Consider the following 57671-nt stretch of genomic DNA (forward strand, 5'->3'; position numbering starts at 1 on the left):
CGTTAAGGGTAAAAGTAGCGCGATTGTATTAGTGGAAGCCACAGAGAGGTTCATCACCTGTGCCAAGCCAGCGGGCAAGGTTTTGGAGGCTGGGTTATCGGGATAACGCGTCTGCCAGTCTTGCACCGCATGCTTCAGGTTATCTTGATCACCACGGTTTTGATAATAAACCCCTAATAGATCTAACCAACCCTGCAGAATATTTTCATTCGCATTAATGGTGATGTTACCCACTTGATCCTGAGGGATGGTCACCAAGGTCTGCCACGTGGCATCGAGGTTTTTTTGCTGAGCGCTGCCAGCGAGATGAGGTTGTAAAGCGATATAGGCCCGTAGGACGTCGATAGGGTCTTCACCCTGCGCGCTATCAATCATTAGCTGATAATAACGCTGACGCTGCGTATCGTTTAACCCTGGTACTGATAAGGCACTCAGTTGCTTAGCCGCTTCACGGAATTGTTTCTGTTTTATCGCATATTGCGCGATTAAAAAATGGCGCTCAACCTGTTGGTCGGCGGTGAGCTGGCTCGGCAGTTGTTGCAGTTGCTGTCCCGCTTGTGCCACCTTACCCTCGTCGAGTAACGCGCGTATTGCGAGTAATTGCCAGTGACTCCTGCTATCATCTTGGCTTTGCTGCATCTGTTGAAGATAATAAGCAGAACCTTGATTCGCAGTGGGTTGGAGAGTAGCCGATGGCGTCTGATTTTCTTGATTGACACCACAGGCGGCCAAAATAAATCCGGCCAACACAACAGGAACAAAACGCCCTGCGTTACGACAATTCACAAATGAAGAAAGCATAGAGTACCCATTATGTTTTTCTCAGAACGCCCTATAGTAAAGCGGCAATTCGGATGAAACAATGAAACAACACGATCAGTCAGAGATTTCTGTAGGAACATTATATATCGTTCCTACCCCTATTGGTAACTTAGCCGACATTACCCAACGCGCGCTGACCGTCTTAGAAAAGGTCGATCTGGTCGCAGCAGAAGATACACGCCATACCGGCCTACTCCTACAACATTTCGCCATCAATGCGCGCTTATTCTCATTGCATGATCACAATGAACAGCAAAAAGCAGATGTTTTAATAAGTAAATTACAACAAGGGGAAAGTATAGCCTTGGTTTCCGATGCAGGAACCCCTTTAATCAATGATCCCGGCTATCACCTCGTCACCCGTTGCCGTCAAGCGGGGCTAAAAGTTGTCCCTCTTCCAGGTGCCTGTGCTGCCATTACCGCCTTAAGTGCTTCTGGACTGCCCTCTGATCGTTTTTGTTACGAAGGATTTCTTCCTGCCAAAAGTAAAGGTCGCCGCGATGCCCTCAGGGCAGTGTTAGAAGAACCTCGTACCTTAATATTTTATGAATCCACCCACCGTCTCTTGGATTGCCTGACAGATATGGTCAGCGAACTTGGCGAGCATCGCCATGTGGTACTGGCTCGGGAAATTACTAAGACGTGGGAGTCGATTCACGGCGCGCCAGTCGGTGAGCTATTGGCGTGGGTGCAGGCCGATGAAAATCGTCGTAAAGGCGAAATGGTGTTAATCGTCGCGGGCTATCAAGGGCAGGAGGAAGAACTCCCTGCAGAAGCCCTACGCACCCTCGCGTTATTACAGACCGAATTGCCCCTCAAAAAAGCCGCAGCCTTGGCGGCTGAAATCCATGGCGTGAAGAAAAATGCGTTATATAAGCATGGATTAGCTCAGCAGCAGGCCAATTAAACGATAGAAAAACGTGACAATGGCGGTAATTTCCCCTATCATCCGCCGCCGAAGCTGACCAGACAGTCGCCGCTTCGTCGTCGTCCCGAAAGGGAGACGGGCGGAGGGGAGGAAAGTCCGGGCTCCATAGGGCAGGGTGCCAGGTAACGCCTGGGGGGCGCAAGCCTACGACCAGTGCAACAGAGAGCAAACCGCCGATGGCCCGTAAGGGATCAGGTAAGGGTGAAAGGGTGCGGTAAGAGCGCACCGCGCGGCTGGCAACAGTCCGTGGCACGGTAAACTCCACCCGGAGCAAGGCCAAATAGGGGTTCACATGGTACGGCCCGTACTGAACCCGGGTAGGCTGCTTGAGCCAGTGAGCGATTGCTGGCCTAGAGGAATGACTGTCCACGACAGAACCCGGCTTACCGGTCAGCTTCACCTTCTTTGAAAAAGAGGTTACTGCATGCAGTAACCTCTTTTTTTTATTCTTCCATCAGCCGATTTTTACCGGCAAGTAAGCCCATTACCATCATCACAACGGCTAATATCAAACAGAAAAGTAACGGTAAATGCCAGCTTCCACTCTGTTGATGCAATGTCCCCATCGCGGCGGGTCCGACTGCCGCGAGTAAATAGCCCACCGCTTGTGCCATCCCCGAAAGCGCCACCGCTTGGTGAGCCGAGCGGCTACGAAGGCCAATCAGCGATAGGCCGAGAATCATCGCGGCACCCGAGCCTATTCCAGCAAAGCTTACCCACACTATTGCCCAGCTTGGCATCCCCCATAATCCCACAAGACTCACTCCCCACAGGCTTGCCATCGCCATGGCTAACCAACGTTGATCGCGATAACGCGCAATCACGGCACCAATAACTAAGCCAGGAAGTGCCGTCGCGAGTTGTAGCAGTCCATGTAAGCTACCCGCCTCGGTGGCCGAAAAGCCACTGTCCACCAGAAGTGCGGGTAACCAACTGACTAGTACGTAATAAATTAGCGAGTTCAACCCTAGATAGAGCGTAATTTGCCAAGCTAACGAAGAGCGCCAGATCCGTGCATTACTGCTCATCGCCGGGCGCGATAATCCGGTAACCGCCCTCCCCTTAAGCTGTTGTGCCCAGGCTATCAGGGCAATCAAGGGAAAAATCAGTAAGCTTAAGGAGGCCTGCGCCCAACCAAGATGCGTGGCAAGCGGTACCACTAGCACAGAGGCTAACGCGGCGCTGATGCCCATCGTTAACGAATAAGCCCCGGTCATTTTGGGCAGGATACTGACGAAATCGCGCTTTAATAAACTTGGTAGAATCACATTGCCTACAGCTATACCCGCACCGATGATCACCGTACCAAGATACAGGAAGGTGGCCGTCCCCCGCGCACGCAGCACGACCCCGAGACAGATGGCGACTAAGGCCACGGCAACGCTGCGTTCTAATCCGAGGTAACGGGTCAAATAAGGCACCAGCGGCGAGAGTAAAGCAAAAGCCAGTAACGGTAAGGTGGTGAGCAGCCCTACCTGCATAGTGTCCAAATCTAATGTTTGCCCGAGCGTCGCTAACAACGGAGCGAGCCCTGTAAAAGGCGCTCTAAGCGTTGTCGCAACCAATAAAATGCCAATAATTAACGATTTTTTTGAGTGATGAGTCATTGCAGGTGACGCCATAGGAGAATCTCTTTTGTTGATAAGCCCGTAGCATAACCCCTCTTCAGCAAGGTTAAATCAAGCTACAATGACAATTTATCGCTAAAAATGGACAATATGCATATTCCCACTATTCCACAGGGCTTCGATCCGGATCGTCATCTTGATAAGGTGGGGGTTTTTCGGGTTAAAGCCAGTGAGTCTTTCCATGAACTTCCCTTTCATCAACATCGTAAAGGCCAATTAATTCTACCCTTGCAAGGTACGATTACCTGCCAAGTGGAAGATGGCATCTGGATGGCGCCGACTGGGCAAGCTATCTGGATTCCGAGCCATGTTATCCATAGCAATAAAGTCTCTCAGCACGCGGAGTTTTGTTTCGTCTTTATTGAACCGCACAGTGCCGAGATGCCCAAGGAATGCTGCACGTTACGTATTTCCGCTCTTGTCAGAGAACTTATTTTTCGCTTAGCGTCTCTTCCTCTAAGCCAGTATCACACCTCGAAGACGCAGCGTTTGATTGCGGTTCTGCTCGACCTGCTGGTTGAACAGCCAATAGGTAAGTTACAGCTACCGATGTCGAATCATCCTAAAATCCGTTTGTTGGTTGAGGCAATCCAGCAGCCCGACCAAGCGAAGCATCCTGCAGCCTATTGGGCAAAAAAATTGGCAGTGAGTGAGAGAAGCTTAGCAAGGCTAATGATCAATGAAACAGGGTTGAGTTTTCGTCCATGGCGACAGCAATTACAGCTCATTATCGCAATCAATCGACTGGTGGAGGGGGAGCGCGTGGAGATTATCGCTCATGAACTGGGCTATGAATCGGTGACAGCATTTATCACCATGTTTAAGAAAGCGCTAGGCATAACCCCTGGCCAATATCGACAAGGGTTCAATGCCTAGCATGACCGAGGGATTAACGGTACTTACGATGATTTTCGTTACGTAATACCGAAATCTGTTGGGCGGTCTGCTTAGCGTCGGCGAGCTTACCAAGCTTTACCTGTTGCTCAGCTTGATCAACTTTAGCGATCAACTGGTCAAATGCATTGCGCCAGCCCTGCATGGCCGGACTCTGCGCTGCACTCCCTGCTAACGAGGGAGGCGTCGCAGTTTTTGCGTCTTTTGCTGCAGCACGCATTTGCGTTAACGCCTGCTGCATTTCACTAGGCTGGTTACTGCTTAACACCGTGCTCAGCCCTGAAGAGAGGCTCAGCATATCCCCTTCTAAGTCCGCGGTCCGCGGTCCGCGGCCCGCGCGGCAAAGGTTAACGAGGAACAAAACAGCGCGGTGCTCAGTACGACCAAACTAATTTGTCGCATAAAATCTTCCCTTTATTGGCCAGCGATACTCATCTGTTCTAACAGAATCGATCCACATTGAATATTGCCTCGCTCGTCAATATCGTCGCCGACTGTTACCATCGTACGCCACATATCCTGTAAGTTGCTGGCGATGGTGATTTCACTGACGGGATATTGAATTTCACCCTTCTCTACCCAAAAACCTGCCGCGCCGCGTGAATAGTCACCGGTCATTGCGCTAACGCCCTGCCCCATCAATTCGGTGACCACAAGTCCGGTGTCCATCCTTTTGAGTAGCTGCTCAAAGCTTTGTCCCTGACCGGCCAAACGCCAGTTGTGGATCCCCCCCGCATGCCCCGTACTCTGTAATCCTAGTTTGCGAGCAGAGTAGCTAGTCATTAGCCAAGTTTGTAAAACCCCTTGGTCGATAATGGTACGCTGTTGAGTACGTACGCCCTCGCTGTCGAAAGGCGAGGATGCCGTTCCCTTAATCAGATGTGGTTGTTCGGTAATCGATAACCACTCTGGGAAGATTTGTTTACCCAAGCTATCGAGTAAAAAGGTCGATTTACGATAGACACTGCTACCGCTGATAGCCCCAACAAGGTGGCCAATCAGTCCACTCGCCACTTCCGGTGCAAAAAGTACTGGTGCTTTGCGGGTCGAGAGTTTCTGGGGAGACAGACGCGACAGAGTGCGGCGTGCACACTCTTGACCTACCCACTCTGCACTTTTCAGATCAGCAAAGTCACGCCCTGAGGTATAAGCGTAGTCGCGTTCCATCTGACCATTCTGCTCGGCAATCACTGAACTAAACATCGAGTGGCGGGTTGAACAGTAGCTTTTCAAGAATCCGTGACTGTTTCCAAAGACGCGTATCCCCGCATGGCTACTGAAACTTCCCCCTTCGCTATTAACGATACGGGAATCCGCTTCCAGTGCCGCTTGCTCAGCTGCCGCCGCATACTCAATTGCGCGATCCGGGGTGATGGCTAAGGGGTGGTAAAGGTCTAGGTCGGGGGCATCCCATGCCAGTAAAGAGGCATCAGCCACATCGGAGAAAGGATCTTCTGAAGTATAGCGAGCAATATCGATTGCCGCCTGCACCGCACGCTCGATCGCCGCTGGGCTTAAATCAGTGGATGAGGCGCTGCCTTTACGCTGCCCCAGATAAACGGTGATGCCTAAGGCCCCATCGCTATTAAATTCAACGTTTTCAACTTCGCCATAGCGAGTGCTTACGCTCAGTCCAGTCGTTTTATTGACGGCGACTTCTGCGCCATCTGTGCGGCTTTTTGCGAAGGTTAAGGCATGTTCAACTGCGTGTTCAAGAACCTGTTGTTGTTCTAAAACTTGAAGAGATTCACTCATTGCTCTGCCATCTGCTGTTATCTGAAGGTAGAATGAGTTTAACAGAGTCAGAGAACAATTTCGCAGTCTGGCTGTAACCTGATAGCATAAGCCACTTTTTTTAGGAGCCCTACCATGATTAACCCGCCCGATGAGTGGCTCGACCACCAGCCCGACCCGCAAGATGAAGAAGACGAAGAGATTATCTGGGTCAGTAAAAGCGAAATCAAACGTGATGCAGAAGAGCTAAAGCGCCTCGGTATGGAGATGATGGAGTTAAGCAAAAACGAACTCGATCGAATCCCACTTGATGAAGAGCTTCGTCAAGCGATTGAATTAGCCCAGCGGATCAAAAAAGAAGGACGCCGTCGCCAAATTCAATTAATTGGTAAAATGCTGCGTTCACGTGATGAACAGCCTATCCGCCTCGCGCTCGATAAGCTGAAAAACAGACATAACCAACAGGTTGCCCTTTTTCATAAATTAGAAGTGCTGCGTGATCGTCTGATTGAGCAGGGTGATAGCGCGATGGATGAAGTGATAGAGCTGTACCCTACGGCCGATCGCCAGCAGCTGCGCAGCTTGATCCGTAATGCACAAAAAGAGAAAGCAACGAATAAGCCACCGAAATCAGCGCGTCAGATTTTCCAATACTTACGCGAACTTGCCGAAGCCTAATCGTAAATTGCCGCCCAGCGTCAACACTGAGCGGCATCGTTTTATTTCACGAGCTGTAACGTCGATAGACTGTCTAACAGTTTCTGATGGATCCCTTCAAAACCGCCGTTACTCATCACTAAAATAACATCACCTGGCTTCACAGATTTGGTGATCATTGCGACTAAATGCGTGATATCGGCACTCCATTGCACCGGCTGGACACAGGCTTCTGCAACATCTGAGACCTGCCAAGGGATATGGCTCGGTTGGAATAAAAACACTTCGTCGGCCCGGGCCAATGACGGGGCGAGTTCATTCTTACTGACTCCCAATTTCATCGTATTTGAGCGCGGCTCAAGTACCGCTAAAATACGACGGGTGCCGCCGATCTTACTGCGCAGAGCAGACAGCGTTGCCAAGATAGCCGTAGGGTGATGTGCGAAGTCATCATAAACCTCAATTCCGTTCACCGTTCCACGTAGTTCGAGACGGCGTCTCGCATTGACGAATTCGTTTAACGCTTTGGCTGCATCCTGTGGAGTGATGCCGATATGACGAGCAGCGGCTATCGCCATCAAGCCATTATGCATATTGTGTTCACCGACCAACCCCCACTCGACCTCTGCTACCACTTCATTGTTCAGCTTCACCGTCCAACGGGAGGCGTCCGGGCAGCTTTTCTGTGCAAGCCACTGGCCCTGTGGACCCGTTGTCTCTTGCTCACTCCAGCAGCCCATCCCGATAACGTGACGTAGGTTATGATCCTGCTCTGGCCAGATCACTTTACCTTTGCCCGGCACAATACGCAGCAAATGATGGAACTGCTTTTTCACTGCATTTAAGTCATCAAAGATATCTGCATGGTCAAATTCGAGGTTATTCAGCACCAGCGTACGGGGACAGTAATGTACGAATTTCGACCGCTTATCGAAGAAAGCACTGTCATATTCATCTGCCTCGATAACAAAAAATGGGCTATCGCCTAAACGTGCTGAAACATCAAAGTTACCCGGTACGCCACCGATGACAAAACCCGGTGCCATGCCACATGACTCGAGGATCCACGCGACCATCCCCGAAGTCGTCGTCTTACCGTGGGTCCCGGCAACGGCAATTACCCAGCGATCACGCAGAATAAAATCATGTAACCACTGCGGGCCTGAGACGTAAGGGATATTATTTTCCAATACCGCTTCGACACAAGGATTCCCCCGCGACATCGCATTACCGATAATCACTAAATCTGGAGCGGGGTTGAGCTGCTGTGGGTCGTAGCCTTGGGTTAGGCTAATGCCTTGTTGCTCCAATAGGGTGCTCATCGGTGGATACACGTTCGCATCAGACCCTGTAACGTCGTGTCCCAAAGCGCGCGCGAGAATGGCTAAGCCACCCATAAAGGTGCCACAGATACCGAGAATATGAATTCGCATAAAGAGATCTACCACTAAGTTTTTTGTACAGTTTACCTATATCGCATTTAGGAGCAACTGAGAGGATTGATTTGATCGGGTCCGCAGTGTAGCTTGACTATACTGTTAATGAAAAGTAAACCAATTTACGATCAGGATACGCAATGAAGACCTTAGGCGAATTTATTGTTGAAAAACAAGCAGACTTTCCCCATGCCACCGGTGAACTCACCGCCCTTCTTTCAGCAATCAAACTTGGCGCGAAAATCATTCATCGCGATATCAATAAAGCGGGCTTATTAGACATTCTCGGCGCCAATGGTGTCGAAAATGTGCAAGGCGAGCAACAGATGAAGCTCGACTTATACGCGAACGAAAAATTAAAATCGGCGTTAAAAGCCCGTGGGATCGTTGCCGGGATAGCGTCTGAGGAAGAAGACGAGTTCGTTATTTTTGAAGGTTTCGAAGACGGTCGTTATGTGGTCTTAATGGATCCGCTAGACGGATCTTCAAACATTGATGTTAACGTCTCTGTAGGAACTATTTTCTCTATTTATCACCGTGTCACACCGGTTGGCACACCGATTACCGAAGAAGATTTTATGCAACCTGGCCGCCAACAAGTGGCCGCCGGTTACGTCGTCTACGGTTCGTCGACCATGTTGGTGTATACCACCGGTAACGGCGTCAACGCTTTCACCTATGATCCATCATTAGGGGTATTCTGCTTAAACCAAGAGCGCCTTACTTACCCACCGACTGGAAAAATGTACTCTATCAACGAAGGTTATTACGTGCATTTCCCTGTTGGCGTCAAAAAGTATCTGAAATTCTGCCAAGCAGAAGACGAGGCGACCCACCGCCCTTATACCTCACGCTACATTGGCTCATTAGTGGCTGACTTCCACCGTAACCTTCTTAAAGGCGGTATTTACCTCTATCCACAAACGGCAAGTCATCCAAAAGGAAAACTACGTTTGTTATACGAGTGTAATCCAATGGCTTTCTTAGCCGAGCAAGCGGGGGGTAAAGCCAGCGATGGGGTTAACCGTATTCTCGATTTGAAACCGCAAACCATTCATGAACGTTGCCCATTTTATGTCGGTAACCAATACATGGTGGAAGATGTCGAACGTTTTATCAGTGAAAATCAATAAGCGATTAAAAAATCGGACACATACTGGTGCGTAATTCGCTATAATGCGCACCACAAATTTTACTGATAAATAGGAATCAACCCATGAGCTTGAACCTCGTCGAAGCTGGTAAAGACTTACCTGAAGACATCAACGTTGTTATTGAAATCCCAGCAAACGCTGCGCCGATCAAATATGAAGTTGATAAAGAATCAGGGGCTCTGTTTGTTGACCGTTTCATGGCAACTGCAATGTTCTACCCATGCAACTACGGTTACATCAACCACACGCTTTCTTTAGATGGTGACCCGGTTGACGTTTTAGTTCCTACTCCATACCCATTACAGCCGGGTTCAGTCATCCGTTGCCGTCCAGTCGGCGTACTGAAAATGACCGACGAGTCAGGCGAAGACGCTAAAGTCATTGCTGTGCCACACAGCAAACTGTCTAAAGAGTACGATCACATCAAAGATGTGAATGATCTGCCTGAGTTACTGCGCGGCCAAATCGCACACTTCTTCGAGCAATATAAAGCGCTGGAAAAAGGTAAGTGGGTGAAAGTTGAAGGTTGGGGCGACGCTGCTGCTGCGAAAGCAGAGATCGTTTCTTCTTTCGAGCGCGCTAAACAGAAGTAATTATTTTTATAGAATAATGATTACCCCACTATTGTTTTCAATGGTGGGGTATTTTTTTACTTAGGATGAACTGACGGATTTTATCCATCGATTTGATAGCATTGTCGGAGCTTAGAACCTCGAAAGTGGTAAAGCTTAATTCAACCTTAGTATGGAAAGAATGAGTGCTAATAATAGGCAAATCAAATAAAAGACTGACGCCGTCATCCATATTACCGAGACATACCTCATCCAAGGTTCAATTTTCAAATTATTCTCTTCGAAAAAATCATAAGCAGGATCGTTACGGCTTAGTAAGAAAATTTTCTTCTTTTTATGCAATTTTATAAAAAATCTGCTTACTGGAAAAACACCTAAAAAACCCATCATATGATTGAATGAATTGGGAGCAGGGAATATGTGCTTTTTATTAAAAAGCGAAACTAAATTCTTATAATTTTCCTTATTAGCTAAGTAGAGAAAAAACGACAGAAAAATAAGCCCACTCGCACATAACCCTAAAAATAAACCTGTCCAAGCTAAGAGGTGTTCAAGCACAAATTTACTCCAAAAAAACATTGAACAGTTTCTCACCGGCCACGCTACCCGCATAGCCACCTGCGATAGATCCTATTGCTGCGCATGCTACGCCCCCCACTCCTACCGTTGCTACACCTACTGCTGCACAAACCCCAACCATTGCACTACTTCCCCAAACGCCGCCCGCTAGGCCCCCTCCAGTACTTAAAGCAAACTTACTGTATTCTTTAAAAGCCACTGTTCTGCATATATCCTCTCGTCCAATAGTGCAGGCACGAAACACTTCACTGGTCGTCCCAGTAAAAGATAAGCCAATACCGATGTAGCCCCCGGTCTTAAGAAAGCGTGCAGCTCTAGCGGCATTATCTACATAGTAAGAATACCAGGGATTACCCCTATACCAACCGTTGACCACTCATGCACAATAGATTTACTTGAAAGATTTAACGCCCGCTTGAGGTCTCATATTGTTTAAATTTGATCGTATACCGCGAAAGAGATTTTAATAACGGTTTGTTAACCAGCCCATTTAACTGATTCAACAACTGATTACGTTCAACAAAAAACTGCTGACTAATCAACGTTCCCCGAGTGAGAAACTGATTCTGATAGGTGGCCTCAATTTTTTTTAGAGTCTGCTCAATAGCGTTGAAATATTTTTCACCGAGATCCCTGGCCGTACTTAAAAGATTGCCACCGCCGTTAGTTAGCGCGGCAATAACTCCATAGTGTTTATGCATAAAACTGGCATCATCATTACTGACACCGATAAGCGCTGCATTGGTTTTATTCTTTGCCAGTCTGAGGGTATTCAATATCTGCATCGTCAGTTGATACGGCGTATCCGGGTCGGCTACTATCAAAATTTGGCCCGGCTTCAGATACTGCGTATCGGCATTGAGTTTCATAAAAAGTAGGCTAGCAGGGGATCGAACATCGTTAAAGAGCTCCCGCGCCTGATAATCTAATGTTCCTGCTCTCTCTACCACATAATATCCGGGAGCTATACTACGTATCATATCTAGGTTCCTTCCATAGTGGATACCAGCTCAATGGGGCACTGTATAGCCTGTACCTAAATTTTTGTAATGCTATCACCCTATTGATTGATCTTACCCCGACCTCGAGCACTCGGTGTACCGGTTCAAATGTCAATAATAGGGAATAACCCCTCTAGCTATTCTTCATTACTCCAGACCAACAACCTACCCGCGAGCTGAAAAGGACCGGCCATCTGGCGGGAAAAATCATTAAAGAGACGATATTTATCTTGATGGCTGACTCGCTGAAAGATCCATGATAGCGATCAGACTGGGTTTACTGTGAGGGTATTAGGTATAGATAAGTAGAAAACTAAGGGGATCATTCGCTAGCCGTCATGGTTCATTTAATGGGAAACTTATATATGGCCTAAAGATAAGGGGTGCGCTATTGCATAGCGGTCCAAAAAGCCAGTACGCAGATCTATTGTATCAACAACTTCTCTTGTATTAAGGGTTTTGAAAAGCGTCAGCCATCGGAGGCTTTACTGAGATGACGGCTCAATATGACGTTTCGTTCGATGTCTGAAAACAGAATAGGTACCAATGGATAGCTACGCAGGTGGGAATCAAGCTTAGTAGCAAATTAAAGGTTATAGTGTAAGCGTCAAACCTCTCTATCATCACTGGTTCTAATACCAGACAGGTCAGAGAACAGTAACTATTTTAATTGTTGAACGCAGTACAGCTTAGTAAACCCTGCCGTACTGCTTTCAAGACGGCTTTTCTATTAAGAGTTCTCACTCCTCTCGAGCCAATCACCACTCGGTATTTGCGGGCGGCCTGCCACAGAACGCTGATAAATATACATCCAAGCGCTGCCATAAGGCGTTGAGACCAACTGACGTTTGTACTCGCCCCCTTTGGTTCTCAAGGCATCCAGTTCACCTAAGGTCGTGGCATCGATACGATACACTTCACCCTCAATCGTCCCTTCACCGGGGATTACCCCCGGATAGTGGCCAAGATTATAGAGCTCGTAGCCTTCGACCTGATAGTCACCCAGCCACTGAGCATTCGTCATCCAATGACTATTTCCCTGCTTACGTCTTAAACTGCCATAGACAATGATTCGCATAGCTAAAACTCAAACTTATAGAGCACATCCAATGCCTGGTCGACGCCAGACACTGCTTCCAGGTAGAGTTTAGGCATCAAACGATATCGTAGCGTAAGAGTTGCTAACGAATCGAAGAGTCCCACTCCGTATTTTACTTGTAGGCCTGGTAGTACATAGCCACTGACTTGGACTTGTTGGCTATCGCCAACGCCCGCGGTATCTAACGCTAAATCGCTGACACCGAAAGTCTCGCCGATTTTACCCATAACTTGACCACTTTGTGCAACCCCTAAACCGACTAAAGCAGAAGTTAATGCATTACTGTCATCACTGCTTCCAAGACCTTGGCCTCTTAATAAATAAGAGAGTGCGGCTTGTTGTGACATGGTCGGGTCGGAGAAGACCTCAACTTTAGGCTCATCGGCTAAGCCAGTGACACGGATACCTGCGGTAACGTTGTCTTCGGTTGCATCGGGATTACGGATAGCCTCAAGATTGACATAAGGTTGATCCGGTGGGCCAGAGAACTGCAGTTGCCCTTTTCGTACAATCAAGTCTTGTCCATAAGCATGGAAGCGGCCTGAAGGGATATTGATCTGTCCGTTGAGGCCCAAGCCATTTTTCCCTTGCCCGACGTTAAGATCGCCATTTAATCGCGCATTAAGGCCGAACGCCGACAATCTTACATCATCGCCTACATGAATAATCAGGTTACTGTTGATCGCCATGCTCGCCGTCGTCGGTTTGATCGGCTGTAAATGTTCGTCGAGCATCACCTCATCGGAGGATACCCCCACCGCACTCTCCGGCACATCTTGCACAACGATTCTCGCCCAAGGAATATCGACTCGTCCATCGAGGTTAAAGGCCGCTGGCGTGGCGTCAAAGGTGAGATCTGGCGAAACATCCATCCGGACCATCGGCGGCACCGTTACGCGGATTTTTTCACCCTTCGCAGCAATATGCGCTCGCCAGTTATCCAGCTGACGCCAATCGGCATTACCCGATAGGTTCAAGTTACCATGAGCCGTTTGGATTAATCCTTCCAGCGTCGATGACATGCCATTAAAGACCATCGAAAGGTTCGCATCGGTCAATTCAACCGGCATCGCGCTGGTTTGCGCTTTGGCATTTTTCAGCGCAAGTTGACCAAACACTTGCGGGTTTTGTAACGAGCCACCTAAGCGTAACTGGCTATTCAGAACCCCTTGAACACTTTCGCCTTTAGATAGCGCCGGATTAAGAATGGCCAAGGAGAGATTATTAATTCCTACCGTTCCGCCTAACGTCCGACGGTTCTCGGGATCGGCAACCTGTACATTACCGGTTAACTGTCCATTATTAGCCAGCTTGATCAGCCATTGTAGCTGCGCCTTCCCTTTCACCAAGGCCGCTTTAAGATCTAACCGGTCAAAGGCGATAGGGAGCATCTTGCCTTGGACATCCTGACGGACTTCGACGCCTTGGCCGGTCAAGCTTAGGTTAGCGTCTGGTAGGCCACCATTCGCTGTCCAATTTACCCGCGTATCACCACTGAACCGTCCTGATAACTGCGTTTGTGCGGGTAGGAACTCTTTTAACATCGCCAGATCAAGTTTACGGATCTGCAGATGCGCATGCCCCGCTGGGCCTGCCACGATAGGTTCCGGAACGCATAGCTCCGCATTGGGATTTAACCAACAGTGGCTGCCAACCGTAATGGTCTGTTTCAGATTTTGATAATCGAGGCTCATCGCCCGGCTTAACGTTACGTTGCCTACTGGCGTCGAGAATTGACTCCGAGTTAAGCTACCTTGCCAGCGTTGCTGCTGACGGTCGAAATGCCCTTTTAACGCTAACTCGCCTGCCACTGGCTTACCTGTGACTTTCAGGGTCAATTGATGGGCCTGCTCATTACCGCCCGCATTCAGCAGAATTTGCTGAATATCGACGCCTTCTTGATGCAACTGTTGTAGATTCAGGTTTAGGTTACCCGATATCTGCTCTGCCGAGCTGACATTGCCTTTCAAGGCTAATGACTGCAGACGTATCTGTTGCCAGCGCAAGGCTCGCCCTTGCAGATCGACCTTCAACTCCGGCTGTTTAAGGGTACCCCGAGCATTAATCGCCCCTTTGAGGGTTCCGCCAAGGCCTGGCAAGGCATTGTCGAGCGCCGGTGCATCAACGTCCGCGTCAAGCATCAGCTTATCATTCAGCTCGCCATGCACATTCAGGTGATTACGCCCCAAGGCAACTAACAGTTGCGGCACTTTCCACTGCATGTAGCTATTGCCCTGCAAGCTGCCTTCAATATTTACCGGGTTCTGCTTAACGTTACCTTTAATATCGACTTTAGGCACACTGACCTGCCACGTCCCACCAAATACACTGCCCTTTGTCGTTATTTGGCCGTTAATCTTGGCAGGCCAATCGGGATATTGCCGTGCGGTATTGATGTTATTAAGCGTTAACTCACTGCGCCAGCTAATCGCCTTATTCCAATCCACTAATGCATTAAGGTCGATATTACCTTGCAGCGCCGCCACACGAAGTCGGTCTAAACTGAACTGGCCGAGATCCCCCTTACCATTCAACGCGATCTGTGCCGGAGGAATCCCCTGTCCCGTTAAGGCTGCCGCGAGCTGAATACGGTAATCTGAAGCCTTACCTGAGGTATCGAGATTAACATTATCAACTTGAACCTGAGCGGGGCCGGTGAGCGGCCAACGTAAGCGCGGACTGTTCACTTTTAAAGAGAAAGGTAATCCCACTGTCGCCGGTTGCGCCATGGCATTCAATTGCGCTTTCACCGGACCGGAAAGGTTAATCGCTAAGTCAACTTGCTGTTTCATGTTGCCTTTCAGCGCCAACTTCACTTTCTGCCCTTTAATCGGGTCAACATTTAGCGTGCTGTTAAGGTTCATATTAACCGGCCAATTATCCGCTAAATCAGCCTCGCCGCTGGCATGTAGCTGCCCTTGTATCGCCTGAACCTGTAATTGTTGCAAAGCAATATGGTTATGTTGGGCGCGCGCTTTTAGGTTAAGTTGGTTAATAGTTAACTCGGTGTCCCCCGTTACCCGTAAGGTATTACCGGTAATGCCTTGAATATCGACATCAACCGGTAAGGTCACCGCAGGCAGATCTAATAAGGGCTTAGCAAATAGCGCGCGGAGGGTATCGCCCAGTGGCGGCTGTTGTGCCGCGAGACGAGCCTGTTCATCTTCCGCTTTCTTCTGCTCTGCCGCCTGCTCTGGCGTTTGAGTGATCGCGGTTTTGGTCGCTTGCGCGGCCTTATCCACCGCCACTTTCGCAGCGGTCGGCAAGGCCAATAAGAAATTATTGATTTGGGTAGGGGCTAAGGTAATTTGACGATTCTGCCAAGCGATACCGGTAGTGAACTCGCCTAGGGCAATACTTGTATTATCAACTTTGACATTAATATTATGTAAACCAAGATGCTTAAGCGTCAGCGGATACGGCGTTGAAATATCGGTTAACGGTTCGCTTTTTGTCTCTTCAACCGGTGCTGCAGGCGCCATCTTACTGGTATCGACGACGACACTGACATCGCTTAATGAAAGATCATCAACACATACTGAGGAGTGCCATAAGCACGAGGTATTCACTGCCAGATGAAGCTGGCCACCGCGTACCTCAACCCCTTGCATCTGATAAGTAATATCCCGCAAATGTAGATTACGCCAGCCGCCCTCGACTTGGCTTATATGTAAGCCAGGCACCCAGCGATTTGCCCCTTTAAATAACAGATGCAAACCAGAGGTCGTGCCAATCAATAAGGCGACTGTCGTCATCAGCACTAAGACGATGACGAGCAGGCCGATTAATCCTTTTTTCCACCAACTCATAATTCAGGTCCTAAGCCAATATAAAACTGAACACCGTGGGTATCTTTGTCGCCAATCGGCGAGGCAATATCAAATTTGATCGGTCCAACCGGTGAGGCCCAACGCACCCCGACCCCGGCACCGGTCTTGATATCGCTATCTTTGAAATTATTGACTGCTTCACCGCTATCGATGAATGCCGCACCCCACCATTTTCCTGTGACGTTGTATTGGTATTCAAACGATCCCGTCGCCATTTTACTGGCACCGGTTAGGTTATTATCGCTATCACGCGGTGAGACATCTTTATATTTGTAACCACGAATGCTGCGATCCCCCCCGGCAAAGAAGCGAAGATCCGGTGGCACCTTGTCAAAGTCGTCCGTTTCAATCCACCCTAACGTTCCTCTCACCACGAAACGGTGTTTCTCCGCATAGGTCCGGATCCAGACATTAGAGGCCTGTAGAATAACGAAGTCAGCACCAGATCCCCACGTTGTGTCGGAAAAATCGACTGAGTAGCGCTGTGAATCCCCCCATGTCGGCATCAATCCGCCGCGCGAACGCGTTCGGTTAATGCTCGCACCAGGATAAAGCAGCATGGTGGTATTGGTGTAATTCCCTTGGGTATAGTGATCCAGACGCCAAGTTAAGTTGAGCGCTTTTTGCCAGCCACTGCTATTTTCCCAATAGCGCGATCCAACGATGGTGGTGGAATCCGCTTTGGTATCATTTAAGTCGGTACGCTTAAGCCCACCTTTAATGGTGTAATATTGCTCGATGGGATTTTTTAATAGCGGGATTTTATAGGTGAAATCAAGCTGCTGCTCAGGTTGTGACAGATAGGTATTGGCCGTGATGCTATGACCATATTCATTCACCCAAGGTCGGTTCCATGTTGCCTTAAGTTGCGGACCGACATCGGTCGAGTACCCCGCACCGACTTCTAAACTATTTTTAATGGCAGGGGTAACCGCTGCATTGATCGGTAATACCTTGGTTTTTTGTGCGCCCTTAAATTCCGGCGCAGCCACGACCGAACCGAACCAGCCCATTGCAGAGAGGCGGCGGTTTAATTCAGCTAAGGTTTTTGAATCGTAATAGTCGCCTTCGTGGAAAGGCACAAGTTTTTCTAAATACTCTTCTCTGATTTGCGATCCTGTAAAGGTCACTTTACCAAAGCGATAGCGCTGCCCTGTATCGTAGTCGATATCCCAGAAGGCTTGATGTAAGGGCAGCGATACCCCTAGTTGGCTTTTACGATAAGCACCATCGAAATACCCTTTACGCAGCGCAATACTGGAAAAGCCGTTCTTGAATTTATCATAGTCGCCATGGTTGAGAACGGTCCCCACTTTAGGACGCCCCTGCTCGACCCATTGTTGGTATTCCGTGTCGTGCTGTCCCTCACCTTCAACTAATAATGTGCTACCACCGATTTTAACCGGTACACCAGGATCAACATGAACCGTCAGCACTTTTCCAAACGGCAGCGCCTGCTCAGGGGAAACGCGATAGGTGATCACTGGCTCATAATAGCCCAGCGCCCGTAAGCTTTGTTTAATCACCGCATCCAGACGCGCTTGAAAACGGCTATCTGCGCTGATCTCTTCGCTAGTTATCGTTGCCAACCTAACTCTGACATTATTTTGTAGTTCGCCAGAAAGCCCTTCAAGGTTCAGTCTAACCGTCGCGGCCTGAAGTGAAGGGGCGGCTAACAAAAGTGCTGCCATACTATAATGGGTTAAACGTGTCACGAACTCTCCTGTTAAACATCCATTTGCAGCAGCAAATCGCGTAATGACATTAAAATATACACACTGTAGTAAGCTTAGTCTTGCTTAAGCCTTATAAAGGCTAAATCAAATAATAATTTTTCTTATCAATCACGCTATTGTCCAAAAACCTTGCATAAATTACAACCAGTGATCTAAAAGGCCTCTGTAATGCTGAATTTCTGCACAGATCCCTCTAGCGACTTATTCCTTGCTACTGCTATACTCTGCTTAGGCAGTAATCACTGTCACTTCTGTTGCTGAGCACTATTCATAGTGAATATGCCCTGACAGACATTTTTGGCACGGATAACGTGTTCTTCCTCACTGACTGCCTGAATAATGCTTTATTGAGAAGTTGCCCAGGCCAAAAATGACAAGCTTATAAACTTCGGACTCCTTATGTTAGATAGCTTACTTGTCATCCTAGTATTAATTGTTATTAGTTTTTTCTTTGCTATGTCAGAGATCTCTTTGGCTGCCGCGCGGAAAATCAAACTCAGACTCCTCGCCAACGATGGTGATATTCGTGCAGAGCATGTGCTCAAGCTTCAAGAATCACCTGGAATGTTTTTTACCGTTGTGCAGATTGGTGTCAATGCCGTTGCCATCCTAGGCGGTATTGTCGGAGACTCCGCCTTTATGCCGGTTTTCTCTGATTTCTTTCATCGGTTCTTATCTCCAGAATTATCAGAAAAGCTGAGCTTTATCTGTTCTTTCACCGTGGTAACCAGCCTGTTTATCTTGTTCGCTGACCTCACACCTAAACGTATTGGTATGATTGCGCCAGAAGCCATCGCGCTGCGGATTATTGGGCCAATGCGAATTTGTTTATTGATTTTCCGTCCGTTAGTGTGGTTCTTCAACGGTATGGCGAACAACGTTTTCCGTCTATTTAAAATTCCGATGGATCGTAAAGACGATATCACGCCGGATGATATTTATGCGGTGGTGGAAGCGGGCGCCTTGGCAGGCGTATTACGTAAACAAGAGCATGAATTGATTGAAAACGTTTTCGAGCTGGAATCTCGTACTGTCCCCTCTTCTATGACCTCTCGTGAAAACATTGTTTGGTTTGATCTCAATGAAGAAGAAGCGGTATTAAAATCGAAAATTGCCGACCATCCTCACTCCAAGTTCTTGGTGTGTAATGGCGATATCGACCATATCGTTGGCTATGTCGATTCAAAAGAGTTACTGCTGCGCGTGCTAGGCAATCAGAGCATGACCTTGAGTAGCGGTGTACAAATCCGTTCAGCGTTGATCGTCCCCGATACCTTAACGCTGTCTGAAGCCTTAGAAAGTTTTAAAACCGCGGGTGAAGATTTCGCGGTGATCATGAACGAATACGCTTTAGTGGTCGGAATTATCACGCTTAACGATGTGATGACCACACTGATGGGCGATTTAGTCGGTCAAGGTTTTGAAGAGCAAATCGTGGCACGTGATGCCAATTCGTGGTTAGTTGAAGGCGGAACGCCGATCGATGACGTCGTACGTGTACTGCATATCGAAGAGTTTCCACACTCAGGTAATTATGAAACCATTGGTGGTTTTATGATGTATATGCTGCGTAAGATCCCGAAACGAACTGACTTCGTGATCTTCTCTGGCTATAAGTTCGAGGTGGTTGATATCGATAACTACCGTATTGACCAACTGTTGGTCACGCGCGTCAGCGACGAACGCCCTACGCCATTAACCCCTGCGGGCCAAGTGATCGACGAGATTACAGGTAAGCAGCAATAATCACTCGGGCCACGGAAGCAGCGCTTCGGTGGCCCGATAATTAGAATTTGACTTGTAACGCATTCACCTGACGATTAATTTCAGACATTATACTTAAACGCTGAATATCGCCGTTAATAGGTTTCAATACCTTTCCTTGGTCAAAATGAAACTCGCCAACATCCTCAATATAAATCTCGCCTTTAAATAACGTTTTAACGTAACGGGCAATTTGAATCGGATTATATCGTTTGTAAATTTTCACTGGGTCTTTCTCTCTTTCGCTCCTGCGTTCTGAGATAGAGTGTAGTTTGTTATCCAGAAAACACAAAAATTACATATTAATAATATTTGATTAACCTATCAAAGGGAGTGATTTTGACTAATAATTCCGTCTTTGATAATGAAATCTAAGCCTTTTATTTCTTATGATTAAGAAACTACTCAGGATTATCGGCAGGTTTGATGACAAATTTATGGCGAAAGCAAATTATTTTGCTCCCGGCTATAAGGGAGCAAAAGAAAAGGAGAGGAATTAAAACAACGATACGCGAAAACCGGGATTCAAGAAGGACTCACGGGGCGTATAATCCAGCGTGCGACCATGCCAATCTGTGACTTGTGCACCAGCAGCTAAGGCTACGGCGTGGCCAGCCCCTGTATCCCAAATATTGGTTGGCCCAAAGCGTGGATAAAGCTGCGCCTTCCCTTCTGCGACGAGACAGAATTTTAGGGAGGAACCAATCGCCACGGTTTGATGTTCACCGAGCTGATGCAGGTAATCGCTTAACTCAGGATCGTTGTTGGCGTGCGAGCGACTGACGACAACTAAAGGAGGTTGTGCATGGGTCACACTGATAGGATGCCGTTCCCCTGCTTTCTCTTCTTTCCATGCCTTACCCTCCGCTGCACAGTACAATTCATCCAATACCGGCGCGTACACGACACCAAGTATCGGTTTACCGTTCTCAATCAAGGCAATATTCACGGTGAATTCACCATTACGCTTAATAAATTCCTTAGTGCCATCGAGCGGATCAACCAGCCAATAGCGGGTCCATGTCTGCCGCACCGACCATTCCACCACGGACTCTTCAGACAAAATAGGAATATCAGGGGTCAAGGCCTGTAAGCCATCGATAATGACACTATTGGCAGCGATATCCGCGGCGGTGACGGGTGAATCGTCGGTCTTGATCTGCACATCAAGCCCCTCTTCGCGATGATAGATTTTTAGGATCTCTTCACCGGCTTGGCGTGCGATCTGATTAATCTGGTCTAACATTCTCAGCCTCCCGTCAACGACAGTTAGTAATATCAGAAATTATGATGAGTGAGATTACCATACTCCGTCATAAGGGCTGGGTAAACCTCATTACCTAGGCGAAAAAAAACCGGCCTTTGGCCGGTTGATTAGGTCAATAGAATTACAGGATATCCAGCAATTCAACTTCGAAGACTAAGGTGCTGAATGGCGGGATTGAAGCCCCTGCGCCACGTTCGCCATAGGCAAGATGTTGAGGGATAACCAGCTCCCATTTTGATCCGACCGGCATTAAGGTTAATGCTTCGATCCATCCTGCGATCACGCCGCTCACTGGGAATTCTGCTGGCTCACCACGCGCAACTGAGCTATCGAATACCGTACCGTCGGTCAATTTACCGGTATAGTGCACGCGCACACGATCTTGGCGAGAAGGAATAGCGCCTTCACCTTGAGTGAGGACGCGGAACTGTAATCCCGACTCAGTGCTGTTTACGCCTTCACGTTGGCGGTTCTCTTCAAGGTACTTTGCCCCTTCAGCAGCCATCTCTTTAGTGCGCTCGTCACGTACAGCTTCAGCACGCTCGTGCATTTCACGTAATGCACGGTGTAAAACATCCATAGGTACAGCCGGCGAATTTCCTTCCAGCGCATCACGCAGACCAGCTAATAAAGCTTCAGGCTCAAGACCTTGTAATCCTGATTCTAACAATTGCTGTCCGACTTGCAGGCCAATGCCATAGCTTGCTTGCGTTTCGACACTGTCAAAAGAAAGAGTCGTCATTTCTGTTCCTTTTCTCTAAATAAATTGAACCGCAAGGATAGCAGCGTCAGGGCTATTCGTAAAATTGATCCGCCGAGTAATGACTTTTTCTTAAGAAAGATTAACAATGATAGCTGTAATAGCGGCTGACCCTCAGCCCAATGCTAAAGGAGGCAGCGATGAAGGAGAGGATTTCGATCTTGTTTGAAGCAATCGGGCAATTTTATCGAGACAAGGTTCGCCCACGCCTTGAACCCCTGCTCGCCCCCTTCTCGCCTTGGCATCGACGAGCCCTAGCAGTTGCCGCTTTACTGGTCATTATTGGCGGACTATTACCTGGGCCACCCCCTGCCCCAGATGTCACCCTACGCCACATTGACCCGCCGAGTATACTGGCTGACCAAAACGAGAGTCAGGGAGCATGGCACACCTACCATATTGCCGCAGGGGAGACGTTAGCGCAGCTATTTCGTGATCAGGGACTTGAGACAGAGGACGTGTATGCGATGGCCAACGTGCAAGGTGATGATAAGCCGTTAGGCACCTTGAGTGCCGGACAAGCCGTGAAGATACGGATGAAAGCCAATAAGACGGTAACAGGGTTAACGCTGGAGAATACGCAGGGGCAAGTATTGTTTGTCCGCCAAGAAGATGGGCGCTTCCTACGGGTACAATAGTTAAAAGCAAAAATGCCGGCTTTCGCCGGCATTTTTCTCACAGCTGAAATTACTCAGCAGCGATTTTGATAACCAGTTTAGCGAAAACTTCGCCGTGAACTTGGAAATCAACTTCGTGGTCACCAGTGGTGCGAAGAACACCATTTGGTAAACGCACTTCACTTTTAGCAACAGCAACACCTGCAGCGGTCACAGCATCCGCGATATCGCGAGTACCGATTGAACCGAACAGTTTACCGCCTTCACCCGCTTTAGTTGCGAGGGTGACAGTGCCCAGTGCATTGATTTTCTCAGCACGAGCATTAGCAGCAGCCAGAGTTTCCGCTAATTTAGCTTCTAACTCAGCACGGCGAGTTTCGAAAAACTCGATGTTGTTTTTAGTTGCTGGGACAGCTTTACCTTGTGGTACCAGGAAGTTACGAGCGTAGCCCGCTTTCACATTGACCTGATCACCTAGGTTGCCCAGGTTTGCTACTTTATCAAGCAGAATAACTTGCATTACCTTATCCTCTTAAAGTCGTTAATGGACAGCTACCGATTACTGATGACGATCAGTGTACGGTAACAGGGACAGGTAACGCGCGCGCTTGATAGCACGGGCCAGCTGACGCTGGTATTTTGCACGGGTACCGGTAATACGGCTTGGTACAATCTTACCGCTTTCAGTGATGTAGTTTTTCAGCGTTGCGATATCTTTATAATCGATCTCTTGAACGCCTTCCGCGGTGAAACGGCAGAACTTGCGACGACGGAAATAACGTGCCATTTGGCTAGTCTCCAGAATCTATCAATTCAATCTGCTCGGCATGCAGTACAAGTTTACTTTGGCCTGTTTTCGCCTTATGGCTATGAACAAAACCTTCAAGTAACAGCTGCTTGCCGACCGTTATATGTTGAGTAATAAGCTGATGTTCATGCCCACTGATAATCACTGGGATACGACACACAGCCAGCCGGTTTATTCCGGCTTCCCGCTGCATAGATTCATGTTCTAACACGAATTGGCAATGCGGGATTCCTGAGGGGCTAGTTTTTCTTACTACGGCTGTGCACACGTGCCCAGACAGTTGTAGACGGTTAGCCACCATCAAGAATTACTCTTCAGAATCCTCAGCATCTGAGTCATCAGCGGCTTCGTTAGCAAAGTCATCACGACGATCACGACGTTCTTCTTTTGCTTTAACCATTGGTGATGCTTCAGTTACCGCATGCTTAACGCGCATGACCATGCTGCGGATAACGGCGTCGTTGAAGCGGAAGTTTGTTTCCAGCTCGTCAATCACTTCTTGCGGAGCTTCCACGTTCAGAAGAACGTAGTGTGCTTTGTGCAATTTGTTGATTGGGTAAGCCAGCTGACGGCGGCCCCAGTCTTCCAGACGGTGGATCTTGCCTTCTGCACCAGTGATAGCACCAGTGTAACGCTCGATCATGCCAGGAACCTGTTCGCTCTGGTCAGGATGAACCATAAATACGATTTCGTAATGACGCATCGGTTGCTCCTTACGGATTATTCAGCCTCCTGTCAGGGTCAGCCGCGGCCCATGGAAGCAAGGAACGTTTTAAAATGCGGCTGAAAAATTTGACGCGTAATAATACTGATACTGGCGACTAAACACAAGACAATACGCCGCTTATTTAGTAAACATCTCGATTATTCGCCATCACGCTTCATCAGGGTCTATACTGGGGACGATTATCATAGGAGGAGTTATGTTAAAGCCAATCGGTATTATCGCGGCGCTACTCGTCGCACCGGCTGCTTTCGCCGCGGACACAACCTTTAGTGATTTCGTCAAAACGCCAGAAGGGGGAAAAGCGCTTACCGCACTAACCCGCCACCAGAACCTGCCTAGCTGGATTAAAACCGGGGGCGTGGAATCTCCAGCGCAAACCGTGACAGTGAAAGGGAATGATTATCAGGTCTACGCCATCTGTAAACCGCACAACTGCGGTAACCAGCAGTTTGCCGTACTGTATTCAGCCAAGCTAAAACAGATGAGTGGGCTTTATCTGCAAACGAATGAAAAATCGCATCGTGAAACCTTACAATGGCTCAACGTTAGTGATGAATTATCGATCGATGGCAAAACGATTCTCTACGCTGCCACAACCGGGAGCTTGGCGAACCACCCAAAAGCCTTTAACTATAGCGAATAGGGCTTAACCTTTAGCCTATAGAGGGCGGTTTTCGCCGTCCTCTTACCTTCCTTCCCCTGCCCGTTTTACTGCTTTTCTCACTACAAAAAATTTTATTATTCCTCCCTACTTTACTCTGTTGAAAAAAAGCCTATTTTAGCAAGTTAGAAACCATTTCTAGGCTGCATTCACCGGTAGTTGGGCATAGAAATTGCTTAAACAGTATTACCCAATTTTGTCCCAGGTGGTGTTGAATGACTCAAGAAGTAACATATAAGCGTAATTTAGGATTATGGCAGGTAGTTATCGTTGGCATTGCCTATATGACACCGATGACAGTATTTGATACCTTCGGAATTGTTTCCGGTATGACCTCAGGCCGCGTTCCCTTGGCCTACCTCTTAGCCCTCTTTGCCGTGTTATTGACGGCCTTCAGTTATGGCAAAATGGTCAAAGTCTTCCCCAAAGCAGGCTCTGCCTACACTTATGCCCGTAAGACTTGCGGTAATCGGGCCGGTTTTTTAGTGGGCTGGGCATCGCTGCTGGATTATATGTTGTTGCCGATGATCAATGCCCTCCTAGCTGGCATTTATCTGAAATCGCTATTTCCTCAGGTGCCTTCGTGGTTGTGGATCGTCTTGTTCACTGGCTTAGTCACTTGGGTAAATAGTCGTAATATTCGCTTGCTAGCAAACCTTAACTTCCTGTTTGTCGGCGCCCCTGTGCTGTTAATGGCGGTATTCGTTTGGTTGGTGATTCAGGGAGTCGGGCATCAACATGGCCATGAGGCAGTTTGGACGTTAAAACCGCTGTGGAATGGCGAGCCGACGTTTCTGCCGTTGGTAGCCGGTGCCGCCGTACTGTGCTTCTCATTTCTCGGTTTTGATGCCGTCACAACCTTATCTGATGAATCGCATCAACCTGACCGTACTATTCCGCGAGCAGTCCTCCTAACCGCATTGATCGGGGGTGTTATTTTCTTCGTCGCAGCTTGGTTTACCCAGCTCTACTTCCCGACGAATATCCAATTTAAAAATCCTACTGAAGCCATGCCTGAAATTGTGCTCTATGTTGGAGGGAAATTTTTCCAGTCGGTCTTTCTTGTAGCGATTTTAATTAATACCTTTGCTTCCGGCTTAGCCTCCCACGCCAGTGCTGCACGTTTACTGCATATCATGGGGCGTGATGGTATTTTTCCTATCGATAAGTTTCGCTATATCCACCCGCGTTTAGGTAGCCCCCTTTACTGCGTGCTGTTTGTCGGGGCGCTAGCAATGACCGCTGTGTTCTTTAATCTTGATACCGCAGTCTCTTTAATTAGTTTCGGTGCGCTGGTTGCCTTTACCTCTGTGAATGTGTCAGTCATCGCCTACTATGCTATTCAACAAAAACATATCAAGACTCCATCTCACTGGCTTGCGCACCTTTTGATCCCCATTGCCGGTATAGTCTGTGTCGGCGTGATGTGGCTGAACTTAGACCAAGATGCGATGCGATTGGGACTAGTTTGGACGGCGATCGGCGTGTGTTGGATTATCTGGTATTGGTGGACGAAGAGAGAGTTGGTCTTTAGCCAATAAGAAAAGCCCCGCTTACCTTAGGTAAGCGGGTGATACATCAGTGAATAAGTGAAGGAGAGGCTTGGGTGGCCGCGCCTTTCCCAGAAGAGGGAGATAATTGTTCTAATACTTTTTCCACCTGTTCTAACACCTGATCACACTGAGCCAGAGTTAACGTCAAAGGCGGCTCAATCCGGACAGTCCGAGCATTATTTAATGTTCCCGCCACCAGTACTCCCCGGCGGAACATCTCACTGGCAAAGGCATAACCGGTCTCATTATCGTAAAACTCTAGTGCTTGTAAGAATCCCATTCCTCTTACTGCAGTAATGACCTGAGGATAACGCTTAGCGCACGCCTTAAGCCCCTTCAGCAAATAGTCACCTTTGTGCTGCGCCTGTGCAGCCAGATCATCACGAAGCAAGACATTAATCGTTGCCAACGCAGCAGCACAGGCCATTGGATTACCGCCAAAGGTTGTAGTGTGTAAGAAAGGATTATCGAAAAGCACCGAAAAGACGCGTTTACTGGCTATCGTTGCACTAATAGGCATCACTCCGCCGCCCAGCGCTTTCGCCAGGCAGAGAATATCTGGCTCGACCCCATAGTGCTCGCAAGCAAACATTTTACCCGTTCTGCCCATTCCCGTTTGCACCTCATCGAGAATCAATAATGCGCCTATCTCGTCACACAATGCACGTACCGCGGGTAAATAGTCGTCTGGCGGCAGGATAACGCCGCCCTCACCTTGAATAGGTTCAAGGATCACCGCAGCAATTCCCTCGCCTCGTGCCTCGCACTCCGCCACTTTCGCGCGCATTGCCTGAATATCACCAAAATCGACATGATGAAATCCTGGTACCAATGGTTGGAAAGGCTCTCGAAAGACAGGTTTGGCGGTCGCCGATAATGACCCCAACGACTTACCGTGAAAGGCGCCATTCGCGGCAATAAAGCTGAATTTCCCTTGAGGGGCCTGGTATGCTTTGGCTAATTTCAGTGCTGCTTCCACAGACTCGGTACCGCTATTACCAAAGAAACAATAATTCAGCTCCCCCGGGGCAAGACCGGCTAAGGCCTGCGCCAAGAGGGCACGTAAAGGATCGAGCAGTTCCTGACTGTGTAGCGGTTGCTTGTGGAGTTGATGTTCCACGGCATCAACTACCGTCGGATTACAGTGGCCAACACTAAAAATTCCGTAGCCACCTAGACAATCTATGTACTCATTACCGCGGGTATCCGCTAGGGTATTCAAGCTCGTGGCACGCCACTCTACTGCAGCATAGCCGCCACCTGAAGTGACTGATTTGCGATATTCTAGGAACCCAGGGTTAACATGCTGACGGAAACCGTCGACGGTCAGTTGATTGAGAAGCGCGAGTTGATCTGAAGAAAGGGTCTCACTTTGTATAAAATCTAATGCCTGCTGAGTCGACTCTAGCGGGGTTAAGGGTTGGTTTGTACGGTTCAAAATAAGCTCCTAGAAAGTGGCACCACAGAGTGCACTCATAGTGATGCATATTTCGTTCCAGAATAAGGTTACACGGCTCACACAATTCGCTGACTAGTTTATCGAAATATAATGCAGCTCACAGCTTAAGCCGTATTGCACGGTCAATTCCGCTTAGTAGTGGCGATTTTTTCTTAATCATTAAGGCGAGCCACCTTAAATTGTGATAAAAATGTTAAACACTCAGCCCCCCCATCAGGGAACCTAGATATGGCCTCGTACCATCTTATTACATTGACGATCGCATTATGTTTGCTCGCTGCCTGCGATGATGCGTCGAAACCCCAACAGGAGAAGGTCGCCAGTAAGGAAGCCACTCATACTCCATCATCAGAAAAAATTGAGAACTTTAAGAAGCAGGACGTGAATGATAAATCGGCCATGCAAGCGACGATTCTTGATGATATTAAGAAAAAGTTACCAATCTTGATTGATCAAGCAACGTTACTGACCGAGATTTCAATGAAAGATAATGCCTTTATTTACCATTTAGACGTAAAAGGTATCCCAGTCTCCGTGATGAACACGCACTATTGGCAGGAAAATATAAAGAAAGCGATACAGGTTCAATAGTGTAAGAGTGATGACAAGATGAAGATTTTCAAAGATTTTTTTACTGGCGGGACTGTCTATAACTATTTCGTCGACAGTAAGCTTATCTATACGGTTACGATAACACCTGAAGAATACCACTAGGGTAACTAAGCATCCCCTTCATAGAAGGAGATGCTTATCTGCGAGTTATTGGCGCTGACGTACCGCTTCAAACAAACAGATCCCCGTGGCAACGGAAACGTTGAGTGAAGATACAGAGCCCGCCATTGGGATACTGATTAACTCATCACAATGTTCGCGCGTTAACCGCCGCATGCCTTCGCCTTCGGCACCCATCACCAGTGCCATACCGCCAGTCATTTTGCTCTGATATAACGTATGGTCGGCTTCACCGGCCGTGCCGACAATCCAAATATGGTACTCTTGTAACAAACGCATTGTTCTTGCAAGGTTCGTCACACGAATAAGCGGAACGGTTTCTGCTGCACCACAGGCCACTTTCTTAGCGGTAGCATTTAACGCCGCCGAGCGATCTTTCGGCACAATCACCGCAGCCACGCCTGCTGCATCAGCGCTACGTAGACATGCACCAAGATTATGAGGATCGGTGACGCCATCGAGGATTAACAGCAGCGGTTTATCCAGCTTTTCCAGTAAATCAGGCAGATCACCTTCTTGATACTGACGCCCCGGCTTCACTAATGCCAAGATCCCTTGATGCACGGCACCTTCTGCCGCCTCGTCCAGCCATTGACGGGTCGCCACTTGAATAGTGACACCCTGTGATTCCAATGCCTGAATCAGCGGCTGTAAACGACGATCATCCCGGCCTTTTAATATAAAGACTTGTTGAAAGCGCTGAGGTTGACGTTCCAATAAGGCTTGAACCGCGTGGATGCCAAAAATTTTTTCACTCATAATTTTTCTATCAATTGCCTTGAGAGGGCTGGCAACTCAAGGTTGCCAGCAGATTCTGCTTACGCTTATTCTGCGCGTTTTTTCTTCGCTGCACGCTTTGCTTTCGTAGCTTCCGCTATTTTACGTGTTTTTTCTGAGACTTTTTTGGGTTTTTTAGTGGCCGCTTTTACGGTGCTCTCACCCTCTTTTTTCTTGGTCCCGCGAAAGGCACTGTCTGGCTCAAAATTAACTTTTTTACCCGCATTACGGCGTTTTTTCCCTGCGCTGGACGCGGTTTTCTTCGCCCGATCTTTTTCCGTCTTGCCTTCACCTCGCGGTTTGCGTTGACTTGAAATTAGCGCAAAATCGATCTTACGCTCATCCATATGGACCGCATCAACCCGCACCTCGACCGTATCGCCCAAGCGGAATACTTGGCCACTCGCTTCTCCGGTTAAACGCTGACCAATTTGGTCGTAACGGTAGTAATCGTTATCTAAGGTCGACACATGCACCAGCCCGTCAATAAACAGGTCAGCCAGTCGAACAAAGAAACCGAAATTGGTTACGCTAGAAATGACACCGGTAAAGGTATTCCCCACCTGATCCTGCATAAAGTCGCATTTTAGCCAGTCAGCCACATCGCGTGTCGCTTCATCTGCCCGCCGTTCCGTTAATGAACAGTGCTGACCTAACTGCAACATCTGCTGCATATCATAGTGACAACCGCCCCCCGGCGTGAGGGTATCGACAGGCTGTCCTTGCTCCTTAGCAATCAAGTATTTAAGTGAGCGGTGCAGCAGTAAATCTGGATAACGACGGATCGGCGACGTAAAGTGCGCATAGGAGGTCAAGGCTAAACCAAAGTGCCCACGATTTTCAGGATCGTAAATGGCCTGCTTCATCGAGCGTAGTAGCATCGTTTGCAGCATTTCCGCATCGGGTCTGTCTGCAACCGCGGTCAGTAACTCTGCATAATCAAGCGGCGTAGGTTTATTTCCGCCAGTCAAGGTTAGTCCCAGTTCGCCCAATACTTTTCTAAAACTTTTGATACTTTCATCTGTAGGACGATCGTGATCACGGAACAGCACTGGCTCTTGGTACTTCTCGGCAAAGCGTGCCGAGGCAATATTGGCCAGAATCATGCACTCTTCGATTAGCTTGTGTGCAGGATTACGGCGCAGACGCTCGACACGTTCAATGCGACGTTCCGTATTGAATATGAACTTCGGCTCTTCAGTCTCAAACGAGATACCGCCACGTTGCGTACGCGCGGTTTCCAAGACTTGATACATGGCATACAGCTCTTCAAGGTCTTTCACCCGAGGGGCATATTGCTCACGTAATGCTTCATCACCTTCAAGAATCGACCAGACTTTATTGTAAGTCAGCCGAGCGTGAGAGTTCATTACCGCTTCGTAATGTTTGTAGCCGGTTAACTTGCCACGTGCGGAAATCGTCATCTCACAGACTAGGCAGAGACGATCCACCTGCGGATTCAACGAGCAAAGCCCATTTGATAAGACTTCAGGCAGCATCGGGACGACTTGTGTTGGGAAGTAAACTGAGGTTCCGCGTTTTTCAGCTTCGTGGTCCAGTGCCGTGCCAGGTCGGACGTAGTAGGTCACATCGGCAATCGCGACCCATAGTCGCCATCCACCGCCGCGCTTTTTCTCACAATACACGGCATCATCGAAGTCACGCGCATCTTCACCATCGATAGTCACTAACGGCAGTTGACGTAAATCGATACGCCCTTGTTTTGCGCTTTCAGGGACTTCTTCACTAAGATGACTGATCTCTGCCTCGACGTCACTTGGCCACTCATTAGGGATTTCATGAGTACGCAGGGCCATATCCACCGCGAGGCTCGTGCCCATCTCATCACCGAGGATTTCAGTGATCTTACCGATGGCTTTCATTCTACGCGTAGGCCGTTTTTCTAAGGTCACCACGACCACCGCCCCCATGCGTGCCTGCATCGCAGGATCGGCTTCGATTAAGATATCGAAACTGAGACGACTGTCATCAGGGACAACAAAGCCCGCGCCCGCGTCGGTAAAGTAGCGCCCAACAATTTGTGGGTTACGAGGCTCTACCACACGAACCATTCTGGCCTCGCGACGGCCTTTACGATCAGACCCCGCTGCTTGGGCCAAGATGATATCGCCATGTAAGCAAAGCTTCATCTGTTCAGCCGAAAGATAATAGTCATCCTTCTGCCCTTCGACGCGTAAGAAGCCATAACCATCTCGGTGGCCTATCACTTTGCCGCGGATAAGGTCTAAACGCTCGGGCAAGACGTAGCATTGGCGGCGGGTGAAAACTAACTGGCCATCACGTTCCATCGCCCTTAAGCGTCGACGTAATGCTTCCAGTTGCTCTTCACTGGTAATGTTCAGCTCCGCTGCAATTTCATCACGGCGAGCGGGCGTTTCACGTTTTTCTAAATGGGCGAGGATAAACTCGCGACTCGGGATCGGATTTTCATATTTTTCCGTTTCCCGTTGTAAAAAGGGATCTTGTGACACAGGGTCCTCCAATGTCTCTAGTATAAGTTCTCTACGGAAATTTCAGCGTTGAAAATCCGTTTCAAGTTCCCGTCATTTGCGATATCCGCTAGGGTATATTTGTCTAACTCAGCGAGGAATTCTTTCATCGCTTGTGCGAGTATCCTTTTCAAATGACAGGACGGTGTAATTAAGCAGTGGTCACAATCGACCAGCTGTAGGGGTTCCAAACGACGGACAACGTCCCCGATATTGATTGATTCTGCAAGCCTGGCAAGACGTATTCCTCCCTGCTTTCCTCGACTTGATTGAATAAAGGCTTCCTGACTCAACTTATGAACAATTTTAACCATATGGTGGCGAGAAATAGCATAAAGTTCGCTGACTTCAGTAATCGTCGTCATTTTGCCAGCGGGCAAACTCGCCATAAATATCAATGCTCGTAGCCCATAGTCAGTAAAACTGGTCAGTTGCACGTCTGCCTCAATAAATATTCAGGACGAAAAGATAAATGGCTCAACTGAATTATAAACCAATCTCGATAGTGCGGGCCTTTTGTTTGTAGGTCAATACACAGAGAACACTGCAAGGAAGATTTAGTCAGGTAGGAAGGAAAAACAATGGCCGGTATTGTACCGGCCATTCTTATCACATTAGCTGTCAAACGGATCCCGTAAGATCATCGTTTCGCTACGGTCAGGGCCCGTAGAGATAATGTCTACCGGGATACCCGTTAATTCTTCAATGCGCTGAATATAATTCAGGGCTGCTTGTGGCAGACCATCGCGGGTTTTCACACCGAAAGTATTGTCATCCCAACCCGGCATCGTTTCATAAATTGGCGTTAAACCTTCCCAATTTTCTGCTGCCAGAGGTGTAGTATCAACTTCTTTACCGTTAGGTAAACGATATCCCACGCAGATCTTAACTTCTTTCAATCCATCAAGGACATCCAGTTTGGTTAAGCAGAAGCCTGACAGGGAGTTGATTTGCACAGCACGGCGTACCGCAACAATGTCTAACCATCCTGTACGACGACGACGGCCGGTGGTAGCACCGAACTCGTTACCTTTCTTACCTAAGAACTCACCGATATCATCGAATAATTCTGTTGGGAAAGGCCCCGCACCGACACGGGTAGAGTAGGCTTTAACGATCCCTAAAACGTAATCAACGTAACGAGGGCCTAAACCACAACCTGTTGCCACGCCACCTGCAGTGGTGTTGGAAGAGGTGACATAGGGATAGGTTCCGTGGTCGATATCGAGCAGCGTGCCTTGCGCGCCTTCAAACATCATGAAGTCGCCGCGTAAGCGTGCTTTATCTAGCAGGTCAGAGACATCGACAACCATAGAGGTCAAGATATCTGCCATGGCTAAGGTATCGTTTAAGATAGTGTCGTAATCAACCGCTGGCTCTTTGTAGTAGTGCACCAACTGGAAGTTGTAATACTCGACGATCTCTTTCAACTTAACGGCGAAGGTCTCTTTATCAAAAAGGTCTCCGACGCGTAAACCACGACGAGCGACTTTATCTTCGTACGCTGGACCAATACCGCGGCCAGTGGTACCGATAGCTTTAGCGCCACGCGCTTTTTCACGCGCCACATCCATGGCAACATGATATTGCAGGATCAGCGGACAAGCTTCAGAAATCAGTAAACGTTCACGTACTGGGACACCACGATCTTCCAGGCCTTTCATCTCTTTCATCAGAGCTTCTGGAGAGAGCACGACACCATTACCGATGATGCTGGTAACATTATCACGTAGGATACCTGAAGGGATTAAGTGAAGAACGGTTTTTTCACCGTTGATGACGAGCGTATGACCAGCATTGTGTCCACCTTGATAGCGGACGACATATTTTGCGCGCTCAGTCAGCAAATCTACAATTTTACCTTTGCCCTCGTCACCCCATTGGGTGCCAAGTACGACAACATTATTACCCATTTTCTAAAACCATTGATTGCTTAAAAATGGATTCTACCACCAGCTTTTCTCGGTTTCAGCTTTTTTAATAAGCGAACGTCGCTTTTTTATTTGCACAAAATATTCACTGCAAAAATGACTCCTTCGCAGTTTTATATTCTATATACTACTTATGCATCATATAAAATATCACGACTCCCGCCACAACAAAGGCACCGCCGAAGCGTCTTAAGAGCTTTTCAGGTGAACTGATCAACGTAAGTAAGCCTCTTTTCCAGACCTTAGGCAATAACATGGGACCTAACCCTTCCACGATTAATAGTAATGAAACGGCTGTCCATATAGCTGAGTGCATGAGGGTTCCTTACAATAAAAAGGGCCGGTAAAATCACCGGCCCCTGCAGTCTACTAGGAATTGAAAATAATTGCAGCGTTAGGGCGATTTCATAAAACGTAAAAACTCGCTGTTATTATCGATAAAGAGTAGCGAATTGCTCGAAGCAAAGCTTTTTTCGTAGGCAGAGAGCGAACGCAAGAAAGCGAAAAAATCAGGGTCTTGCGAATAGGTACTGGCAAAGATATTCGCCGCTTCAGCATCACCCTCTCCACGGATGATCAGCGCTTGCTTTTGCGCTTCAGAAAGTGTTTTGGTCACACCATAGTCGGCCTGAGCGCGTAATTTTTCGGCCTCCTCTTTACCTTGAGAACGTTGGCTTCTCGCCACAGACTCACGTTCTGCACGCATCCGATTAAAGATCGCCTCAGAGACTTCAGTAGGAAGATTAATCTGTTTAATCCGCACATCGACAACCTCAATCCCTAAGGCTGCCATACTATTATTATGTAAGCTATCCGCCGTATCAGCCGAATCGGGCACCTGCTCAAGCTCATCATACTCGGTGCCAGCGCTGCCTTTATTCAGGGCGTCGCGCACATCCGTAGTCAATCGCCCACGAGAATCGGTCACGATATCTTTCACATTAAGACGGCCGATTTCCGAACGCAGTCGGTCGCTGAATTTACGTTTGAGTAACAGTTCAGCCCGAGAAATTTCACCGCCTCCCGTAGCAAGATAATAACGACTAAAATCACTGATTCGCCACTTGATATACGAATCAACGATCAGATCTTTTTTCTCTTTTGTCACGAATCGGTCCGCTTGATTATCCAGTGTTTGGATCCGCGCATCGAGAATCTTTACCGTAGAAACCAACGGCCATTTCAGATGTAATCCCGGTTCAACCACCACGGGAACGTTTTGCTCGTCGCGCAGAACTTTACCAAAGCGAACGACGATTCCACGTCCTCCTTCGGGAATAATGAAGCAAGCGTTGAACAGAATCATTAATACTATTAAGCCCGTTGCGAGTAATACTTTACTCATTATCACGCCCTCCTTGACGAGAATAATTACGCAATGCGGATCCTGGCGACTCAGTCTTAAGGCGCTGTGCCTGGTTTTGAGACGTCGTTTGTGCGGAGTCTTGCGATTTTAACAGTTGTTCCAGCGGAAGTAGGCTTAGGGTATTGCCTTGTTGCCCCGTAACGACCTTAGGCGTCTGCGCGAGGATTTTCTCCATCGTTTCCAGATAAAGCCGCTGTTTGGTTACCTTTGGGGCAGCGTGGTATTCCGGTAGAATTTTATTAAAGCGCGCAGATTCCCCTTCGGCTTCTAAAACAGTACGCGCTTTATAGGCTCGCGCGTCTTCAAGGATCCGTTGCGCTTGCCCATTCGCGCGAGGTTGAACCTCGTTAGCATATGCTTCTGCCTCACGCACATACTGTTCTCGATTTTCACGCGCGGCAATGGCATCGTCAAAGGCGGCCTTAACCTCTTCAGGCGGACGCGCAGCTTGGAAGTTTACGTCAAGGACGGCTAGCCCCATTTGATACGGTAACATCGTCTGTTCGATTTCCCGCTGGGTCTCGCTTCGGACAATCGTTCGCCCCTCAGTCAGCACCCTATCCATCGTCGAGCGACCAATCACGCCACGCAAGGCGCTATCTGTCGCCTGGCGTAAGCTATCTTCAGCATTCACAACGGAATAGAGATAGCGCACAGGATCGACCACCCGATATTGAACGTTCATTTCCACCCGAACCACGTTCTCATCGGCGGTTAACATGCTTCCTGTCGCTGCTAACTCTTTCACCGAAGCAACATTGACAGCGGTCACCCGATCAATCAAGGCAGGTCGCCAATTTAGCCCTGGGTCGACGAGGTGGCTATATTTCCCCAACCGAGTAATCACCCCACGCTCGCCCTCACCGATGGTATAAAAGCCACTAACCGCCCATAAGCCAGGTAAGATCAATGCAACGGGGATAAGCATTGAGAAAGAGGGTGTTGAAGGGGATGGGGAAGATCCCTGCCGACGTCGTCCTGACAGCGTAAACCATTTTGCTATCGCCTGACGAAAGAGTTTTTCAAGGTCTGGGGGACCATGCTGTAAGCTTGGTTGTTGAGAATCAGCGCCGCTATTCTGCGCCAATACACTGCACCGGGTTTCCTGGCTACCCGCTTGTTTCCACATCATACTAATCTCCATTTAGTGACATTGTGGAGGCCCCACTCTAGGGGCCGAATACTTATTTTACAACGTAATCTGATAAAGCCGGATATTGCTTATTAAGACGATGCCATTCGACGATCGGTAAACGAACCTGTAAACCGATGGAACCATCGTCCTGATTCCATTCTTCTTTAATTGCATCAAGCTGATAAAAACGGCTACGTAGACGACCTGCTTCCGGAGGAAGCGTCAAGGTATGCTGGGCAATCTCGCCTGAAAGCCGTTCGGAAAGCGCCTGCCACAGCAAAGGTAATCCTAACCCGCTCTGAGCAGAAAGCCAGACTCGTATCGGAATACCTTCTTCGTTGCGATCAATACGTGGCACAAACCCTTCTAATTGATCGATTTTATTCATAACATGCAAAGCAGGAATTTCATCTGCCTCTATTTCTGCCAAGACGTCGTCGACCGCCTCGATATTCTCATTCACACGTAAATCGGCTGCATCAATCACATGTAATAACAGCGTAGCTTCACGGGTTTCTTGTAGTGTCGCCTTAAATGCAGCGACTAAATCGTGCGGAAGATGGCGGATAAACCCTACGGTATCGGCCAATACCACTTCGCCAACGTCTGTCACTGACAAGCGTCGTAAAGTCGGATCGAGTGTCGCAAACAGCTGGTCAGCCGCATAGACCTCTGCCGAGGTAATACTGTTGAATAATGTCGATTTACCCGCATTGGTATAGCCTACCAGCGATACGGTTGGGATATCCGCTTTGGCCCGTGCCTGTCGCCCCTGCTCACGCTGTTTTTCGACTCGCTGCAGTCGAGAGAGAATCAGAGTGATGCGATTCCGTAATAGGCGTCGGTCTGTTTCAAGCTGCGTTTCACCAGGACCCCGTAAGCCGATACCGCCTTTTTGACGCTCTAAGTGCGTCCAACCACGGACTAATCGGGTCGCTAAATGGCGCAACTGGGCCAATTCAACCTGTAATTTACCTTCGTGCGTGCGCGCTCGCTGCGCAAAGATATCTAAAATAAGCCCTGTGCGATCGATCACTCGACACTCACACAGTCTTTCTAAATTCCGTTCTTGGGCAGGGCTTAATGCATGGTCGAAAATCACGACACTGGCCCCGGTAGCCTTGACCGCATCCGCGATCTCTTCTGCCTTACCTTCGCCAACGAAATATTTGGGGTGAGGGGATTTACGGCTTCCCGTAACAACTTGCAGGGCTTCAACCCCTGCGGAAGAGACAAGTGTTTCGAACTCTTGTAGATCTTCGCTTTCTTTATCTTGTGCAAACCAGATATGAACTAAAACGGCCTGTTCGCCGGCATCATAACGCTCAAACAAGCGATAACCTCACTGAAAGGATGACAACCAGAGAGCCTAAACTCTCCGGTCGAAAGGAAATTACTCTGCAGACTCACCTTCATGGTGTGAACCCGTACCAGCAGTGCCATTATTATGATAATTGCTGCTACCTGGCGCATTGGTGTGGTGAGAAACAGGGCGCGATGGCACGACGGTTGAGATAGCGTGCTTGTAAACCATTTGGCTGACGGTATTTTTTAATAAAATGACGAATTGATCGAAAGATTCAATTTGCCCTTGAAGTTTAATGCCGTTAACCAAGTAAATAGAGACGGGTACACGCTCGCGACGCAAAGCGTTTAAAAACGGGTCTTGTAATGATTGCCCTTTAGCCATTCTATCTTTTCCTTATACGTTCGTAGTGTAATTATTATAGAGTTTAGAAACCGCTATGGCATACCATGCCTGAAGATTGTAAATAATCAATCAGTTATAGCACGAATAACGTTTAAAACTTTCTCACGAGCCTGATCGGGTTGCAGACTATCAAGCCAAACAAGTGCTTTCCACCCTCGCAACCAGGTCATTTGTCGCTTAGCCAACTGGCGAGTGGCACATATGCCACGGAAAACCATTTCATTATAATCTATTTCGCCGTCAAGCCATGACCACATTTGTCGATAACCGACACAACGCACAGAAGGCAGGTCAACATGAAGATCACCACGCTGATAAAGCGCTCTGACTTCATCTTCAAATCCTTCATTCAGCATCTGCTGAAAACGCATTTCAATCCGTTGATGAAGCACTTCACGGTCTTGCGGAGCGATAGCAAACTGGTAAACGTCGTAAGGAAGCGCTTCCCCCGCCGTTTCAGTTAACTCTGTTAGAGTTTTACCTGAAATGAGAAAAACTTCCAGTGCTCGCGTCAGTCTTTGTGGATCATTAGGATGAATTCTTGCTCCAGCCTTAGGATCTATCAGACAAAGTTCTTGATGAAGAGTTTCCCAACCTTCTAATTTTGCCCGTTGTTCCAAGTGCTGACGGATCTCAGGATTGGCAGAAGGTAAAGGCGATAAACCTTCAAGCAACGCTTTAAAGTAAAGCATCGTTCCCCCCACCAATATAGGAATCGCCCCACGCTGCGTGATTTCAGCCATTTTTTGTAACGCATCTCGACGAAAATCGGCCGCAGAGTAACTTTGGCTGGGATCAATCAGATCCAAGAGATGATGAGGGGCGGCAGCCTGTTCCGCCACAGTCGGTTTAGCCGTGCCAATATCCATACCGCGATAGACCAGTGCCGAATCGACACTGATAATTTCAACCGGCAAGGTTTTTGCTAGCTCAATGGCTAGGGCTGTTTTACCCGATGCTGTCGGCCCCATAATAAAAATGGCTTTAGGTAACGGGGAAGTCATATCATTCATTTAATAGTGCTTCAAAAAAAGGGGCTAAGGATAACGGTTGAATGAGGCCCGCTGGCGGGGTACTCACCTGTTCGGGTGCCAGTCGCTCTAAATCGGCTAACAGGCTAATCGCTTGCGAGTGGCTCCACGTTGAGTCAGTACTGATACGTTTTCCCGCGAACCAAGTTGCTAACTCGCTTTGACTAATATCAGAGGCTGAGGACAGCCACGTAATCAGTTCGGGCAGTAATTGCTGTAAATTCTGAGTCCGTAAAGGTAAAGGTACTGCACGCAGCGTACTGTAATGGCCATCACTTTGCAGATCGATACCGAAGCGTTGCAATAACTCGCTATGCTGAGTAATCAGCTGCTTTTCTGCCGCGCTACTTTTCACACGTAACGGAATCAGTAAGGGCTGCGAGACCAGTGGCTGGGTGGCTGGATTCAGCTGCTTTGCCAATACCAAACTTGCTGCTTTGGCTAAAGAGAGCAGTGCGAGGCCGCTTGAACGTTCAAGTAGCGCAAAACGTTGCTCACAGACGGTAAGCACTCGCCCAAAGCCCTGTGTATGGCCAGCTAAAGGTTCGAGGCACTCAGCCTTGAGAGGCTCAACAGCGGCCTCCTCCACTCTTGGCGTCGAACTGACCAGGCGCTGATACACACCGGCCTCTTTCTTACGATACGGCTCTGGCGAATAATGACGCTGCCCGCCAGCCGGTTGACTCGGCTGTGCGAACTTATTTTTACCCGCCGAACTCCGGTTCTCCGCAATCACTGGCTGAGAGAGCGGCGCAGGCTGGCTCGACTCTAATTCCCCCCCCTGTTCAGCCGGTGTTAATGCACTGGCAATACCTTGATAAATAAAGTCATGCACTAACCGTGACTGATGAAAACGAACTTCGTGTTTTGCCGGGTGGACATTCACATCAACTTGATGGGGGTCCACCGTGAGGAACAGCACGTACGCTGGCGTTTGCTGTTGGCCGAGATGTTCTTGATAGGCTTGGCGTATCGCATGATTAATCAGCTTATCGCGCATCATCCGACCATTAACGTAGCAATATTGGGTTTCGCTAGCCTGTTGCGCATAATCGGGCGAGACCACCCACCCTTCGATACCCAAGCCATCATGTTGCCAATCGATATGCACGGCCTGTGAGACAAAGTTGGCGCCACAGATCGCGGCCAGCCGCTGCTGTTTCTGTTTCTCATTATTCGCCACTCGGTAGTGGCGTGCCGTCTTACCATTGTGGGTCAGCATAAATTCGACGTCAAAACGCGCGAGCGCGATACGTCGAATGACCTCATCAATATGGGTAAACTCTGTTTTTTCGGTCCGCAGAAACTTACGGCGAGCAGGCGTATTATAAAATAAATCCAAGACCTCTAGGGTCGACCCACATGGGTGGGCAGCAGGCTTAAGACTGACGTTCATCTCACGCCCTTCGGCGTAGGCCTGCCACGCTTCTTGCTGTGTCGCGGTGCGTGAAGTCAGGGTAAGCCGAGAAACCGAGCTAATACTGGCGAGGGCTTCACCACGAAATCCTAGACTCATGATTGCTTCAAGATCATCTAACGAGGCAATTTTACTCGTCGCATGGCGAGCAAGCGCCAAGGAGAGCTGCTCCTTATCAATGCCACAGCCATTGTCCCGAATCGCAATCCGTTTGGCGCCGCCCTTATCGATCTCGATATGGATACGCGTTGCCCCAGCATCGAGGCTATTTTCAATCAGTTCTTTTACCACAGAGGCTGGGCGCTCTACCACTTCCCCAGCAGCGATTTGGTTAGCCAGCTGCGGCGGTAATATCTGGATTGGCATATAAGATCCTCTGCAGCGACCTCTTCCGGCTACGATTGCGGGATGATTAAGGTCTGACCTAACATCACATTGGCGGAACGAAGCTTGTTCTTGGTTATAATAGTTTGGGCACTCACCCCATATTTCAAGGCTAGCGCATTAAGCGAGTCTCCTCGCACAACTTTATGCCTTATTACGGTCGCCGATGACTGAGTCATTGCCTTTGCCCCACCAATCCGTAACCGCTGGCCGACCCAAACACCCGATTTTTTAAGATGGTTCTGCGTAATAATCGCCTGACTACTCACCCCATATCGCGCAGCAATCCCAGATAAGGTTTCACCGCGTTGAACGACATGTAGTTGAGTCCCTTGAGTCGAGGCTACTTGAACCGGATTGGCCTGAGCTGGGCGGTTTTCGCTGGCGGCAATATATTGGTATGGATGGCTACGGAAGTAAGCGCGTAACCCTCGGTAAATGGCATGCGCGATTTTGGTCTGATAAGCAGAATTACCCAGTAGCTTCTCTTCCTGCGCATTACTGATAAAACCCGTTTCCACTAACAGTGAAGGAATATCCGGTGAGCGCAGTACACCCAAACTCGCATGCTCTGGTAAGCGTTTATGCAAAGGCGTGACTTGACGGAGATTTTGCAGCACTTTGGTTGCGACATCGTAGCCAACACGCTGCGAGTGCCCAAATTGAAGGTCAAGTACCGCTTGGCTTAAGTAAGGATCGGACTGACTATTGGCCAGTAAATCGCCTGCCCCGCCCAGCAGCTCAGACTGTTTCTCGGTTTGCTCTAACCAATTCGCCATTTCAGAGTTTGCTCGGCGATTAGAGAGTACCCATACCGAAGCACCGCTGGCGGAATGCACAGGAGCGGAGTCAGCATGTATCGACACCAATAAACTCGCATTCTCTTTACGCGCCACTTCTGAACGCCCCATCACCGAAATAAAGTAATTGCCATTACGGGTTAATACCGGTTTAAACATCGGATCGGCATCGAGAAATTTCTTTAACTTACGGGCAATCGAGATGGTGACATTTTTTTCTTTTAAACCATGTTGACCGATAGCCCCTGGGTCTTGCCCACCATGCCCCGCATCAATCGCCACAATCACCACCTGATTACGGGCGACTTGTCCACCGGGATAACTGGTGGTATTGGTATTCGATACCGCTGTTTTGGTTGGCGTAAACGGATTTTTCTCGGGTTTCTTAGCCGCGATCACGGCGGGTGGTACGGTTTTCCCCTGAAGCGTGACCGCTACTTGCCACTGGTTACCTACCTGGCGGGTGGTGACCGAGGAGCCGGAAGCCTGGGTCAATTCAAATACGAGCCGAATCGCATGTTGGTTCGGCGGCTGACTGGTGCGAATACGTTTAACAAGATTAGCCCCGCTAAAATTAAGCGGCAGCCCCTTGATGGTGCCGCTTTCGTGAATATCCATCACGAACCGTTCAGGGTTGTGCAAAGTGAACCACGACGAAGTCGGCTTATCCGCAAAACTCAACGTCACTATCGATTGTGCTTCTCGATTATCCACCTGAATATCCGAGAGCGATGCCGCCACTACCGCTCGACTAACGAGGCAACATAGTACGACGAGAATCAGCCGCCTAAAGGTCATGCCTCTCCCTCGTTACCCGAAATTTTTTGTAATAACTGTTCACCCCACGGTGAGCTTGCCACAATTTCTGCCTCTCTCCCCTCACCTTGATAAGCTAAGGTGATAGTCAGATCTGGCGAGGGTAAAATACCGGCTCCCTGCTGAGGCCATTCGACTAAACAGATCGCATCGCCCGTGAAATAGTCACGGACGCCCATAAACTCGAGCTCTTCAGGGTCAGCAAGGCGATACAGATCGAAATGATAGGCTAGACGCTGATCAATTTCATAAGGCTCTACCAACGTATAGGTAGGGCTTTTTACATTCCCTTGATGGCCTAACGCTTGCAAAAAACCTCGACTAAAGGTGGTTTTACCGGCCCCTAAATCCCCAACTAAATAGATAATTGTTGCTCGCTCACTGGCCTTTGCTAAGCGGGCACCTAATGCCAAGGTGTCCGCTAAGTCAGTCAGCATAACTGTTTTTGTTGTCATGTTACTCATTGAGATCCTGAAGTGGATTGACACTTATTCTTAATTTTTCAATCACATCCAGAGCAAGCATTCCACGCATTCCGTGGTCATCGGCCACAAGGTCGGCCGCATGACCATGGGCAACCACTGCGGCAGAGGCGGCTTCAAACGGTTTCAGTCCTTGACCGAGAAAGGCTGTAACGACGCCAGTCAATACATCACCCATTCCCCCACTGGCCATGCCAGGGTTACCTACGTAGGCAATCGAAGTGGCTGATGTGCCATCGGTGATAAGGGTACCTGAACCCTTCAATACGGCGACTCCGCCAAAACGTTCCACCAATTGATGCGCTGCGGACAAGCGGTCGGCTTCGACCTCTGCAACACTGATCCCTAATAATCGGGCTGCTTCTCCAGGATGTGGAGTCAGGACCCGATTTTGACGTTTATCCGGTTCGATTGCTAGGAGGTTTAGTGCATCTGCATCCCATACCATGATTTTTTTACTTAATTTTACGTCTTTTAGTGCATTTTTTGCCCAATCGGATTGCCCCAGTCCAGGACCAATCGCCACAATATCTGCCCAATCGAGTGCATCACTAAGTGATTGAGAGGTCAATTCAGCAACCATCAATTCCGGCCGAGCGGCCAACAGTGGCACAAGATTCGAGGCATGGGTTAATACGCGAACGAGGCCTGCGCCGCTCCGTAATGCGGCTTCACCGCTCAGTCGTATCGCACCGGCAGTCCCTTCTGCGCCGCCAATCACCACCACTTTACCCATATCCCCTTTGTGGGCGCTGGCTTGCCGTTGGGGTAACCATCGAGGCAACTGTCGTGCAGTCAGGCATTCAATCGGAGGCGAGAGCTGCGGCAGTAAATGAGAAAGCCCCAAGTCAGCCACCCACAGCTTACCGCTGTAGGCTCGCCCTTTGCCGGTTAATAATCCGGGTTTCAGGGTAATAAAGGTCAGTGTTGCGGTTGCCTGTATCACGGCCCCTAGCGGCTGGCCAGTTTGCGCCGCTAAGCCTGAAGGAATATCGACGGCTAATACTGGCGCAGCATGGCGATTCGCTAAATCGATTAATGCTTGGCTTTCCTCGCGAGGTGCCTGACGTAGGCCTATACCAAAAAGCGCATCAACAATCAGATCAATATCATCAGGCCAAGGATCGCCCGCGGATAATGATGGGTGCGGTGCAATATTATCCCAATGCGCTTTGGCACGTGCTGCCTCAGCGGGCCGCTCATGGTGTCGCGTCGCCTCTACCACTGTGACACGGATACCGGCTTGGTGAAGAAGGGAGGCCAGTACAAATCCGTCACCGCCATTATTGCCAGTTCCACACAGCACTAAACAGTGTCGGGTATTGGCAAAGTGTTCGGCTACTAACGTTGCCAACGCCTCACCGGCTTGCCACATCAAGGTATAAGGTGAGCCGTCGTGTAAACGACATAATTTCTGTTCAAGCTCTGCAATATGGTCGACAGGCCAACAATGGCTTGGAAGCTGGTCACTCACTGCTGAAATACTCTTCATCATTCCGACTCCTACTCAATTCTCGCTAACCGAGCGATGGACGAATAAATAAAAAGGATAGGTCGAAACCTGGCTAAGCGACAGAATTGCAACGAGAATTTTGCTGTGAATAGCTTTTTTTAACGAAGGAAGGTCATGGGAATAACGCGTTAAGATATTAATAACTATAAAATAAAAATACCTTATAAATCATCAGGATATAATCTAACTATGGATTGAAGCTGTTACAGCTCAACATTGAATACCCTGTGGATAACTCTGTTGAAAAGCTTAGCGATCACCGATGAGACATAGGTTGCAATGTAGAAAGAGTGATTAAAAGACTGAGATAAAAATTTGGAGCGGGAAACGAGATTCGAACTCGCGACCCCGACCTTGGCAAGGTCGTGCTCTACCAACTGAGCTATTCCCGCGCCCTGAACAGTAAAAATATTTACTACCGTCACGGGGTGCGAATTATACGAGAATAATTGTCCTACGCAACCCCCCTACACCGCTTTTTTTATTTTTTCGTATCAACTGCCGATTTACTCGGCAGTTTGCGCAGTTATTATCCTAAAAATTACAGTTTTAGAAAGTTTTCACGATAAAACGCCAACTCAGCGATGGATTCTCGAATATCGTCGAGGGCTTGGTGAGTCCCTTTTTTATGGAACTGTTGCAAAATATCCGGCTTCCAACGACGCGCCAACTCTTTCAATGTACTGACATCCAGTGCGCGATAGTGAAAATAGTTTTCGAGTTGAGGCATATAGTTCACTAAGAAACGACGATCTTGGCCAATAGAGTTGCCACAGATAGGTGAGCTATTCTCAGGTACCCACTGTTTTAGAAATTCGAGGGTCAACTGCTCCGCCTCGGCTTCCGATACGCTACTCTGCTTAACCCGTGCGACTAATCCGCTTTGGGTATGGGTATTCACGTTCCACTCATCCATTAATGCGAGTTGTTCGTCGCTTTGGTGCACCGCTAATACAGGCCCTTCAGCAAGTACATTTAATTGTGCATCAGTCACTATCGTTGCGATCTCAATAATCCGATCACGTAGTGGGTCCAACCCTGTCATCTCTAAATCGATCCAAATAAGGTTATCTTTACTTTGCGTCATCATCGCCCTCGTTTACCCGCTAAATTCGCCATTTGTTCTCATTAAGGTGTATCATAGACCTTTTGCCCACTCAGGGCGAAACATCTGTTAGACGAGAGGTTATGTGAGTAAAAATAAACTATCAAAGGGCCAACAACGGCGAGTTAATGCCAACCACCAACGTCGGTTACAGCAACGTGAAGGGAAAGTCGAGCCTGATGATAGCCTATTTGCTGAACCTCAAGATGGCCGCGTTATTAGCCGTTTCGGCATGCACGCTGATGTCGAAGATCCTCAAGGCCAAATTTGGCGCTGTAACTTACGTCGTACAATTCGCTCACTCGTCACAGGTGACCGCGTTGTCTGGCGCGCGCCACTCGAAGGGATGGGTAAAGGCATCGTGGAGGCCGTCCATGAGCGTCAATCGGTACTGACCCGCCCCGATTACTATGATGGCATCAAGCCCATTGCCGCAAATATCGACCAAATTATCATTGTCTCTGCGATTTTACCTGAGCTGTCATTAAATATTATTGACCGCTATTTAGTCGCTTGCGAAACCCTGAATATCGCTCCTCTATTAGTGTTAAATAAAACTGATCTGCTGGACGACGACGGTATGGCATTTGTCGATGAACAGATGGCGATCTATCAAGATATTGGTTATCCAGTATTAAAGGTTTCCAGCCATCAGCGAGAAGGCCTTCTACCGCTTGAAGAAGCGTTAACCGACCGCGTCAGTATTTTTGCTGGGCAGTCTGGCGTCGGTAAATCGAGCTTATTGAATGCATTGTTAGGCTTTGATGCCCTCGATAATAATGCCATCTTAACCAACGATGTGTCAGATAACTCAGGCTTAGGTCAACACACCACGACCGCCGCACGGCTCTACCACTTTCCACAAGGTGGCGATGTTATCGACTCACCTGGGGTCCGCGAGTTCGGTCTATGGCACCTAGAGCCGGAACAAATCACTCAAGGATTTGTCGAATTCAAACCGTATCTGGGGCTTTGTAAGTTTAGAGATTGCAAACATCTTGACGATCCAGGTTGCGCGCTGCGTCACGCCGTTGAACTAGGCGAGATTGATGAGCTGCGCTTCGAGAATTATCATCGAATTCTCGAGAGCATGGCTTCCGTTAAAATAAGAAAAAGTTTCACCAGTAAAGAGTAGGTGCCGCAAGGTCCCTCACTTTTACTGCACACACGTATACTGTTGTGGCATTGTCCGCAATAACATTTTAGAACGATTGAGTACGCCAGGAGGCGCCCGTGTTAGACAAGTTGAAATTAGGTATTAACGCTCTTCTTCCTAAGAAACAACTCACAGAACTTGCCGGCTGGGGAGCAAGTCGCCAAGCAGGCTGGCTAACCAAGGCCGTTATTGATCTTTTTGTCTGGTATTACAAAGTCAATATGCAAGAAGCCGCCAAGCCCGATACCGCGAGCTACCGCAGTTTCAACGAGTTTTTTGTCCGTCCGTTAAAGGATGAAGCTCGGGTTATCGATCATTCAGCGAATATTCTCGTCCAACCGGCAGACGGCGCAGTCAGCCAATGTGGACGTATCGACGAAAACCAAATTTTTCAAGCTAAAGGGCACTACTATACGTTAGAGGCCCTGCTCGCCGGAAATGAAGAGCGTGCACAGCACTTTTACAATGGCCAGTTTGTTACCACTTACTTAGCTCCACGTGACTACCACCGTGTGCATATGCCGTGTAATGGTATCTTACGTGAGATGGTCTATGTCCCGGGTGATCTGTACTCTGTTAATCCTCTAACTGCCCAAAATATTCCTAATCTTTTCGCCCGTAATGAACGCGTGATCTGCTATTTCGATACCGATATGGGGCCTATGGTGCAAATTCTGGTGGGCGCAACCATTGTTGGCAGTATTGAAACCGTGTGGGCCGGTACTATTACCCCACCGCGTGAAGGCGTTATTCAACGCTGGCATTATCCTCAAGCTGAGGAAAAAGGCGCGATTGTTCTACTTAAGGGGCAAGAGATGGGCCGCTTTAAGTTGGGTTCTACCGTCATCAACTTATTCGCCGCCGATCAAGTCCGTCTGAGTGAAGCCTTAGAAGCCCAAGCCCCAACAAGAATGGGTCAGCCTTTAGCAGAAAAAATTGCTGTTCAGGCACCTACCTCAACCCCACCACAAAATGAAAGTGGCGCGGTAGAACAGACCGAAGCCTAATATAGAGGGCCTGGCAGTGCGTATATTACCCGTTATTCTACTGAGCTTAGGGCTTAGTACTACTTTCGCTAGTGATGCACTGCCTGAACCCCCTCAGATTCGGCAAGCGCTAGAACAGGCGCAGAATAGTAAAAATCCTGCGGCACAAACCGAGACGATTCAAGCATTAAAGAGCGCGTTGGATTACACCAACCAACGCAATCAATCGATTGAAAATGCGCGGCAATACCAACAGGTTATCGATAATTACCCGCAACTTGCGGCGACTTTACGCCAGCAAATAACCACGCTAAATGAGACGAGCAAACGCGTCAATCCTGCGCTTACCAGTGGCGATATTGAACAGGAAATCTTACGTGTCAGCAGCCAATTATTGGAAGAAGGCCGCTTAGCACAACAAGAACAGGACCAAGCTCGGGAAATCAGCGACTCTCTCACCCAACTTCCCAGCGATCAGACGGATGCGAGACGGGCGCTTTCTGAAAGCGATCGTCGCTTACAGAATTACCAAGTCTCCTCAACGCCATTGGGCCAAGCTCGGGGCAACGCCTATGAGGCAGAAAATGCCGCCAACAAAGCACGGGTTAATGAGCTCGAGCTGGCGCAGCTTTCTGCCAATAATCGGCAAGAGCTAGCAAAATTACGCGCCGAGTTTCATCAAAAAACCATTGCTCAGCTCGATGCGTATCTACAAGCATTGCGTACCCGACAAAGTGCGCTCCGCCAAGATGAAGCGCAACGCGCCTTGGAACGTACTGAACAACTGGCAGAAAATAGCGGCGACTTACCGCCGGTTATCCATGAGCAATTTACCGTTAACCGTGAGTTATCGGCTGCACTGAACCAGCAATCCCAACATATGGAGCTTGTCTCTTCACAGCAGCGGCTGGTGGCTAACCAAACCCAACAAGTCCGCCAAGCACTCTCCACCCTACGCGAACAATCACAGTGGCTAGGTGAGTCGACCCTATTGGGCGAGGCGCTACGCGCGCAAGTCGCTCGCTTACCTGATGCGCCAAAATCCCAGCAAATCGATAGCGAAATGGGAGAACTACGTGTTCAGCGTCTGCATTACGAAGACCTACTGGCTCGTCAACACGCGCTGCGTGAGACACGTCAAGCCAGTGGTAAGTCGATTACCAGCGAGCAACGCCGTATTTTAGATGCACAGCTCAATACGCAGGGTGAACTGCTCAATTCATTGATTTCAGGTTGTGATGCCTTAATTTTAGAAATCACTAAACTCAAAGTTGCCAATACACAGTTACAAGATGCTCTGGGTGATGTCACGGATGCCACCCACCGTTACCTCTTCTGGACGGCGGATATCAATCCGATTAGCCTGCATTACCCCCTACAGGTCGTGCAAGATCTGACAAGATTATTATCTTTAGACAGTTTGGGACAATTGGGCAAAGCCTTGGTGATGGTGGCCACCAGCCGCGAGTCTATTTTACCTGTTATTGGCGCATTGATATTAGTGATCGTTAGTCTAAGTTCTCGTCGCCACTATCATGCTTTCTTAGCACGTTCGGCCAGCCGCATTGGTAAAGTAACCCAAGATCGCTTTTCCCTAACATTACGCACGGTATTTTGGTCAATACTGGTCGCCCTGCCCTTACCGGTGCTATGGGCAACACTCGGTTATGGGCTACAACGTGCTTGGCCTTATCCGATTGCAGTCGCTGTCGGTGATGGTGTCACCGCAACCCTGCCATTACTGTGGGCCTTTATGATTAGCGCAACCTTCGCGCATCCTAATGGTTTGTTTATCGCCCACTTTCGTTGGCCATCACAAGCGGTATCACGAGCGGTACGCTACTACTCCCTCAGTATCGGCTTTATCGTTCCCCTTACGATGGTATTAATCACTTTCGATAATATTGAAGAGCGTCCCTTTACCGCCTCATTAGGCCGCCTCAGTTTTATTCTGATTTGTATCGCGTTAACTATTGTTTCCAATGCACTGCGCCGTGCTGGCTTGCCGCTCTACTTTGACCGCCAGGGGAATAGCACCAATATGGTCAACCGCTTATTGTGGGACCTGATGATCGTTATCCCACCGGTGGCCATTATTGCTTCCTTGCTCGGGTATCTTGCGACAGCACAAGCGCTGTTAGCACGAGTTGAAAGTTCGGTGGGGATCTGGTTTGTGCTACTGATCGTTTACCATATCATTCGGCGTTGGATGCTGATTCAACGACGACGTATCGAATTTGATCGCGCACGTCAGCGGCGAGCCGAAATCCTCGCCAGCCGGGCGCGAAATCATCAAGAAGATGACAGCGCTACATTGAATAGTGAAAGCCAAGAGACAATCGAAGAGCCCGTCATCGATCTTGATACGATCAGTGCGCAGTCGCTACGCTTAGTGCGCTCGCTGCTCGCGCTCGTGGCGCTTTTTGCCTTAATCCTTCTTTGGTCAGAGCTACACTCCGCCTTCGCCTTCCTTGAGAACATCCCACTTTGGGGAGTGACCTCCTCGATTCAAGGGGTTGAGAGCGTGCAAGATGTCACGTTAGGGGCCGTGTTAATCGCTATTTTAGTGTTGATCATTACGCTGCAACTGGTCAGAAATATGCCAGCGATGCTAGAACTCGCCATCTTGCAGCATCTCAACCTTGCGCCAGGAACAGGCTATGCCATCACCACGCTAACCAAGTACTTGCTGATGATTATCGGCGTCATGATGGGCTTCTCGATGCTGGGTATCGACTGGTCTAAGTTGCAATGGTTAGTCGCGGCAATGGGTCTGGGATTGGGCTTCGGTTTACAGGAAATTTTTGCAAACTTTATTTCGGGTCTGATTATTCTATTCGAAAAGCCGATTCGGATTGGCGACACCGTTACCCTACGGGACTTGACCGGCACTATTTCACGCATCAATACCCGTGCCACCACCATTACCGATTGGGATAGAAAAGAAATTATTGTGCCGAATAAGGCCTTTATTACCGAGCAGTTTATTAACTGGTCCTTATCCGATGCGCATACTCGGGTGGTGTTGAATATCCCTGCGCCGCCGCATGTAAGCAGTGCCGTGGTGACGGATTTACTGCTGGCAGCCGCAAACCGCTGTAGCTATGTATTGAAAACACCTGCAGCAGAGGCATTCTTAGTGGATATTCATCAAGGTATTCAATTGTTTGAATTAAGAATTTATGCCGCAGAGATTGGCCACCGTATGCCATTGCGTCACGATCTGCATCAACAGATCCTAAATAGCTTTAGCGAACATAATATCGAGCTGCCTTATCCGCCGGTTCAGGTAAGAATGGAACAAGTCGGTAAATCAGCAGCCGCTATGCAGTCAACCCAGTATCAAGCGGGTGGCCTATAAGACCGTTAGCCAGTCACCCTGACTGGCTAACGTGATTAGCTATTCTCGACAGTAAAGGCCATCACCTCTTTTAAAGAGTCGGCCTTCAATGCCAGCATCACCAAGCGATCAATCCCCAATGCCACCCCTGAGCAGTCCGGCATACCGGCGGTCAATGCCGCCAATAGACGCTCATCGATTGGGTGTTCAGGTAACCCCATCAGCTGACGACGACGGTTATCCGCCATAAAACGTTGGCGCTGCTCATCACTATTGGTCAACTCACGAAAACCATTGGCTAATTCCACACCCTTAAAATAGACCTCGAAGCGTTCGGCTACACGATGATCCTCGGTGCTGATCTCAGCTAATGCTGCTTGGGAGGCAGGAAAGTGATAGACGAAAGCCGGTTTATTCTCTTGGCCGATCTGCGTTTCTACCCCAAGCATAAATAATAACTGCAGCACGGTATCGCGATCCTCTTCTCGCTCGACGAGCTCCCCAACGCCTAGCTTCTCGGCGCAGGCCACTAATTGCTCTTTATCGGCCGTAAGCGGATCGAGACCTAAATAGCGTTGGAAAGCTTGTTGGTAGGAGAGCGTTTCTGCAGGTTCGCACTCGATAATCTGTTGCAGTAAATCGTCCACTTCATTCATCAAACGATACATATCGTAATGCGGGCGATACCACTCCAGCATTGTGAACTCAGGGTTATGATGACGCCCAGCTTCCTCATTACGGAAACAACGACTCATTTGATAGATCGGTCCGCTGCCCGCAGTCAGCAAGCGTTTCATATGGTATTCAGGACTCGTCATTAACCAGAGATCGCGCCCTTGTGCCGCCCCGGGTCCGACAAAGCGGGTTGTAAAAGGTACCAGATGAATATCTGTCACCGTCGCTTGGCTCATTGCAGGGGTTTCGACTTCCAACACTCCACGATCAGCAAAGAAACGCCGAATATCGGCCAGCAAATTTGCACGCTTCAGCAGATTGGCAATGGGCGCACTCGGCTGCCATAAGTCCGATTCATTCATCAATATTGTCCTTCAAAAAAGTCGTATGGGACGGTACGTCCGCATAGTGGGTGTTCGCTGGCTAAAACGGTGAAAAGGGGTGATAGGCTATCAACTCGCAACGTGCGAAATGGCGTGACCTAGGCCTGAAATATCCTCGCCCATCCCACGAAACGTATTGCAAGCGGTGAGCGACGCGCCGAGCAGAAATAAAATAGCCACTCTTATTACTAATGATTTCATCGCGCATTACCTATAAAAAAACGCGCCATCAAGGCGCGCTTAGACTTACTTAACGCGTGAGACGTATTCGCCAGAACGCGTATCAACACGAATAACTTCACCAATCTGAACAAACAAAGGTACTTTCACGACAGCACCGGTTGTTAATTTAGCTGGCTTACCACCGGTTCCTGCTGTGTCGCCTTTTAGACCTGGGTCAGTTTCGACGATTTCAGCTTCAATGAAATTTGGTGGAAGAATGCTAATCGGGTTACCATTCCATAAAGTAACGATACATTCAGCTTGGTCTTGTAACCAGATGTCGTTTTCACCGACTGCTTTAGCGTCTGCAGCGAGTTGCTCGAAAGTGTTGTTGTTCATGAAATGCCAGAACTCACCATCGTTGTAGAGGTAAGTTAAGGTCACATCAACAACATCAGCACCTTCTGCTGAATCGGTTGATTTGAACGTCTTTTCAATCAATTTACCGGTTAACAGACGACGCATTTTTACGCGTGCGAAAGCTTGGCCTTTACCGGGTTTAACGAACTCACTTGCTTCGATAGCATAAGGTTCGTTGTCGAACATGATTTTAAGACCGTTACGAAAATCGTTGCTAGAATATGTTGCCATGAAGGCCCTCTATAAATAATCACTGGTATGAAGCCAAAAATGGCAAACATTGTAACCCTAAATACCCCTGCGAGAGAAGATTGGTTGCAGCAACTTGCAGACGTTGTAACAGAACCTGCTGAATTACTACAACTTTTAAATCTCGATCACCTCCCTGAACTTCAGGCAGGCCATGACGCACGCCGTTTATTTGCACTGCGTGTACCCCGTGCATTCATTCGTCGAATGGCTCAAGGCGATCCTAACGATCCCCTATTACGCCAAGTCGTCACTCAAGCTAGCGAGTTTACTGTAACGCCTGGCTATTCGACTGATCCATTGGATGAACAAACCGCAGCAGTACCTGGGTTACTGCATAAATACGTTAACCGTGCGCTGTTATTAGTCAAAGGTGGCTGCGCAGTAAACTGTCGATACTGTTTCCGCCGCCATTTCCCGTACCAAGATAACCAAGGTAATAAGCGCAATTGGCAAGTCGCGCTTGATTATATCCGCCAACACCCAGAATTAAACGAAATTATCTTCTCAGGGGGAGATCCTTTGATGGCGAAGGATCATGAGTTGGACTATCTAATCGGTGAATTGGAAGCTATCCCTCATGTTCAACGCTTACGGATCCATTCGCGTTTACCGGTCGTGATTCCCGCTCGTGTCACAGAAACCTTTTGCCAACGGCTTGCGGCTTCTCGTTTACAAGTGATTATGGTGACCCACGTCAATCATGCTCAAGAAATTGATGCGGAGTTCGCCCAAGCAATGGCACGCCTAAAGGCCGCTAACGTTACATTGCTGAATCAAAGTGTTTTATTGCGCGATATCAACGACGATGCCACCATTCTTGCTAACCTAAGTAACCGTCTGTTTGAAGTCGGAATTCTCCCGTACTACCTCCATGTTTTGGATAAAGTACAGGGTGCCGCACACTTTTATGTCTCCGATGAACAAGCGCGTATCATTATGCATGGCTTATTGAGTAAAGTGTCAGGCTATCTGGTTCCCCGTCTTGCTCGGGAAATCGGTGGCGAACCGAGTAAAACGCCATTGGACTTACAGCTCCGTCAGGTGTAATTGGCGTAATCACCCTAACTGACGATAAATCTTTTATGAAAGGAATATCTATGAAAAAGCAATTATCTGTTCCGTTACTCTCTCTTGCTGCCTTGCTAATGACCCAGCAGGCCTTTGCCGTACAAACCTGTGCCCAAAAAGAAGCAGCGTTAAACGAACAACTCGGTTACGCACAACAGCATAATAATAGCCATCAAGTCGCCGGCTTGAAAAAAGCCTTAGCAGAAGTTAAAGAGAACTGTACGGCGTCAAGCGTTCGCCAGGATGCAGAACAAGACGTTGAAAAACTGCAACGCAAATTAAAAGAGAAACAACAGGATTTACAAGAGAGTCAACAAGACCTTCAAAAAGCGACCGCGAAGAATAACGCGGAGAAAATGGCTAAATACCGTGGCAAAATCGCTGAGAAACAAGCCGACATTGAGAAAATCACCACTGAGTTACATCAAAAGCAACAAGGTTTACGCGCCCTCAACTAGGGCTATTGCTAAGCGTATCAACCCAGTTTGATACGCTTAGTCGTTAAATCATTATGGGCACTTATAGACTTGGCCAGACATCTTCGTCGCGACAGGCACGAAGCTCGACACTAAGCTAAGCCCCGGCGTACTTGCGTTATAGATCACGTTACCGCCCATTTCTGCTGCACGATTACGTAAGTTATTTGCCGCACCACGTAAAGAGTTACCGCCTTCGATTTGCTGACCAGAAAACCAATTACTCTGCTCACCGCTCGCTGTACCAATATAGTGGCATTCTGCGCCAGGTTGCTGGTCCACAAAACGCACATTCTGCCCCGCCGCATTCAATTGATTACCGGACGAACTACAGCCCGCGACGACAAGTACTGCTAGGAAAACTGGAATGACTGAAAGTAAACGCATTTTATTCCTCGTTATTATACGTATTAGAGTATTACCTGGTGCCTAGTTAGGCTTTACAACGTTTGGCTTACTTAAGAGCCGTTAGAATATCGGCAATTATCGTTAAATTCCAGCCATGCTGTGAAAAGTCTGACTTAGGACAGTGCCCTGTCGTAGCGATTTATCGGTTAAAAGCTAAGCATAGTTGAGTTTCGATAATCTGACAGACTACCCGCCTCGCTTATCCGCTAGGGATAAAAAAACCCTAGCTTTCGCTAGGGTTTCGTCTGGCTAACTCGACAGCTCACGCTGTCTGGTTAGAAAGGCAATGATTGCCAGTGACCGGAGTCACCTTACATCATACCGCCCATTCCCCCCATGCCGCCCATACCACCTGCAGCACCTAAGTCAGCTTTATCATCTTTAGGCAGTTCGGTGATCATACATTCAGTAGTGATCATCAGACCGGCAACAGATGAAGCGTATTGCAGTGCAGAACGCGTAACTTTCGTTGGGTCTAAGATACCGAAGTCGATCATGTTGCCGTATTCTTCTGTTGCCGCGTTGTAACCGAAGTTACCTTCGCCTTGCTTCACTTTATCCGCAACAACAGATGGCTCTTCACCTGCGTTAGAAACGATTTGACGCAGTGGTGCTTCCATTGCACGCAGTGCAACACGGATACCCACGTTTTGGTCTTCGTTATCGCCAGTCAGACCGGTGATTTTCGCTGCAACGCGAACCAGTGCAACACCACCGCCTGCTACGACGCCTTCTTCAACGGCTGCACGCGTTGCGTGTAACGCATCTTCAACGCGCGCTTTCTTCTCTTTCATCTCAACTTCAGTGGCTGCACCGACTTTCAGAACAGCTACGCCGCCCGCCAGTTTAGCAACACGCTCTTGAAGTTTTTCTTTGTCGTAATCAGAAGTTGCTTCTTCGATTTGTTGACGAATTTGTGTCACACGACCTTTGATATTGGCTTCTTCACCGATACCATCGATGATAGTCGTGGTGTCTTTGCTGATCACAACACGCTTCGCTTGACCCAGATCTTCTAAAGCTGTTTTTTCCAGCTCCATACCAATCTCTTCAGAAATCACAGAACCACCGGTTAGGATTGCGATATCTTGCAGCATCGCTTTACGGCGATCACCAAAACCAGGAGCTTTAACCGCAGCCACTTTTACGATGCCACGCATGGTGTTAACCACTAGGGTAGCCAGTGCTTCGCCTTCGACATCTTCAGCAATGATCAGCAGAGGTTTACCTGCTTTAGCCACCGCTTCCAGTACAGGTAACAGTTCACGGATGTTAGAGATTTTCTTATCTGCTAACAGGATGAAAGGTTGTTCAAGTTCAACTGCACCGGTTTCTGGCTTGTTGATGAAGTAAGGAGAAAGGTATCCACGGTCAAACTGCATCCCTTCTACGACGTCTAACTCGTCTTGTAGACCAGTACCTTCTTCAACGGTGATAACACCTTCTTTGCCAACTTTTTCCATCGCTTGAGCAATCAAGGTACCAACGCTGGTATCAGAGTTTGCAGAGATGGTACCAACCTGTGCAACGGCTTTAGAGTCAGAGCAAGGAACAGATAGTGTTTTCAGTTGTTCAACAGCCGCGATAACCGCTTTGTCGATACCGCGCTTCAGGTCCATTGGGTTCATGCCCGCTGCAACAGCTTTAAGACCTTCATTAACGATAGATTGCGCAAGAACAGTTGCGGTAGTCGTACCGTCACCTGCCGCATCATTCGCTTTAGAGGCGACTTCTTTAACCATTTGAGCGCCCATGTTTTCGAACTTATCTTCTAATTCGATTTCGCGCGCAACAGAAACACCATCTTTAGTGATGGTAGGAGAACCAAATGATTTATCGAGAACAACGTTACGGCCTTTAGGACCCAGAGTCACTTTTACCGCATCAGCAAGGATGTTTACGCCACGTAGCATTTTAACGCGTGCGTCGTTACCAAATTTTACGTCTTTAGCAGCCATTTTCTATTCCTTCAAAATTTTACAATGAAATATTTCGTGTAATTACGCAGTCACGACGGCGAGGATATCGTTCTCGGAGATGATAAGAACTTCTTCGTTATCAATCTTTTCTGTTTTAGCGCCGTAACCTTCGTTAAAGATCACTACATCACCGACTTTTACGTCCAGTGGTTTTACTTCACCATTTTCAAGAATGCGACCATTGCCCACCGCTAACACTTCAGCACGGCTTGATTTGCCCGCCGCAGAACCAGTCAATACGATACCGCCTGCTGATTTTGCTTCAACTTCTTTACGCTTAACAATTACACGGTCATGTAATGGACGAATGTTCATTTGATCGTTCTCCTATGAGATAGCTAATCACGCATTATTTTAAATTTGATGCCAATCTGGCTTCGTGACTTCAGAGGTAGGGACGACAGGCTTCACTTTCAAGGGGAGATAGAAAATTTTTTTTGAAAAAATTCCCTATTGAAAGGTTTTTAGGCTAGCAGAGTACGGGGAACTCAAGCGATATCACGCTAGGGTCAGCTAGCGTGATAAAAGAGGGGATTAATCTGTTTTGTGCGTTGACGTACTATCGTCACGATAGTCGAGACGTTTCTCTTCGCGACGTTCAAACTCCCCTTCCATGGTATAGCCCGAATCTTGAGCCGTTTGGCCGCGGCCGCCCCAAACAGTGATAAAGGGCATCAACTTATGGGTCAGTCGTTGCTGCACGGGCGGAAGTAGCAGTAAGGCACCTAAGAAATCGGTAAAGAAGCCGGGTAATATCAATAAAAATCCCGACAGAAATAGGGATAAGCCCCGTGTCATTTCGGGTGCTGGGTTCTCATTACGGACAAGTTTTTCCTGCATTAAGCGGAAGTTCTTAATGCCTTGATTTTTCACCAAAGATAAGCCTATTGCTGAAGTGGCTATCACCAGTAACAACGTTAGTAGCACACCAAAGAGATGAGCGACTTTAATAAAGAGTGATATCTCGATC

The 57671-nt window shown here is 48.4% G+C and carries 54 protein-coding genes, 1 tRNA gene, 1 other RNA gene and 1 pseudogene (2 of these 57 cut by a window edge); 16 read left to right on the forward strand and 41 right to left on the reverse strand.

Features of this window, described 5'->3' with window-relative positions:
* Positions 1 to 801, reverse strand: partial view of a penicillin-binding protein activator gene (locus tag HGT71_RS03975; RefSeq protein ID WP_214216706.1) — the 5' end (the start) only. It extends 1227 nt beyond the left edge of the window; the window shows 801 of its 2028 coding nt (coding positions 1-801); its start codon is at positions 799 to 801; its stop codon lies beyond the left edge, outside the window.
* Between the two features lie 61 nt (positions 802 to 862).
* On the opposite strand from HGT71_RS03975, the gene rsmI reads away from it, so the two are divergent.
* Entirely contained in the window at positions 863 to 1729 is an 867-nt protein-coding gene (gene rsmI / locus HGT71_RS03980; protein ID WP_099823525.1) for a 16S rRNA (cytidine(1402)-2'-O)-methyltransferase, read from the forward strand.
* Positions 1730 to 1779: 50 nt separating this feature from the next.
* An RNA gene (rnpB, locus tag HGT71_RS03985) (RNase P RNA component class A) lies at positions 1780 to 2152 on the forward strand.
* A 41-nt stretch (positions 2153 to 2193) separates the two neighbouring features.
* On the opposite strand, the gene HGT71_RS03990 is transcribed toward rnpB, so the two are convergent.
* A complete protein-coding gene (locus tag HGT71_RS03990) occupies positions 2194 to 3372 on the reverse strand; it encodes an MFS transporter (RefSeq protein WP_214216707.1) in 1179 nt (392 codons plus the stop codon).
* A gap of 96 nt (positions 3373 to 3468) precedes the next feature.
* Here HGT71_RS03990 and HGT71_RS03995 point away from each other — a divergent pair, with 96 nt between their 5' ends.
* On the forward strand, positions 3469 to 4254 hold the full coding sequence (locus HGT71_RS03995) for an AraC family transcriptional regulator (RefSeq protein ID WP_214216708.1): 786 nt from the start codon (positions 3469 to 3471) through the stop codon (positions 4252 to 4254).
* 13 nt (positions 4255 to 4267) lie between these two features.
* Here the strand turns inward: HGT71_RS03995 and HGT71_RS04000 are convergent, their stop codons facing one another.
* Both HGT71_RS04000 and pmbA read right to left on the reverse strand, forming a co-directional pair.
* Entirely contained in the window at positions 4268 to 4570 is a 303-nt protein-coding gene (locus HGT71_RS04000) for a cytochrome b562 (RefSeq protein WP_214216709.1), read from the reverse strand.
* A gap of 116 nt (positions 4571 to 4686) precedes the next feature.
* A complete protein-coding gene (pmbA, locus tag HGT71_RS04005; RefSeq protein WP_048912767.1) occupies positions 4687 to 6027 on the reverse strand; it encodes a metalloprotease PmbA in 1341 nt (446 codons plus the stop codon).
* Positions 6028 to 6141: 114 nt separating this feature from the next.
* Here pmbA and yjgA point away from each other — a divergent pair, with 114 nt between their 5' ends.
* Positions 6142 to 6684 (forward strand): ribosome biogenesis factor YjgA, encoded by a 543-nt coding sequence (gene yjgA, locus HGT71_RS04010; RefSeq protein WP_214216710.1) that lies wholly within the window; start codon positions 6142 to 6144, stop codon positions 6682 to 6684.
* Positions 6685 to 6725: 41 nt separating this feature from the next.
* Here the strand turns inward: yjgA and mpl are convergent, their stop codons facing one another.
* Positions 6726 to 8096, reverse strand: coding sequence for a UDP-N-acetylmuramate:L-alanyl-gamma-D-glutamyl-meso-diaminopimelate ligase (gene mpl, locus HGT71_RS04015; protein ID WP_214216711.1), 1371 nt, complete (start codon positions 8094 to 8096; stop codon positions 6726 to 6728).
* A gap of 143 nt (positions 8097 to 8239) precedes the next feature.
* Here mpl and fbp point away from each other — a divergent pair, with 143 nt between their 5' ends.
* Both fbp and ppa read left to right on the forward strand, forming a co-directional pair.
* A complete protein-coding gene (gene fbp / locus HGT71_RS04020; RefSeq protein WP_099823513.1) occupies positions 8240 to 9232 on the forward strand; it encodes a class 1 fructose-bisphosphatase in 993 nt (330 codons plus the stop codon).
* Between the two features lie 83 nt (positions 9233 to 9315).
* A complete protein-coding gene (ppa, locus tag HGT71_RS04025) occupies positions 9316 to 9846 on the forward strand; it encodes an inorganic diphosphatase (protein ID WP_214211893.1) in 531 nt (176 codons plus the stop codon).
* Between the two features lie 135 nt (positions 9847 to 9981).
* Here ppa and HGT71_RS04030 read toward each other — a convergent pair whose 3' ends face one another.
* The 5 genes and pseudogenes from HGT71_RS04030 to tamA all read right to left on the reverse strand — a co-directional run bounded on the left by HGT71_RS04030 (position 9982) and on the right by tamA (position 18025).
* On the reverse strand, positions 9982 to 10383 hold the full coding sequence (locus HGT71_RS04030) for a hypothetical protein (protein WP_241595150.1): 402 nt from the start codon (positions 10381 to 10383) through the stop codon (positions 9982 to 9984).
* A gap of 4 nt (positions 10384 to 10387) precedes the next feature.
* Positions 10388 to 11384, reverse strand: a pseudogene (locus HGT71_RS04035) (hypothetical protein).
* A gap of 751 nt (positions 11385 to 12135) precedes the next feature.
* Positions 12136 to 12483, reverse strand: a complete 348-nt coding sequence (locus tag HGT71_RS04040; RefSeq protein ID WP_099823510.1) for a gamma-glutamylcyclotransferase family protein — start codon at positions 12481 to 12483, stop codon at positions 12136 to 12138.
* Positions 12484 to 12485: 2 nt separating this feature from the next.
* Positions 12486 to 16313, reverse strand: coding sequence for an autotransporter assembly complex protein TamB (gene tamB / locus HGT71_RS04045; protein ID WP_214216713.1), 3828 nt, complete (start codon positions 16311 to 16313; stop codon positions 12486 to 12488).
* On the reverse strand, positions 16310 to 18025 hold the full coding sequence (gene tamA / locus HGT71_RS04050; protein ID WP_214216921.1) for an autotransporter assembly complex protein TamA: 1716 nt from the start codon (positions 18023 to 18025) through the stop codon (positions 16310 to 16312). The genes tamB and tamA overlap by 4 nt, the downstream gene beginning before the upstream one ends.
* 444 nt (positions 18026 to 18469) lie before the next feature.
* On the opposite strand from tamA, the gene paeA reads away from it, so the two are divergent.
* Positions 18470 to 19816, forward strand: coding sequence for a polyamine export protein PaeA (paeA, locus tag HGT71_RS04055; RefSeq protein ID WP_099823506.1), 1347 nt, complete (start codon positions 18470 to 18472; stop codon positions 19814 to 19816).
* Positions 19817 to 19856: 40 nt separating this feature from the next.
* Here the strand turns inward: paeA and HGT71_RS04060 are convergent, their stop codons facing one another.
* The 3 genes from HGT71_RS04060 to bamJ form a co-directional block, all read right to left on the reverse strand.
* Positions 19857 to 20060, reverse strand: a complete 204-nt coding sequence (locus tag HGT71_RS04060; RefSeq protein ID WP_099823504.1) for a DUF1107 domain-containing protein — start codon at positions 20058 to 20060, stop codon at positions 19857 to 19859.
* A gap of 270 nt (positions 20061 to 20330) precedes the next feature.
* On the reverse strand, positions 20331 to 21080 hold the full coding sequence (gene cysQ / locus HGT71_RS04065) for a 3'(2'),5'-bisphosphate nucleotidase CysQ (RefSeq protein ID WP_214216714.1): 750 nt from the start codon (positions 21078 to 21080) through the stop codon (positions 20331 to 20333).
* Between the two features lie 142 nt (positions 21081 to 21222).
* The gene (gene bamJ, locus HGT71_RS04070) at positions 21223 to 21843 is read right to left on the reverse strand and encodes a BamJ family beta-barrel-assembly machinery protein (protein WP_048912779.1); all 621 of its coding nucleotides are present in this window, start codon (positions 21841 to 21843) and stop codon (positions 21223 to 21225) included.
* A gap of 158 nt (positions 21844 to 22001) precedes the next feature.
* Between bamJ and HGT71_RS04075 the strand changes: the two genes are divergently transcribed.
* Entirely contained in the window at positions 22002 to 22499 is a 498-nt protein-coding gene (locus tag HGT71_RS04075) for a LysM-like peptidoglycan-binding domain-containing protein (RefSeq protein ID WP_244986392.1), read from the forward strand.
* 49 nt (positions 22500 to 22548) lie between these two features.
* Here HGT71_RS04075 and rplI read toward each other — a convergent pair whose 3' ends face one another.
* From rplI to rpsF, 4 genes are read right to left on the reverse strand one after another with little or no spacing between them, the layout of a single operon-like run.
* Complete coding sequence (rplI, locus tag HGT71_RS04080; RefSeq protein WP_048912781.1) at positions 22549 to 22998, reverse strand: 50S ribosomal protein L9; 450 nt, start codon at positions 22996 to 22998, stop codon at positions 22549 to 22551.
* 39 nt (positions 22999 to 23037) lie between these two features.
* The gene (gene rpsR, locus HGT71_RS04085) at positions 23038 to 23265 is read right to left on the reverse strand and encodes a 30S ribosomal protein S18 (RefSeq protein WP_000135199.1); all 228 of its coding nucleotides are present in this window, start codon (positions 23263 to 23265) and stop codon (positions 23038 to 23040) included.
* A gap of 4 nt (positions 23266 to 23269) precedes the next feature.
* Positions 23270 to 23584 (reverse strand): primosomal replication protein N, encoded by a 315-nt coding sequence (gene priB / locus HGT71_RS04090; protein WP_241592723.1) that lies wholly within the window; start codon positions 23582 to 23584, stop codon positions 23270 to 23272.
* Between the two features lie 9 nt (positions 23585 to 23593).
* Positions 23594 to 23989 (reverse strand): 30S ribosomal protein S6, encoded by a 396-nt coding sequence (rpsF, locus tag HGT71_RS04095; RefSeq protein ID WP_048912783.1) that lies wholly within the window; start codon positions 23987 to 23989, stop codon positions 23594 to 23596.
* A gap of 220 nt (positions 23990 to 24209) precedes the next feature.
* Between rpsF and HGT71_RS04100 the strand changes: the two genes are divergently transcribed.
* A complete protein-coding gene (locus tag HGT71_RS04100; RefSeq protein ID WP_214216716.1) occupies positions 24210 to 24656 on the forward strand; it encodes an Ivy family c-type lysozyme inhibitor in 447 nt (148 codons plus the stop codon).
* A gap of 233 nt (positions 24657 to 24889) precedes the next feature.
* Entirely contained in the window at positions 24890 to 26215 is a 1326-nt protein-coding gene (locus tag HGT71_RS04105) for an APC family permease (RefSeq protein WP_214216717.1), read from the forward strand.
* 37 nt (positions 26216 to 26252) lie between these two features.
* On the opposite strand, the gene HGT71_RS04110 is transcribed toward HGT71_RS04105, so the two are convergent.
* Complete coding sequence (locus tag HGT71_RS04110) at positions 26253 to 27665, reverse strand: putrescine aminotransferase (protein ID WP_214216718.1); 1413 nt, start codon at positions 27663 to 27665, stop codon at positions 26253 to 26255.
* 249 nt (positions 27666 to 27914) lie between these two features.
* Between HGT71_RS04110 and HGT71_RS04115 the strand changes: the two genes are divergently transcribed.
* The gene (locus HGT71_RS04115; RefSeq protein ID WP_214216719.1) at positions 27915 to 28277 is read left to right on the forward strand and encodes a hypothetical protein; all 363 of its coding nucleotides are present in this window, start codon (positions 27915 to 27917) and stop codon (positions 28275 to 28277) included.
* 168 nt (positions 28278 to 28445) lie between these two features.
* Here HGT71_RS04115 and rlmB read toward each other — a convergent pair whose 3' ends face one another.
* The 16 genes from rlmB to orn all read right to left on the reverse strand — a co-directional run bounded on the left by rlmB (position 28446) and on the right by orn (position 45378).
* Positions 28446 to 29177 carry a 23S rRNA (guanosine(2251)-2'-O)-methyltransferase RlmB gene (rlmB, locus tag HGT71_RS04120; protein ID WP_062811973.1) on the reverse strand — a complete coding sequence of 244 codons (732 nt, stop codon included), beginning with the start codon at positions 29175 to 29177 and terminating at the stop codon, positions 28446 to 28448.
* 65 nt (positions 29178 to 29242) lie between these two features.
* The gene (gene rnr / locus HGT71_RS04125; RefSeq protein WP_214216720.1) at positions 29243 to 31687 is read right to left on the reverse strand and encodes a ribonuclease R; all 2445 of its coding nucleotides are present in this window, start codon (positions 31685 to 31687) and stop codon (positions 29243 to 29245) included.
* A 17-nt stretch (positions 31688 to 31704) separates the two neighbouring features.
* A complete protein-coding gene (gene nsrR / locus HGT71_RS04130) occupies positions 31705 to 32142 on the reverse strand; it encodes a nitric oxide-sensing transcriptional repressor NsrR (RefSeq protein ID WP_214216721.1) in 438 nt (145 codons plus the stop codon).
* Positions 32143 to 32319: 177 nt separating this feature from the next.
* Complete coding sequence (locus HGT71_RS04135; protein ID WP_214216722.1) at positions 32320 to 33618, reverse strand: adenylosuccinate synthase; 1299 nt, start codon at positions 33616 to 33618, stop codon at positions 32320 to 32322.
* A gap of 145 nt (positions 33619 to 33763) precedes the next feature.
* Positions 33764 to 33952: a DUF2065 domain-containing protein gene (locus tag HGT71_RS04140; protein ID WP_048912792.1), complete on the reverse strand. Its 189-nt coding sequence runs from the start codon at positions 33950 to 33952 to the stop codon at positions 33764 to 33766.
* Positions 33953 to 34030: 78 nt separating this feature from the next.
* Positions 34031 to 34981 carry a protease modulator HflC gene (hflC, locus tag HGT71_RS04145; RefSeq protein WP_214216723.1) on the reverse strand — a complete coding sequence of 317 codons (951 nt, stop codon included), beginning with the start codon at positions 34979 to 34981 and terminating at the stop codon, positions 34031 to 34033.
* The gene (gene hflK, locus HGT71_RS04150) at positions 34974 to 36134 is read right to left on the reverse strand and encodes an FtsH protease activity modulator HflK (RefSeq protein ID WP_214216724.1); all 1161 of its coding nucleotides are present in this window, start codon (positions 36132 to 36134) and stop codon (positions 34974 to 34976) included. The genes hflC and hflK overlap by 8 nt, the downstream gene beginning before the upstream one ends.
* A 52-nt stretch (positions 36135 to 36186) precedes the next feature.
* On the reverse strand, positions 36187 to 37470 hold the full coding sequence (hflX, locus tag HGT71_RS04155; RefSeq protein WP_214216725.1) for a ribosome rescue GTPase HflX: 1284 nt from the start codon (positions 37468 to 37470) through the stop codon (positions 36187 to 36189).
* A 60-nt stretch (positions 37471 to 37530) separates the two neighbouring features.
* Positions 37531 to 37827, reverse strand: a complete 297-nt coding sequence (gene hfq / locus HGT71_RS04160; protein ID WP_071433907.1) for an RNA chaperone Hfq — start codon at positions 37825 to 37827, stop codon at positions 37531 to 37533.
* An 86-nt stretch (positions 37828 to 37913) separates the two neighbouring features.
* Positions 37914 to 38861, reverse strand: a complete 948-nt coding sequence (gene miaA / locus HGT71_RS04165) for a tRNA (adenosine(37)-N6)-dimethylallyltransferase MiaA (protein ID WP_214216726.1) — start codon at positions 38859 to 38861, stop codon at positions 37914 to 37916.
* Positions 38854 to 40662 (reverse strand): DNA mismatch repair endonuclease MutL, encoded by a 1809-nt coding sequence (gene mutL / locus HGT71_RS04170; RefSeq protein WP_214216727.1) that lies wholly within the window; start codon positions 40660 to 40662, stop codon positions 38854 to 38856. Before mutL ends, miaA begins: the two co-directional genes overlap by 8 nt.
* Before the next feature lie 29 nt (positions 40663 to 40691).
* Positions 40692 to 42278 carry an N-acetylmuramoyl-L-alanine amidase AmiB gene (gene amiB / locus HGT71_RS04175; protein ID WP_214216728.1) on the reverse strand — a complete coding sequence of 529 codons (1587 nt, stop codon included), beginning with the start codon at positions 42276 to 42278 and terminating at the stop codon, positions 40692 to 40694.
* On the reverse strand, positions 42275 to 42751 hold the full coding sequence (gene tsaE / locus HGT71_RS04180) for a tRNA (adenosine(37)-N6)-threonylcarbamoyltransferase complex ATPase subunit type 1 TsaE (RefSeq protein ID WP_214216729.1): 477 nt from the start codon (positions 42749 to 42751) through the stop codon (positions 42275 to 42277). The genes amiB and tsaE overlap by 4 nt, the downstream gene beginning before the upstream one ends.
* A 1-nt stretch (position 42752) precedes the next feature.
* Entirely contained in the window at positions 42753 to 44273 is a 1521-nt protein-coding gene (locus HGT71_RS04185; protein WP_214216730.1) for an NAD(P)H-hydrate dehydratase, read from the reverse strand.
* 334 nt (positions 44274 to 44607) lie between these two features.
* Positions 44608 to 44683 (reverse strand) — tRNA-Gly (locus HGT71_RS04190).
* 149 nt (positions 44684 to 44832) lie between these two features.
* A complete protein-coding gene (orn, locus tag HGT71_RS04195; protein WP_099823474.1) occupies positions 44833 to 45378 on the reverse strand; it encodes an oligoribonuclease in 546 nt (181 codons plus the stop codon).
* Between the two features lie 103 nt (positions 45379 to 45481).
* Between orn and rsgA the strand changes: the two genes are divergently transcribed.
* The 3 genes from rsgA to mscM all read left to right on the forward strand — a co-directional run bounded on the left by rsgA (position 45482) and on the right by mscM (position 50899).
* Positions 45482 to 46531, forward strand: a complete 1050-nt coding sequence (gene rsgA, locus HGT71_RS04200; RefSeq protein ID WP_214216731.1) for a small ribosomal subunit biogenesis GTPase RsgA — start codon at positions 45482 to 45484, stop codon at positions 46529 to 46531.
* Between the two features lie 98 nt (positions 46532 to 46629).
* A complete protein-coding gene (asd, locus tag HGT71_RS04205) occupies positions 46630 to 47559 on the forward strand; it encodes an archaetidylserine decarboxylase (RefSeq protein ID WP_214216732.1) in 930 nt (309 codons plus the stop codon).
* 16 nt (positions 47560 to 47575) lie between these two features.
* A complete protein-coding gene (gene mscM / locus HGT71_RS04210; RefSeq protein WP_214216733.1) occupies positions 47576 to 50899 on the forward strand; it encodes a miniconductance mechanosensitive channel MscM in 3324 nt (1107 codons plus the stop codon).
* A 35-nt stretch (positions 50900 to 50934) separates the two neighbouring features.
* Here the strand turns inward: mscM and epmA are convergent, their stop codons facing one another.
* The 3 genes from epmA to efp form a co-directional block, all read right to left on the reverse strand.
* Positions 50935 to 51915 carry an elongation factor P--(R)-beta-lysine ligase gene (gene epmA, locus HGT71_RS04215; protein ID WP_048912806.1) on the reverse strand — a complete coding sequence of 327 codons (981 nt, stop codon included), beginning with the start codon at positions 51913 to 51915 and terminating at the stop codon, positions 50935 to 50937.
* Between the two features lie 90 nt (positions 51916 to 52005).
* Positions 52006 to 52137 (reverse strand): entericidin A/B family lipoprotein, encoded by a 132-nt coding sequence (locus HGT71_RS04220; RefSeq protein ID WP_099823467.1) that lies wholly within the window; start codon positions 52135 to 52137, stop codon positions 52006 to 52008.
* Positions 52138 to 52182: 45 nt separating this feature from the next.
* Positions 52183 to 52749 (reverse strand): elongation factor P, encoded by a 567-nt coding sequence (efp, locus tag HGT71_RS04225; protein WP_062811972.1) that lies wholly within the window; start codon positions 52747 to 52749, stop codon positions 52183 to 52185.
* A 39-nt stretch (positions 52750 to 52788) separates the two neighbouring features.
* Here efp and epmB point away from each other — a divergent pair, with 39 nt between their 5' ends.
* Both epmB and HGT71_RS04235 read left to right on the forward strand, forming a co-directional pair.
* On the forward strand, positions 52789 to 53817 hold the full coding sequence (gene epmB / locus HGT71_RS04230) for an EF-P beta-lysylation protein EpmB (protein WP_214216734.1): 1029 nt from the start codon (positions 52789 to 52791) through the stop codon (positions 53815 to 53817).
* A gap of 50 nt (positions 53818 to 53867) precedes the next feature.
* The gene (locus tag HGT71_RS04235; protein WP_214216735.1) at positions 53868 to 54296 is read left to right on the forward strand and encodes a DUF1090 domain-containing protein; all 429 of its coding nucleotides are present in this window, start codon (positions 53868 to 53870) and stop codon (positions 54294 to 54296) included.
* Positions 54297 to 54347: 51 nt separating this feature from the next.
* On the opposite strand, the gene HGT71_RS04240 is transcribed toward HGT71_RS04235, so the two are convergent.
* The 4 genes from HGT71_RS04240 to HGT71_RS04255 all read right to left on the reverse strand — a co-directional run.
* Entirely contained in the window at positions 54348 to 54701 is a 354-nt protein-coding gene (locus tag HGT71_RS04240) for a DUF4156 domain-containing protein (RefSeq protein ID WP_214216736.1), read from the reverse strand.
* A 332-nt stretch (positions 54702 to 55033) separates the two neighbouring features.
* On the reverse strand, positions 55034 to 56680 hold the full coding sequence (groL, locus tag HGT71_RS04245) for a chaperonin GroEL (protein WP_214216737.1): 1647 nt from the start codon (positions 56678 to 56680) through the stop codon (positions 55034 to 55036).
* A 42-nt stretch (positions 56681 to 56722) separates the two neighbouring features.
* Positions 56723 to 57016, reverse strand: a complete 294-nt coding sequence (locus HGT71_RS04250; protein WP_048911342.1) for a co-chaperone GroES — start codon at positions 57014 to 57016, stop codon at positions 56723 to 56725.
* A gap of 219 nt (positions 57017 to 57235) precedes the next feature.
* Positions 57236 to 57671: the 3' portion of an FxsA family protein gene (locus HGT71_RS04255; protein WP_214216738.1), read on the reverse strand. 41 nt of this gene lie beyond the right edge of the window; the window shows 436 of its 477 coding nt (coding positions 42-477); its start codon lies beyond the right edge, outside the window — the gene reads right to left on this strand; it ends in the stop codon at positions 57236 to 57238.

The organism is Rosenbergiella epipactidis (assembly GCF_018494055.1).
GTDB lineage: Bacteria > Pseudomonadota > Gammaproteobacteria > Enterobacterales > Enterobacteriaceae > Rosenbergiella > Rosenbergiella epipactidis.

Bases quoted from the DNA above. Each gene is read 5' to 3' on its own strand.
- HGT71_RS03990 (WP_214216707.1), bottom strand. From the start codon at position 3,372: ATGGCGTCACCTGCAATGACTCATCACTCAAAAAAATCGTTAATTATT.
- miaA (WP_214216726.1), bottom strand. From the start codon at position 38,861: ATGAATGATATGACTTCCCCGTTACCTAAAGCCATTTTTATTATGGGG.
- HGT71_RS04040 (WP_099823510.1), bottom strand. From the start codon at position 12,483: ATGCGAATCATTGTCTATGGCAGTTTAAGACGTAAGCAGGGAAATAGT.
- hflK (WP_214216724.1), bottom strand. From the start codon at position 36,134: ATGATGTGGAAACAAGCGGGTAGCCAGGAAACCCGGTGCAGTGTATTG.
- cysQ (WP_214216714.1), bottom strand. From the start codon at position 21,080: ATGTTAGACCAGATTAATCAGATCGCACGCCAAGCCGGTGAAGAGATC.
- paeA (WP_099823506.1), top strand. From the start codon at position 18,470: ATGTTAGATAGCTTACTTGTCATCCTAGTATTAATTGTTATTAGTTTT.
- pmbA (WP_048912767.1), bottom strand. From the start codon at position 6,027: ATGAGTGAATCTCTTCAAGTTTTAGAACAACAACAGGTTCTTGAACAC.
- efp (WP_062811972.1), bottom strand. From the start codon at position 52,749: ATGGCAACATATTCTAGCAACGATTTTCGTAACGGTCTTAAAATCATG.
- ppa (WP_214211893.1), top strand. From the start codon at position 9,316: ATGAGCTTGAACCTCGTCGAAGCTGGTAAAGACTTACCTGAAGACATC.
- epmB (WP_214216734.1), top strand. From the start codon at position 52,789: ATGGCAAACATTGTAACCCTAAATACCCCTGCGAGAGAAGATTGGTTG.
- HGT71_RS04140 (WP_048912792.1), bottom strand. From the start codon at position 33,952: ATGCACTCAGCTATATGGACAGCCGTTTCATTACTATTAATCGTGGAA.
- fbp (WP_099823513.1), top strand. From the start codon at position 8,240: ATGAAGACCTTAGGCGAATTTATTGTTGAAAAACAAGCAGACTTTCCC.
- tamB (WP_214216713.1), bottom strand. From the start codon at position 16,313: ATGAGTTGGTGGAAAAAAGGATTAATCGGCCTGCTCGTCATCGTCTTA.
- HGT71_RS04115 (WP_214216719.1), top strand. From the start codon at position 27,915: ATGGCCTCGTACCATCTTATTACATTGACGATCGCATTATGTTTGCTC.
- hfq (WP_071433907.1), bottom strand. From the start codon at position 37,827: ATGGCTAAAGGGCAATCATTACAAGACCCGTTTTTAAACGCTTTGCGT.
- HGT71_RS04075 (WP_244986392.1), top strand. From the start codon at position 22,002: ATGAAGGAGAGGATTTCGATCTTGTTTGAAGCAATCGGGCAATTTTAT.
- HGT71_RS04250 (WP_048911342.1), bottom strand. From the start codon at position 57,016: ATGAACATTCGTCCATTACATGACCGTGTAATTGTTAAGCGTAAAGAA.
- rlmB (WP_062811973.1), bottom strand. From the start codon at position 29,177: ATGAGTGAAAAAATTTTTGGCATCCACGCGGTTCAAGCCTTATTGGAA.
- tamA (WP_214216921.1), bottom strand. From the start codon at position 18,025: ATGGCAGCACTTTTGTTAGCCGCCCCTTCACTTCAGGCCGCGACGGTT.
- tsaE (WP_214216729.1), bottom strand. From the start codon at position 42,751: ATGACAACAAAAACAGTTATGCTGACTGACTTAGCGGACACCTTGGCA.
- rplI (WP_048912781.1), bottom strand. From the start codon at position 22,998: ATGCAAGTTATTCTGCTTGATAAAGTAGCAAACCTGGGCAACCTAGGT.
- HGT71_RS04000 (WP_214216709.1), bottom strand. From the start codon at position 4,570: ATGCTGAGCCTCTCTTCAGGGCTGAGCACGGTGTTAAGCAGTAACCAG.
- bamJ (WP_048912779.1), bottom strand. From the start codon at position 21,843: ATGACGACTCTTTCTTTTGACAGTGTCGAAACGCAAGCAAGCTATGGC.
- HGT71_RS04100 (WP_214216716.1), top strand. From the start codon at position 24,210: ATGTTAAAGCCAATCGGTATTATCGCGGCGCTACTCGTCGCACCGGCT.
- mpl (WP_214216711.1), bottom strand. From the start codon at position 8,096: ATGCGAATTCATATTCTCGGTATCTGTGGCACCTTTATGGGTGGCTTA.
- yjgA (WP_214216710.1), top strand. From the start codon at position 6,142: ATGATTAACCCGCCCGATGAGTGGCTCGACCACCAGCCCGACCCGCAA.
- HGT71_RS04135 (WP_214216722.1), bottom strand. From the start codon at position 33,618: ATGGGTAATAATGTTGTCGTACTTGGCACCCAATGGGGTGACGAGGGC.
- HGT71_RS04105 (WP_214216717.1), top strand. From the start codon at position 24,890: ATGACTCAAGAAGTAACATATAAGCGTAATTTAGGATTATGGCAGGTA.
- orn (WP_099823474.1), bottom strand. From the start codon at position 45,378: ATGACGCAAAGTAAAGATAACCTTATTTGGATCGATTTAGAGATGACA.
- rpsR (WP_000135199.1), bottom strand. From the start codon at position 23,265: ATGGCACGTTATTTCCGTCGTCGCAAGTTCTGCCGTTTCACCGCGGAA.
- epmA (WP_048912806.1), bottom strand. From the start codon at position 51,915: ATGAATGAATCGGACTTATGGCAGCCGAGTGCGCCCATTGCCAATCTG.
- mutL (WP_214216727.1), bottom strand. From the start codon at position 40,662: ATGCCAATCCAGATATTACCGCCGCAGCTGGCTAACCAAATCGCTGCT.
- rpsF (WP_048912783.1), bottom strand. From the start codon at position 23,989: ATGCGTCATTACGAAATCGTATTTATGGTTCATCCTGACCAGAGCGAA.
- HGT71_RS04235 (WP_214216735.1), top strand. From the start codon at position 53,868: ATGAAAAAGCAATTATCTGTTCCGTTACTCTCTCTTGCTGCCTTGCTA.
- hflC (WP_214216723.1), bottom strand. From the start codon at position 34,981: ATGAGTAAAGTATTACTCGCAACGGGCTTAATAGTATTAATGATTCTG.
- HGT71_RS04185 (WP_214216730.1), bottom strand. From the start codon at position 44,273: ATGATGAAGAGTATTTCAGCAGTGAGTGACCAGCTTCCAAGCCATTGT.
- amiB (WP_214216728.1), bottom strand. From the start codon at position 42,278: ATGACCTTTAGGCGGCTGATTCTCGTCGTACTATGTTGCCTCGTTAGT.
- rsmI (WP_099823525.1), top strand. From the start codon at position 863: ATGAAACAACACGATCAGTCAGAGATTTCTGTAGGAACATTATATATC.
- HGT71_RS04240 (WP_214216736.1), bottom strand. From the start codon at position 54,701: ATGCGTTTACTTTCAGTCATTCCAGTTTTCCTAGCAGTACTTGTCGTC.
- groL (WP_214216737.1), bottom strand. From the start codon at position 56,680: ATGGCTGCTAAAGACGTAAAATTTGGTAACGACGCACGCGTTAAAATG.
- HGT71_RS03995 (WP_214216708.1), top strand. From the start codon at position 3,469: ATGCATATTCCCACTATTCCACAGGGCTTCGATCCGGATCGTCATCTT.
- HGT71_RS04220 (WP_099823467.1), bottom strand. From the start codon at position 52,137: ATGAAATCATTAGTAATAAGAGTGGCTATTTTATTTCTGCTCGGCGCG.